Origin of the sequence: Vibrio owensii CAIM 1854 = LMG 25443 (assembly GCF_000817815.1) — a bacterium.
Lineage (GTDB): Bacteria > Pseudomonadota > Gammaproteobacteria > Enterobacterales > Vibrionaceae > Vibrio > Vibrio owensii.
Genome location: NZ_JPRD01000052.1, coordinates 1 through 57,671 on the forward strand (window position 1 = coordinate 1; position 57,671 = coordinate 57,671).

At 45.7% G+C, this 57,671-nt stretch carries 52 protein-coding genes (1 of these 52 running past the window's edge); 12 read left to right on the forward strand and 40 right to left on the reverse strand.

Annotated features, from left to right (window positions below; all coding sequences use genetic code 11):
* Window positions 1-54: 54 nt before the first annotated feature.
* From H735_RS23850 to H735_RS23860, 3 genes are all read right to left on the reverse strand, one after another.
* Window positions 55-900, reverse strand: a complete 846-nt coding sequence (locus H735_RS23850; RefSeq protein WP_020195000.1) for a beta-keto acid cleavage family enzyme — start codon at window positions 898-900, stop codon at window positions 55-57.
* Window positions 894-2,222 (reverse strand): aspartate aminotransferase family protein, encoded by a 1,329-nt coding sequence (locus H735_RS23855; RefSeq protein WP_020194999.1) that lies wholly within the window; start codon window positions 2,220-2,222, stop codon window positions 894-896. The genes H735_RS23850 and H735_RS23855 overlap by 7 nt, the downstream gene beginning before the upstream one ends.
* A gap of 207 nt (window positions 2,223-2,429) precedes the next feature.
* Window positions 2,430-3,698 (reverse strand): O-acetylhomoserine aminocarboxypropyltransferase/cysteine synthase family protein, encoded by a 1,269-nt coding sequence (locus H735_RS23860; protein WP_005440265.1) that lies wholly within the window; start codon window positions 3,696-3,698, stop codon window positions 2,430-2,432.
* Between the two features lie 200 nt (window positions 3,699-3,898).
* On the opposite strand from H735_RS23860, the gene H735_RS23865 reads away from it, so the two are divergent.
* The gene (locus H735_RS23865; protein ID WP_020194998.1) at window positions 3,899-5,551 is read left to right on the forward strand and encodes a mechanosensitive ion channel family protein; all 1,653 of its coding nucleotides are present in this window, start codon (window positions 3,899-3,901) and stop codon (window positions 5,549-5,551) included.
* Window positions 5,552-5,595: 44 nt separating this feature from the next.
* Here the strand turns inward: H735_RS23865 and H735_RS23870 are convergent, their stop codons facing one another.
* The 3 genes from H735_RS23870 to H735_RS23880 form a co-directional block, all read right to left on the reverse strand.
* A complete protein-coding gene (locus H735_RS23870; protein ID WP_020194997.1) occupies window positions 5,596-6,732 on the reverse strand; it encodes a lipase family protein in 1,137 nt (378 codons plus the stop codon).
* A gap of 3 nt (window positions 6,733-6,735) precedes the next feature.
* Window positions 6,736-7,317: a DUF6795 domain-containing protein gene (locus H735_RS23875; protein WP_020194996.1), complete on the reverse strand. Its 582-nt coding sequence runs from the start codon at window positions 7,315-7,317 to the stop codon at window positions 6,736-6,738.
* A 162-nt stretch (window positions 7,318-7,479) separates the two neighbouring features.
* On the reverse strand, window positions 7,480-8,382 hold the full coding sequence (locus H735_RS23880) for a LysR substrate-binding domain-containing protein (RefSeq protein ID WP_020194995.1): 903 nt from the start codon (window positions 8,380-8,382) through the stop codon (window positions 7,480-7,482).
* Window positions 8,383-8,488: 106 nt separating this feature from the next.
* Between H735_RS23880 and H735_RS23885 the strand changes: the two genes are divergently transcribed.
* Window positions 8,489-9,745 (forward strand): D-amino acid dehydrogenase, encoded by a 1,257-nt coding sequence (locus tag H735_RS23885; protein ID WP_027726598.1) that lies wholly within the window; start codon window positions 8,489-8,491, stop codon window positions 9,743-9,745.
* Window positions 9,746-10,052: 307 nt separating this feature from the next.
* Complete coding sequence (locus H735_RS23890) at window positions 10,053-11,600, forward strand: alanine/glycine:cation symporter family protein (RefSeq protein WP_005440270.1); 1,548 nt, start codon at window positions 10,053-10,055, stop codon at window positions 11,598-11,600.
* Between the two features lie 128 nt (window positions 11,601-11,728).
* Here H735_RS23890 and H735_RS23895 read toward each other — a convergent pair whose 3' ends face one another.
* The 5 genes from H735_RS23895 to guaB form a co-directional block, all read right to left on the reverse strand.
* Window positions 11,729-12,322 (reverse strand): acetate uptake transporter, encoded by a 594-nt coding sequence (locus H735_RS23895; RefSeq protein WP_009705589.1) that lies wholly within the window; start codon window positions 12,320-12,322, stop codon window positions 11,729-11,731.
* Between the two features lie 179 nt (window positions 12,323-12,501).
* Window positions 12,502-14,211, reverse strand: a complete 1,710-nt coding sequence (locus H735_RS23900) for a glycoside hydrolase family 19 protein (protein WP_020194993.1) — start codon at window positions 14,209-14,211, stop codon at window positions 12,502-12,504.
* Between the two features lie 200 nt (window positions 14,212-14,411).
* Window positions 14,412-15,935, reverse strand: coding sequence for a Na+/H+ antiporter NhaC family protein (locus tag H735_RS23905; RefSeq protein WP_020194992.1), 1,524 nt, complete (start codon window positions 15,933-15,935; stop codon window positions 14,412-14,414).
* Window positions 15,936-16,099: 164 nt separating this feature from the next.
* A complete protein-coding gene (guaA, locus tag H735_RS23910) occupies window positions 16,100-17,653 on the reverse strand; it encodes a glutamine-hydrolyzing GMP synthase (protein ID WP_005440283.1) in 1,554 nt (517 codons plus the stop codon).
* 126 nt (window positions 17,654-17,779) lie between these two features.
* Entirely contained in the window at window positions 17,780-19,243 is a 1,464-nt protein-coding gene (gene guaB / locus H735_RS23915) for an IMP dehydrogenase (protein WP_005447694.1), read from the reverse strand.
* A gap of 231 nt (window positions 19,244-19,474) precedes the next feature.
* Between guaB and xseA the strand changes: the two genes are divergently transcribed.
* Entirely contained in the window at window positions 19,475-20,806 is a 1,332-nt protein-coding gene (xseA, locus tag H735_RS23920) for an exodeoxyribonuclease VII large subunit (protein ID WP_020194991.1), read from the forward strand.
* Here the strand turns inward: xseA and H735_RS30450 are convergent.
* From H735_RS30450 to trmJ, 21 genes are all read right to left on the reverse strand, one after another.
* Window positions 20,799-21,023, reverse strand: a complete 225-nt coding sequence (locus H735_RS30450; protein WP_033006191.1) for a zinc ribbon domain-containing protein — start codon at window positions 21,021-21,023, stop codon at window positions 20,799-20,801. The two genes, xseA and H735_RS30450, sit on opposite strands and share 8 nt — an antisense overlap.
* Before the next feature lie 71 nt (window positions 21,024-21,094).
* Entirely contained in the window at window positions 21,095-22,099 is a 1,005-nt protein-coding gene (locus H735_RS23925) for a GGDEF domain-containing protein (protein ID WP_020194990.1), read from the reverse strand.
* A gap of 294 nt (window positions 22,100-22,393) precedes the next feature.
* Window positions 22,394-23,263 (reverse strand): alanyl-tRNA editing protein, encoded by an 870-nt coding sequence (locus H735_RS23930; protein WP_020194989.1) that lies wholly within the window; start codon window positions 23,261-23,263, stop codon window positions 22,394-22,396.
* Between the two features lie 79 nt (window positions 23,264-23,342).
* A complete protein-coding gene (gene der, locus H735_RS23935; RefSeq protein ID WP_005440296.1) occupies window positions 23,343-24,839 on the reverse strand; it encodes a ribosome biogenesis GTPase Der in 1,497 nt (498 codons plus the stop codon).
* A gap of 181 nt (window positions 24,840-25,020) precedes the next feature.
* On the reverse strand, window positions 25,021-26,181 hold the full coding sequence (bamB, locus tag H735_RS23940; RefSeq protein WP_020194988.1) for an outer membrane protein assembly factor BamB: 1,161 nt from the start codon (window positions 26,179-26,181) through the stop codon (window positions 25,021-25,023).
* A gap of 12 nt (window positions 26,182-26,193) precedes the next feature.
* On the reverse strand, window positions 26,194-26,808 hold the full coding sequence (locus H735_RS23945; RefSeq protein ID WP_005440307.1) for a YfgM family protein: 615 nt from the start codon (window positions 26,806-26,808) through the stop codon (window positions 26,194-26,196).
* A 125-nt stretch (window positions 26,809-26,933) separates the two neighbouring features.
* Window positions 26,934-28,202: a histidine--tRNA ligase gene (gene hisS / locus H735_RS23950; RefSeq protein WP_020194987.1), complete on the reverse strand. Its 1,269-nt coding sequence runs from the start codon at window positions 28,200-28,202 to the stop codon at window positions 26,934-26,936.
* Window positions 28,203-28,257: 55 nt separating this feature from the next.
* Window positions 28,258-29,376 (reverse strand): flavodoxin-dependent (E)-4-hydroxy-3-methylbut-2-enyl-diphosphate synthase, encoded by a 1,119-nt coding sequence (gene ispG / locus H735_RS23955; protein WP_020194986.1) that lies wholly within the window; start codon window positions 29,374-29,376, stop codon window positions 28,258-28,260.
* Between the two features lie 5 nt (window positions 29,377-29,381).
* A complete protein-coding gene (rodZ, locus tag H735_RS23960; RefSeq protein ID WP_020194985.1) occupies window positions 29,382-30,344 on the reverse strand; it encodes a cytoskeleton protein RodZ in 963 nt (320 codons plus the stop codon).
* Window positions 30,345-30,763: 419 nt separating this feature from the next.
* Entirely contained in the window at window positions 30,764-31,891 is a 1,128-nt protein-coding gene (gene rlmN, locus H735_RS23965; RefSeq protein ID WP_009697672.1) for a dual-specificity RNA methyltransferase RlmN, read from the reverse strand.
* A gap of 211 nt (window positions 31,892-32,102) precedes the next feature.
* Window positions 32,103-32,528, reverse strand: a complete 426-nt coding sequence (gene ndk, locus H735_RS23970; protein ID WP_005440311.1) for a nucleoside-diphosphate kinase — start codon at window positions 32,526-32,528, stop codon at window positions 32,103-32,105.
* Between the two features lie 100 nt (window positions 32,529-32,628).
* On the reverse strand, window positions 32,629-33,927 hold the full coding sequence (pepB, locus tag H735_RS23975) for an aminopeptidase PepB (RefSeq protein ID WP_009705579.1): 1,299 nt from the start codon (window positions 33,925-33,927) through the stop codon (window positions 32,629-32,631).
* Between the two features lie 172 nt (window positions 33,928-34,099).
* Entirely contained in the window at window positions 34,100-34,294 is a 195-nt protein-coding gene (gene iscX, locus H735_RS23980) for a Fe-S cluster assembly protein IscX (protein ID WP_009705578.1), read from the reverse strand.
* A 44-nt stretch (window positions 34,295-34,338) separates the two neighbouring features.
* Window positions 34,339-34,677 carry an ISC system 2Fe-2S type ferredoxin gene (gene fdx / locus H735_RS23985; protein WP_005424889.1) on the reverse strand — a complete coding sequence of 113 codons (339 nt, stop codon included), beginning with the start codon at window positions 34,675-34,677 and terminating at the stop codon, window positions 34,339-34,341.
* 13 nt (window positions 34,678-34,690) lie between these two features.
* Window positions 34,691-36,544 (reverse strand): Fe-S protein assembly chaperone HscA, encoded by a 1,854-nt coding sequence (hscA, locus tag H735_RS23990; protein WP_005440313.1) that lies wholly within the window; start codon window positions 36,542-36,544, stop codon window positions 34,691-34,693.
* 21 nt (window positions 36,545-36,565) lie between these two features.
* Window positions 36,566-37,081, reverse strand: coding sequence for a co-chaperone HscB (gene hscB, locus H735_RS23995; protein WP_009705577.1), 516 nt, complete (start codon window positions 37,079-37,081; stop codon window positions 36,566-36,568).
* 55 nt (window positions 37,082-37,136) lie between these two features.
* On the reverse strand, window positions 37,137-37,460 hold the full coding sequence (iscA, locus tag H735_RS24000; RefSeq protein ID WP_005440317.1) for an iron-sulfur cluster assembly protein IscA: 324 nt from the start codon (window positions 37,458-37,460) through the stop codon (window positions 37,137-37,139).
* A gap of 72 nt (window positions 37,461-37,532) precedes the next feature.
* Window positions 37,533-37,916: a Fe-S cluster assembly scaffold IscU gene (gene iscU, locus H735_RS24005; RefSeq protein WP_005424883.1), complete on the reverse strand. Its 384-nt coding sequence runs from the start codon at window positions 37,914-37,916 to the stop codon at window positions 37,533-37,535.
* 37 nt (window positions 37,917-37,953) lie between these two features.
* Window positions 37,954-39,168 carry an IscS subfamily cysteine desulfurase gene (locus H735_RS24010; RefSeq protein ID WP_009705575.1) on the reverse strand — a complete coding sequence of 405 codons (1,215 nt, stop codon included), beginning with the start codon at window positions 39,166-39,168 and terminating at the stop codon, window positions 37,954-37,956.
* 28 nt (window positions 39,169-39,196) lie between these two features.
* On the reverse strand, window positions 39,197-39,703 hold the full coding sequence (gene iscR / locus H735_RS24015) for a Fe-S cluster assembly transcriptional regulator IscR (RefSeq protein WP_027726597.1): 507 nt from the start codon (window positions 39,701-39,703) through the stop codon (window positions 39,197-39,199).
* Window positions 39,704-39,828: 125 nt separating this feature from the next.
* Window positions 39,829-40,548 carry a tRNA (cytosine(32)/uridine(32)-2'-O)-methyltransferase TrmJ gene (gene trmJ, locus H735_RS24020; RefSeq protein ID WP_020194983.1) on the reverse strand — a complete coding sequence of 240 codons (720 nt, stop codon included), beginning with the start codon at window positions 40,546-40,548 and terminating at the stop codon, window positions 39,829-39,831.
* A gap of 231 nt (window positions 40,549-40,779) precedes the next feature.
* Here trmJ and suhB point away from each other — a divergent pair, with 231 nt between their 5' ends.
* Window positions 40,780-41,583 (forward strand): inositol-1-monophosphatase, encoded by an 804-nt coding sequence (gene suhB, locus H735_RS24025; RefSeq protein WP_005440321.1) that lies wholly within the window; start codon window positions 40,780-40,782, stop codon window positions 41,581-41,583.
* A gap of 180 nt (window positions 41,584-41,763) precedes the next feature.
* On the opposite strand, the gene secF is transcribed toward suhB, so the two are convergent.
* The 5 genes from secF to queA all read right to left on the reverse strand — a co-directional run bounded on the left by secF (window position 41,764) and on the right by queA (window position 47,508).
* Window positions 41,764-42,711, reverse strand: coding sequence for a protein translocase subunit SecF (gene secF, locus H735_RS24030; RefSeq protein WP_005440322.1), 948 nt, complete (start codon window positions 42,709-42,711; stop codon window positions 41,764-41,766).
* 14 nt (window positions 42,712-42,725) lie between these two features.
* On the reverse strand, window positions 42,726-44,582 hold the full coding sequence (gene secD, locus H735_RS24035) for a protein translocase subunit SecD (protein WP_080637354.1): 1,857 nt from the start codon (window positions 44,580-44,582) through the stop codon (window positions 42,726-42,728).
* Between the two features lie 21 nt (window positions 44,583-44,603).
* On the reverse strand, window positions 44,604-44,933 hold the full coding sequence (yajC, locus tag H735_RS24040) for a preprotein translocase subunit YajC (RefSeq protein WP_005424903.1): 330 nt from the start codon (window positions 44,931-44,933) through the stop codon (window positions 44,604-44,606).
* A gap of 177 nt (window positions 44,934-45,110) precedes the next feature.
* On the reverse strand, window positions 45,111-46,247 hold the full coding sequence (gene tgt / locus H735_RS24045) for a tRNA guanosine(34) transglycosylase Tgt (protein ID WP_020194982.1): 1,137 nt from the start codon (window positions 46,245-46,247) through the stop codon (window positions 45,111-45,113).
* Window positions 46,248-46,455: 208 nt separating this feature from the next.
* The gene (gene queA / locus H735_RS24050) at window positions 46,456-47,508 is read right to left on the reverse strand and encodes a tRNA preQ1(34) S-adenosylmethionine ribosyltransferase-isomerase QueA (RefSeq protein WP_020194981.1); all 1,053 of its coding nucleotides are present in this window, start codon (window positions 47,506-47,508) and stop codon (window positions 46,456-46,458) included.
* A 365-nt stretch (window positions 47,509-47,873) separates the two neighbouring features.
* Here queA and H735_RS24055 point away from each other — a divergent pair, with 365 nt between their 5' ends.
* A complete protein-coding gene (locus H735_RS24055) occupies window positions 47,874-48,095 on the forward strand; it encodes a hypothetical protein (protein WP_020194980.1) in 222 nt (73 codons plus the stop codon).
* Window positions 48,096-48,328: 233 nt separating this feature from the next.
* Window positions 48,329-48,775, forward strand: a complete 447-nt coding sequence (locus H735_RS24060) for a CBS domain-containing protein (RefSeq protein ID WP_009705566.1) — start codon at window positions 48,329-48,331, stop codon at window positions 48,773-48,775.
* A gap of 106 nt (window positions 48,776-48,881) precedes the next feature.
* Here the strand turns inward: H735_RS24060 and aceA are convergent, their stop codons facing one another.
* From aceA to H735_RS24075, 3 genes are all read right to left on the reverse strand, one after another.
* Window positions 48,882-50,195, reverse strand: coding sequence for an isocitrate lyase (gene aceA, locus H735_RS24065; protein WP_005440333.1), 1,314 nt, complete (start codon window positions 50,193-50,195; stop codon window positions 48,882-48,884).
* 148 nt (window positions 50,196-50,343) lie between these two features.
* A complete protein-coding gene (gene aceB, locus H735_RS24070) occupies window positions 50,344-51,972 on the reverse strand; it encodes a malate synthase A (protein WP_020194979.1) in 1,629 nt (542 codons plus the stop codon).
* Between the two features lie 605 nt (window positions 51,973-52,577).
* Window positions 52,578-53,483: a hydrogen peroxide-inducible genes activator gene (locus tag H735_RS24075; RefSeq protein WP_005440336.1), complete on the reverse strand. Its 906-nt coding sequence runs from the start codon at window positions 53,481-53,483 to the stop codon at window positions 52,578-52,580.
* 200 nt (window positions 53,484-53,683) lie between these two features.
* Here H735_RS24075 and H735_RS24080 point away from each other — a divergent pair, with 200 nt between their 5' ends.
* The 5 genes from H735_RS24080 to H735_RS24100 all read left to right on the forward strand — a co-directional run.
* Window positions 53,684-54,292: a peroxiredoxin C gene (locus H735_RS24080; protein WP_005424820.1), complete on the forward strand. Its 609-nt coding sequence runs from the start codon at window positions 53,684-53,686 to the stop codon at window positions 54,290-54,292.
* Between the two features lie 275 nt (window positions 54,293-54,567).
* Window positions 54,568-55,311, forward strand: a complete 744-nt coding sequence (locus H735_RS24085) for a copper homeostasis protein CutC (protein WP_020194978.1) — start codon at window positions 54,568-54,570, stop codon at window positions 55,309-55,311.
* Window positions 55,312-55,377: 66 nt separating this feature from the next.
* Window positions 55,378-56,154, forward strand: coding sequence for a polyphosphate kinase 2 (gene ppk2, locus H735_RS24090; protein WP_020194977.1), 777 nt, complete (start codon window positions 55,378-55,380; stop codon window positions 56,152-56,154).
* Between the two features lie 9 nt (window positions 56,155-56,163).
* Window positions 56,164-57,096: a LysR family transcriptional regulator gene (locus tag H735_RS24095; RefSeq protein ID WP_020194976.1), complete on the forward strand. Its 933-nt coding sequence runs from the start codon at window positions 56,164-56,166 to the stop codon at window positions 57,094-57,096.
* A 153-nt stretch (window positions 57,097-57,249) separates the two neighbouring features.
* Window positions 57,250-57,671, forward strand: the 5' portion of a protein-coding gene (locus H735_RS24100; RefSeq protein WP_020194975.1) for a YadA C-terminal domain-containing protein. The gene runs 217 nt beyond the window's last position; 422 of the gene's 639 nt are visible here — the first part of the coding sequence; its start codon is at window positions 57,250-57,252; its stop codon lies off the right edge, out of view.

The window sequence follows — 57,671 nt, forward strand, 5'->3', positions numbered from 1 at the left end:
GGGGGGAGTCCATACATCGAGAAGGAGGAACGACTGAGTCAGGAATCTCTCAAATCAACTACCACTCAGGCTAAGGCGAAAACTCTCCGCATCATGCAGGGGCACATCGAGCAATTCACAAATCTCTTTCAATCGCCGAACTTGCTCTGCATTGCTTTTCGCGAGCTGACCATCCGAACTCAAATGGTTGTTCTCAAAGCCTACCCGAACATCCAATCCCAGTAACATTGCATGGGTTAAACAGTCTTGCTCTCTCGCGCCAAACGCGCACACGGCACATCTAACGTTCTCTTCGATAAATCGCTCCAAATGCAGTGCCCGTAAGTCCCATGGCGAAGATTGTTGAGGTTCATGATATCGACCAAGTACCACTAACGCGTGTTGGTTTTGCTTTGGTAAAACGCCTCGCTCTCTTAGGGAGAAATAGCGCTCGATGTCTGCCTGATCATACAAAATGATTTGGCTGAGAATGCCCTGAGAAGCGACCCAATCAAAAAAGACAAGACCTTGCTCCTCACTCTGCTCATCAGGAATCAGTTCACGCAAAGCAAAAGAAGCGGCTTCTGGTTTTACCACTTTGATCAGCGCCATTTGCTGTTGTGGTGAATACATACCAACAGCCTCAGTTGTGAGCTGAACTATCATCGAATTCCCAACCGCAGCTTTCACCGCGTGGTAGATTTCTAAGTTGTCATCAACCTCTAGAGAATGCCTGCCTTGCACATCTCTCGCGTGCAAATGGATCATGGTAGACCCTGCCGTCTGACATGCTTTCGCCTCGGCAACCATTTCTTCAGTATTCATCGGCAATTGAGCATGGTCTTGCTTGGTTTTTTTCGCTCCATTAGGCGCAACAATAATCGCGATTCGAGCTCTTTCTATTGGGGAATTTATTACCATGTTTTCGACACCTCTCTGAGTGTACGAGTGAGCTTTTCCACCAGCTCGTCGATGTGGCTTCGTTCGATGATAAAAGGCGGAGCAAGAAGGATATGATGCCCATTGACACCATCAATCGTGCCCCCCATTGGATAGCACATCAGTCCATTTTTCATCGCTTGATGTTTGATCTTTTTGTCTACCAAAATTGAATTAGGCAGAGGGATTTTACTTACTTTGTCTGCTACAAGCTCAATGCCAAGAAACAGCCCTTTACCACGAATATCCCCAATATATGGGAAGTCTGAAAGCGCCGATTCGAGCTCTCTTTTTAACATCGCCCCTTGTTGATTGACGGCTTGCAGGAGCTTTTGGTCACCGATGGTCTGAATGGTTGCAACGGCGGCTGCGCATGCGACGGGATGCGCCATAAAAGTATGCCCATGTTGAAAGAAGCCACTACCAGACGCGATTGCTTGATAGACTCTGTCATTGGCAACAACGGCTCCGATAGGTTGATAACCCGCACCTAATCCTTTCGCCATGCAGACTAAATCTGGGACGGCTTGCTCTTGTTCAAAAGCAAAAAAGCTACCGCTACGTCCAACGCCACACATCACTTCATCCATGATCAGCAACACATCATAGCGATCGCAAATCTCTCGTATTCGTTTGAAGTAACCTTGAGTGGCAGGTACTGCGCCAGCTGTTGCGCCAACAATCGGCTCTGCAACAAACGCCATGACGTTATCTGCGCCCTGCTCTAAAATTTTAGCTTCAAGTTCATTGGCAGCTCTCAGTGAGTAATCGAGCTCTGATTCACCTTCTCTTTGATGACGATAGGCATAGCACGGCGCAATGTGATGGCTTGGGTGCAAAATGGGTTTAAAAGGCTCACGCCGCCATTCATTACCACCAACAGCCAACGCACCAAGCGTATTACCGTGATAACTTTGCTGGCGAGCAATAAACTGCTTTTTCTCTGGCTTACCACATTCCACAAAGTATTGTCTTGCCATCTTTAGTGCAGATTCAACCGCTTCAGAGCCCCCACTGACTAAGTAGACGTGATTGAATCGCGATGGCATTTGCTGGCAAATCAACTCAGCTAACTGCTCACTTACTTCACTAGTAAAAAAGCCAGTATGAGCAAAAGGTACTTTTTCGATTTGGTCGAGCATGGCTTGTTTAACAGCTTGGTGGCTGTGCCCAAGGTTTGATACGGCAGCGCCACCGCAAGCATCGAGGTATTGGTTGCCTTGGTTATCGAACAGGTAAACCCCTTCCCCTCTGGCGATAGTGGGCAATTTGGTGTGGCAATGACGGTGAAACACGTAAGACATGAGCGTCCTTTCCTAGTGACTATTTTCTAAGCATAGTCAGTAAGATGAGACTTATACGCAAGGTAAGAAAAGTACACCACCATGAGCATTTGGAATACCGTAACCCAAATGCTAAAAAATCATTATAAATAAGCACCTTATAGAAATAAGACCAGCTTTTGGTAAGGCTGACCTATGGGTAACCCAAAGCTATGTTAGAAAGTATAATTACGCGTTCAGAGCTTGTTCTAAATCAGCCAGAATATCATCGATATGTTCAATGCCGACAGACAAACGAATCATCTCTGGAGAGACGCCCGCTTGCTTTTGCTCCGCCTCACTCAACTGTCGGTGTGTAGTTGATGCAGGATGACAAGCAAGCGACTTCGCATCACCAATATTCACCAGTCGCTTGAATATCTTAAGCGCATCGTAAAAACGCACACCCGCCTCGTAACCGTCTTTTAAACCAAACGACAAGATCGCCGACGGCTTACCTTGCATGTATTTCTCTGCCAATGGATAGAACTCAGAGTCTGGCAAGCCTGCGTAACTTACCCAACTCACTTTATCGTGCTGGCTTAAGTATTCCGCAACTTTGAGTGCGTTTTCGGTGTGTCTCTCCATACGCAACGACAGCGTTTCCAGGCCCTGCATCAACATAAACGCATTCATCGGTGACAAAGCAGAACCAGTATTACGCAAAGGAACGGTGCGAGCACGGCCAATAAACGCAGCCTCTCCAAATGCCTCGGTGTAAACCACGCCGTGGTAAGAAGGTTCAGGCTGATTAAATACTGGGAAACGATCTTTGTGCTGCGCCCAAGGAAACTTGCCCGAATCAATGATGATGCCACCTAATGTCGTACCGTGACCACCCACGTACTTAGTCAATGAATGAACCACGATATCTGCACCAAATTCAATTGGCTTACATAGCACTGGAGTTGCGACTGTATTGTCTACAATGACAGGCACGCCCTGCGCATGAGCCAGCTCAGCAACACGTTCAAGATCGATGATATTGCCAGCCGGATTACCAATGCTTTCACAGTAAACCGCTTTGGTATTCTCATCGATAAGCTCAGCGAGACTTTCAGGTTTGTCATCCTTGGCAAAACGTACCTCAATACCTTGGTTCGGCAACATATGCGCAAATAAAGTGTAAGTGCCGCCGTATAGCTGAGGAGTAGAAACGATGTTATCGCCGGCTTGCGCGAGCGTGAGAATGGCATAGTTAATTGCCGCACTGCCTGCACTGACAACCAAACCAGCAATACCACCTTCTAGTGCTGCCATACGTTTTTCCAACACGTCATTGGTTGGGTTCATAATGCGGGTGTAAATGTTACCTGGAACTTCAAGGTTAAAGAGATCGGCACCATGCTGAGCATTATCAAACTCATACGCGACCGTCTGGTAAATCGGTGTCGCAACAGATTTGGTTGTTGGGTCGGTTTCGTAGCCAAAATGGATCGAGAGTGTTTCGTCTTTCATGCATCTTCCCTGAACTATTGAGTGAATGGTTATTCTTTTATATTGCCGATTTTTTCAGCAAAGAAAAGCTGTTTGAGTCACATTGAAGGGATTGGACTTTATTCAAGTCAGACGGAGATAAAGAGATAACAACAAGGCTTTTCCGCATATGAAAATCATTGACTAGACTTATTCAATAATCACAAGGCTAGGATAATATAATGAAAACAATCACATCATCGATACTCAGTGTCTGCTGTGTACTTTTCACGTTCTTTGCTCAGGCTGAGGAAGCTTTCCCCCTCGCACCTCCCGATCTCTCTAGCCCTCAAAAAGCACTCACAAGCTTTGAGACTTTGGTTTCACAAGCGAATCAGCAGCTGACAGAAATCATCGAAGATCCAACCCAAAATACCGAACCAAACCGACAACACATCTATGCACTTTTCGACAAAGCAACTCAAACCTTCGATCTGTCTAAAGTACCGGAATCTAGCCAAAATCGAGTTGCTATTGAATCGGTCATGTTGATGAAAGAAATTCTCGACCGAGCCCCGCCTTTGGACTTATCACTCATTCCAGATAGCAACACACTGGATCGCTGGCAAATACCAGATACGGGTTTGGAGCTGATCAAACAAGCTGATGGACAGTACCGTTTCTCAGCGCAAACCGTGCATGGGCTTTACAGTGATTACTTGTTGGTAAAGCATCTACCCTCTCATTCAGGCGCGGACTTGGATTACTACCAGTATTATTCGCTAAGCGCAGGACGATTGATTCCACCAACATGGTTTCACCTCGTAGAAACATTACCAAGCGTATTTATGCTTGAATATGGAGATCAAGCGATATGGCAATGGCTCGGGTTGGTTCTTTCTCTAACCATCTCCTTACTTGCTTTGCTCTATAACCATATTCACTCTCCGATTTCGAAAGCCATATGTGCCGTACTTACTTTGAGTGGCTTTCTCTATCTCGCAGACTATCAACTCAACTTAACTGGCATACTGATGTCGACGCTTAACGTCATCATAGAACTCATTTGTTGGCTACTACTCAGTCAAGTGGCTTACCTATTGATTTACAAAACTTGCCGTTTATTAATGAGTAAGCAGCGCACGAATACCACGCTTCGCCAAAGTCTGACCCAAATAATTGGCACTTTATTAGGTTCAATGGCAGCCATTGCCTGTCTTGGTTATGGTTTGAATCGCTTAGGAGTCCCTGTTTATGGCATTGTGACTGGCTTGAGTTTAGGGGGAATGGGAATGGCAATCGCACTCGCTATCCGTCCAACTATGGAGAACTTAATCGGTGGGGTTATCTTGTTCCTAGACAAATCGTTATCGGTGGGTGATTACTGCCAAATTGGCAGCCAGTCAGGAGTTATCGAACAAATAGGTGTGCGTTCAACACGAATTCGAGCGAAAGACCGAACACAAATCACCATTGCCAATGGTGACCTTATTAAGCGAGAGATCATCAACTACAGCCGTCGTGACCGATATCCTTTCAAAGCGACTATCGGGTTACGCTATGAGACTAGCATGTCTCAATTGCAGAGCATTACAGAGAAAATTACGTCCTTACTAAAAGAGCATCCCGATGTTTTAGATTCACCGCTTCGAGTTCACTTTAGTGCCTTCAATGCTTACAGTCTGGATATTGAAATACTCGCTCATTTGAACACGACAAATAGAGAGACATTCCTCAACTTGCAGCAAGAACTTCTTATCTTGATTGATAAGATCATTACCGCAGAAGGCGCTCAATTTGCTTTCCCTTCAAGTACCACATACCTCGCCACAGATACTTTACAGCCAGCGCCAGCAGTCACACCCAAGACCGTTCAAGCAGTCCCTCAAACATAGAGATTTAAAAAACCGCCTCGAATGAGGCGGTTTTATATTGAAGACTAAAAGCTAGTTTTTAGTGCGGCTTTTACTGCTGTATTTAGTTTGCCTAAAACCAGTTCGAATACCCAACGGATAAAGGGGAAAGTGAATTTAATCGCAATTTGGGCAACCTTACCTGCAAACACCAACATATGACCAAGTAAGCCTTTTACGCGAGAGGCAAATTCACTAGAAAGCTCTGAGATTTTTACCATTGAGCGCGCCATCGCATCGTAGATAGTCGCGATTGCAGCACCGCCACTTTGTAATGCAAAAACTGTTGCCGCAAAGCCACCATCAATCAACAGTGTAAGGATTGCCGCTGAAATCTTATCTGCCCAATCAGCAGAAGGTTTCGCTTGCAATCGATTCTCGTAATTCAGGACTACACGTTTAAAAGCTGAATTCGCTTTTTGAAGCCCTAGGCTATCCCACATTGCTGATTGTGTGTAAGAGCTATATTCCGACATAAAATGCGCACTAGGAAGCAGTCCCTGAGCACGGTTCAATATGTACTCTGAACCATCATAAGGCACATGATAAAAAGGCCACACTGGCGCTTTTGTCACGGGGTCTGCACCATTCACACAACGAAAATGGGACGATATACGCGAAGATGAGTTAACAGAAAACGACTTCATTCCCACCCGCGGTGAGCCAAAGGTATACAAATTAACTTTTCCTTTAAATTCAGGAGAAGCCGATATCCAATTTGCAGCCAAAGTGGCAAGTGCGCCGCCTAAACTGTGTCCGACACAATGAATAGTGCCATTACCCATAACCGGATTATCACGCAGAAAGCGAGTTAGGCCTTTTTTCATAGAATAGAAAGTCGTTTGAAACCCAGAGTGAACGACCTCTCCTGTCCCCGTTCCTTTTCCACTACAAGTTAAGTCGGTGATTCCATCAGCTAACCCTGCGGTACCTCTAAAAGCTAGGACTAAGTCGTTCTTGTGACGCTGACTTTTTCCTTTCCCCAACAAAGCAAATCCAGTTTCAGGGCGAAAGAAAAAACCACCAGATGTACCGACTTCTACTTTCGAAAAACTAAAGTGATTATCAACTACAGCAGGCAGTTTCACACGTTCAAGATTATGCTTAACTTCATAAGCAATAATGCTTAGCTCACTAGCCAGTAAAGGAGAAATAGCGCTCATTTATTACTCTTCCTTGATCTTGCTTTTTAACACATGGGTATCAGTCGTTTCATCATATTCGTATGTATCAATTTTCTGATTGTTCCAATCACATACCGAATGAACGGGTGTGCGCCTATTACTATCAGAATATATTTCAACCTCATGAATTCGCTTACTGTTTGATAATTCACAATCTACGTTCATTAGCATCCAACGCAGTGATTCCGCACCTTCAGTTGGTACCCATGTGCCCCAGATCTCTTTCTTTTCAGAGTCGCAATCGACACAGATGTTTTGATAGACCTTCAAACTACCTCCAAAGAGATCTCCAGGAGCACTAGAACGAACAACGATCCGTTCAAAAGAAAATTCTCCTAGCTCATTGGTCTGAACTTCGTCCGTTAAGGTTTTGCCTTTTTTGTACCCTTCATAATAAAGCTCTCGATGAACCGTCAACCCCGCCTGCGGCACGCCATCAAGCTTGATAACACCACGCACGTCCGGAGACATTTCCACATCGTATTTTTTGAACGGCCAAAACATTGCACTTGCTCCTACCGAAAATAGAGCTAGGGCCAACATAAGAGAGATTCTTTTAGCCATAGTCTTTCTCATCCATTGATTAATTTTTGGATGATATGGAAAAAGAAGACAGAGTGAGAGGAGTTAATAAACGGAAGGCAATTTGTGGGAAGCAATTCGAAGTATCATGTAATTAAGAAATTTATTTTTATTATTTCTTAAACACTCGTGCCAATTATCTCTCTACATTGATGATTGGACTTGCTGTAAAAGCCAACGTCTAAATCGTGCTGTAGGCTCACTTTTGGTATTAATGATCAGGTAGTAGCCTGCGTTAGCATCCACTGGTTCAAATGGCGAGACTAAGCGACCGCTTTCAAGTTCATCTTCCACCAGCGCCATACGTGCCATTGCTATCCCCACTCCAGCTTCGGCGGCAGACATTGCCATATCCGTACGATTAAAGAAGTGCCCTACCTCTGTTTTGAAATCGATCCCCATGCTTGATGCCCAGTACAGCCATTCATAGTCACGCGGAGCCTTATCCCATGGCATAACATCGTGCAGTAATGTCGCGTCTCTCCATTGTTCTGGTGACGCTTTAAGAGTTTTTAGCCACCTATGATCCTCAAGGTATTTGGGGCTCATCACCGGTAGAAGTTGCTCATTGAGAATCCGCTCTGCGCTTTTATCTCGATAGGGATGAGAACCGTAGTCTATCGCAACGTCATAGTCCTTTAGCTCACTATTCACTAGTGCTCCCTCTGCAAAAATCTGCACTTGGAGATCGGGGTTTTCTAGATGAAAGCTTTCAAGGCGTGGAACCAACCATTTAAACGCAAAAGAAGGCGTCAGCTTGAGGCGAATTTCATTGTGGGGCTTTTCAATTTGTAGCTCTTTAAGTGTCTTTCCTAGTTCTGAGAAGTGAAATTGTGAGGATTGAGATAACTGCAATCCTTTAGGCGTCAATCGAATTCCACGCGAGTGGCGTTCAAACAAAGTAAAACCAAGCTGTTCTTCTAACTGAATGATTTGCTGGCTGATCGCCCCCGTCGTTAGGTGCAATGCCTTTGCAGCACTGGTAAAGCTGCTGTGTTCCGCCACTTGGCTGAATAACCACAATCCGCTAACGACACTGCTTTTCATCTTTGAGCCTATAGTTTTTCTAAACGCTGAATGTAATTTATATCGATTGTTAACAAAAGGTAAAGAAGAGAAACTGCGCAACATCGAAAATGTGTGGAGCGCATCAATGGAAGTCATCGTAATAGGCAGTGGTGTTATCGGCTTAACCTCGGCTTGGTATTTATCTCAGGCAGGCTATCAGGTGACAGTGATCGATCGCCAACCAAGCAGTGCGATGGAAACCAGCTTCGCTAACGCCGGACAAATCTCTTATGGTTACTCTTCACCATGGGCTGCGCCGGGGATTCCACTCAAAGCCATAAAGTGGCTCACTGAAGAGCATGCACCACTCAAAATAAAACCATCTCTCAGCCCGAAGCTTATCCGCTGGGCAACGCAAATGGTGTCGAACTGCACTTTATCCCGCTATCAAATCAACAAAGCCCGAATGCTCTCTATCGCCAATCATAGCCGTGCGTGTCTGGAGCAGTTGCGCCGTGATCATGCGATTGAATACCAGGGACGCCAGTTAGGCACCTTGCAAGTATTTCGCTCTCAACAACAGCTCGATGCCATAGAGAAAGACCTTGAGTTGTTAGAGCAAAGCGGTACACGTTTTCAGTTAATGGATGTCGAACAGTGCATCAAGCAAGAGCCAGGGTTGGCATTAGTAAAAGAAAAATTGGTCGGTGGGTTATATCTGCCCGATGACGAAACAGGTGATTGTTTTCAGTTCTGCCAGCAGTTAACAGAGCTAGCAAAAACCCATGGTGTAAGGTTTGAATTCAATACGGAGGTAAGCAATTGGGTTACTGTAGGCAAAAAGATCATGGGTGTCCAAACGGACCGAGGTTTGTTTAACGCAGAGCAGTTTGTCCTTGCCTCTGGCAGCTATTCTACAGCGTTACTCAAACAGCTTGAGATCGACATTCCAGTCTATCCCGTCAAAGGATATTCACTGACGGTGCCAATTGAGTGTGAGCAATTTGCGCCTCGTTCTACCGTCATGGATGAAGCCTATAAGGTCGCAATGACACGCTTTGATGACCGCATTCGTGTAGCAGGAACCGCGGAGCTTGCTGGCTTTGATCCTTCGTTGCCGCAAAAACGCAAAAATACGATTGAAATGGTGATTCGAGATCTGTTTCCGCAAAGCGCCGATTTTACTCAAGCCGAGTTTTGGAGTGGATTTCGCCCTATGACACCCGATGGTACGCCCATTATTGGGACAACACCTTACGAGAATTTGTTTACGAACACAGGGCATGGCACGCTCGGTTGGACTATGGCTTGTGGCTCAGCTCAGATACTGACAGACGTCATCATGAACGCCGTTCCCAAAGTGACAAATCACTCAGAATTGAACCTAAGTCGTTACGCTTAAACACCTGCAAACCATTTCAAACAGTGTATTACTCCACAAGTTGAATAGCATTCAGAAGATATGACTTTCATCTCTCGCAGCACATTTTCATGACAATGTGCTGCATATTCAATCAATTCATTGTTATTTCCAATAAAAACCACACAGATACATAACAAGAACCAATTTTTAACAATATTTAACCATTCTGTGCCCACCATCACGCTACAAGGGATTTCTAGTTAAAAAGGTTAACAATTACATTACAAAAAAAGGTAATGTGTTGTACGAAAAACAACCACAACCATAACAAACAGGGAAAATACTCATGCAGTCATTAGTTGATTTTCTGAATGGAATTATCTGGAGTCCGGCACTGATCTATCTGTGTCTTGGCGCTGGTTTGTTCTACTCGATCATGACGCGCTTTGTGCAGATTCGTCACTTCTTTGAAATGTGGCGCTTGCTACTTAATGGTAAGAGTTCAACCAAGGGGATTTCATCATTTCAGGCTTTGGCCGTTTCACTATCTGGCCGTGTAGGCACAGGTAATATTGCAGGTGTTGCTGCTGCTATCGGCTTCGGTGGCCCTGGTGCAGTATTCTGGATGTGGGTTGTTGCCTTCTTTGGTGCAGCAACGGCATACGCAGAATCAACACTCGCACAGATTTATAAAGAAGAAGACGAAGGCGAATTCCGCGGCGGTCCAGCTTACTACATCGAAAAAGCAATGGGTCAGAAGTGGTACGCATGGATCTTCGCTATCGCAACCATCTTTGCATGTGGTGTTCTACTTCCTGGCGTTCAATCGAACAGTATTGGTAACGCAGTAGAAGCAGCATTTGGCTCAGGTGACATGATTGAAACCGCTATTGGTACCTTCAGTTTCGCTAAAATTTTCACTGGTACGGTTGTCTGTGTCATTCTTGCCTTCATCATTTTTGGTGGTGTAAAGCGCATCGCGAACTTCACTCAAATTGTGGTTCCTTTCATGGCGCTGGCTTACATCATCACCGCGTTCGTTATCATCCTACTTAACATCGGTGAGATTCCACGCATCGTTGGCATGATCATTGGTGATGCATTTACACCAATGGCAGGTATTGGTGCTGCGATTGGTTGGGGTGTAAAACGTGGTGTTTACTCTAACGAAGCAGGCCAAGGTACAGGTCCTCACGCAGCAGCAGCGGCAAGTGTTGATCACCCAGCACAGCAAGGTCTTGTTCAGTCATTCTCAATCTACATCGATACACTGCTAGTGTGTTCAGCAACGGCGTTTATGATTCTTATCACTGGCGCATACAACGTTCACGGTGCAGTAGAAGGCGCGTTCCTAGTACAGAACCTTCCAGCGGATATCGGTGCGAATGGCCCTGTGTTTACGCAAATGGCGATTGAGAGTGCCCTACCAGGCGTAGGTAAGCCATTCATCGCAATTGCGCTATTCTTCTTCGCCTTCACAACAATTCTGGCGTACTACTACATCGCAGAAACCAACATTGCATACATCCGTCGCACTGTGAAAGTAAACGGTCTGATGTTTATCTTGAAGGTCATTCTTATCTCGGCGGTATTCTACGGTACGGTTAAGACAGCGAATCTTGCGTGGGCAATGGGTGATGTGGGCGTAGGTCTAATGGCATGGCTGAACATTGTCGGCATTCTGATCATCTTCTTCATGTCGAAACCTGCACTAAAAGCGCTGGCTGACTACGAAGAGCAACAGAAACGCGGTGTGACTGAGTTTACGTTCAACCCAGTAGCGCTTGGTATTAAAGGCGCGACTTACTGGGAAGAGAAGTACAAGCGCAAAACAGGTAAAGCACCAACCGCAGACAGCGATACAACAGAAACGGTAGAGCAACCATCTACCTAATGCTTCACTTAACATCCTCCCCCAATGGGTTGGCAGGTAAATAAGAAAAAGCGGTGGTCCGCACAACGGACATTAAAAAAGGGTTAGCCAGTGGCTAACCCTTTTCTTTTGCATTCAATTCGAAGCGATTATGCAGCGATTTCTTGCGTAGCAACTTGTGGCTTTTGCTTTTCACCAACAGGAAGTACGGTACGGCCGTATTCGTTGTTTAGTACTTGAGCCATTGCAAAGTAGATTGCGCTCGCGCCACAGAAGATACCTTCGAAGCCAGCGATAGTACCGATCAGCTCGCTACCAGTGAAGTCACGTGCCGCTAGTAGGAAGAACAGAATAGTAAGAGAACCGAATACTACTTGCTTCGCTACTGGGTAGCATAGAGAACCAATAAACATGAAGCCAGTGAAGATACCCCATAGCAGTAGGTACCAACCCATGAAGTGTGCAGGGCTTGCTGGAAGGCCCATGTAAGGCATTACGATTAGACCAACTAGTGTTAGCCAGAATAGACCGTAAGAAGTAAATGCAGTCGTACCGAACGTGTCACCACGCTTGAAGCACATCATGCCAACAAGTACTTGGCTTAGACCACCGTAAAAGATGCCCATAGCCAGAATCATAGAATCCATTGGGAAGAAACCTGCGTTGTGGATGTTTAGCAGGATGGTAGTCATACCAAAACCCATTAGACCTAGTGGCGCTGGGTTAGCCAGTTTTGTAGACATGTACATTACCTTTTCAAAAATGTTGATAAAAATTGCGCGCGAATTTTAATGGACTCAAAAACAAAAGAGAAAAGACGTTATTGAAAACTTAGATTGCATAAATAAACAACAAAACGAATAAAAAAAGACCCTGCTAAAAAGCAGAGTCTTTATAGATAGTTAGACTATTTATTGTTCAATTACTGGCAAGAGATCTCATCCCAGAACCAATTGCTCTGTGTCGGTGATTCCCATACACCCGGTCCATTTTTCGCGATAAAGCATTTACCTTGATAAGTCACTTTGTCGCCATTAGCCACTTGAGTCACACCAGGTTCCCATGCAATAAAGTCACCCGATACTGGTGGTTCAGTAACCGGAGGCTCTGTCACTGGCGGCTCGGTGACAGGTGGTTCTGTTACAGGTGGCTCAGTCGTTGGCGGTTCAGTCGCTGGTGGCTCTGTTGGCGTACCTGAGACCAATTTCCAAGGGTCACCTTTAGTAGGCTCATTACCTTGTGACCACCACTTCGCTTCATATACAGCCCCCTTGTAAGAGACTTGGTCGCCCGTGTTATAAACCTTGCCTGCATCCCATGCAGCAACACCGCCTACAGGTGGGTCAACCGGATCGACTGGGTCTAATTTATCGACAACGCGAACTTCAGGCCAACCTGCATGAGATTGGTAGAAGTTAGTAACACACTTCTCGTAATCACCAGCCACTAGCGCCGAATACGCAGTTTGGAAGCCAACCAACTCACATTCAAATGAGTGACCGCCTGGGCGATCTGAGTAGTACTTCCAGTTACCATCCCAGTTGGTGTAAAGCACGTCAGTAGCACCGTTAAGGTTTAAGCTACCGTAAGGCGTTTGTTGCCAACAGGTATTGGTCTCATCGGCTTCGATAGGAATCTGATAGTGTGCCGCTAGACCTTCCCAGTAACGAATGCGGTTAACTGGCTGACCTTTGTCTTTGTTTTGCTCACCACACTCAATACCACCGTTGATGACGTTGATCGTGGTACCAAAGCCGTAGCCAATGCCCGCATCAATTTCACGCTGAGATGGTACCCAAGTACGATCAATCACGTGAAGCATTGCTGGTTTTGGCGCTTGAGGCGTTAAGAAGAACCAAATTGCAGAAGCTAAGTTCAACCATGAGTCAGCGACTAAACCCGGATTTTTCAGCAATACCGATGCATCGCCATCGAACATCACTTCAGAGAACGCACCGTAGTTGAAGTGGTAAGAAAGCTGTTTTGCACCACGACCGAAATACCCCTGACCAGGTTCACAAGGCCAACGCTTATTTTGCCAATCGTTCTGACCACAACCTGTGGTGTAACCTTCTTGACCTTCAGACCATCCCATTTCCCGCACGTGAACCAATGCTTGTTGCCACTCTTCAAGTGCAAGCGGGTTGTCCGATACGTTATCAACCGCAATGTGACCACCGGTTTCCTGAGCAAAGTGCGCAAATGCTGTCACGATGGATTTCTTACAAATCGCATCTGAATCACGCCCGTCTGTGTACTCACCACAGAATGCAGGGAACTTACCGATCGCACGCAAGAAACGGGTGTACGTATACTCGGGTGCCGCCATCTGAGTAAGGAAGTTCCATTCGCTTTCAGGGAAGACACGTTCAACTCGCTTAACGTTTTCCGGATTGCTTGCAGCTCCTGGAACAATCGCTTCAACAACCGTATTTGGACGAGTCTCTAGCGCTTGTGACCAAATAGCATACATAGGGTCAGAGGTTTTACTTTGCTCCATAGCTTGGATGTCGCCACGAGCAATCACGTAACCATTTGGGTTTTGTGGATCAGGTTGGATATTCATGCTGGCATGAGCTTGTGCAGCGAGTACACAACCCAATGCGAGAGGCAGATGTTTGAGTGCAAACATGTCTAATCTCCGTATTTAACAATACAATATACAAGGAATAACTAGACACATAGTGGATCATGTAGAAAAAACGCCGAGTGAAGTGAATTAATTCTGCGACGCAAATTTCATAAATAAATACTGTTACACAGCGGGTATCACAAAAACTGTTACCTCGACTCAAAAGAAAACGGGGGATAATCCCCCGCTCTCATTTATTGCTATTGCTCTGCTGTTACTTGCTCTAACGTCGGTGAAGATTGTTGCTTAGAGAGCACCAAATAAATGGCAAACTGCGCGACTATTGCCACCAGCACAATTACAGGAGAAGCCATTACCCCTGCCACTAGAAAGCTTGTCAGGGCGATAGCCCCGTTGAGTACCGCATAAGGCAATTGGGTTCTAAAGTGCTCATACTGCTCACAACCCGCCCCTGTAGAGGACAAGATGGTGGTTTCAGAAATTGGCGAACAGTGATCACCAAATAAGCCGCCAGATAGCACCGCCCCGATACACACCAGCAATGGCGCATCAATCGCGACTGCAGTTGGAATGACCAATGGCATCATTATGGCAAAAGTTCCCCATGACGACCCTGTAGCAAAAGAGATAATCCCAGCCAATAGAAACGCTACGGCAGGCAATAACCAGTAAGGGAAGCCAGCTTGTGCTTGCTCTGCAATGTAGGCCGCAGCGCCAAGCTCTTTACCAACAGAACTCAGTGACCAAGCGAGAACTAGAATCACCGCAACGGACATCATGTTCGACATCCCTTTTAGGTAAACCTGGATGCCATCAGAGAGCTTTCTCACGCCATAAAACGCCATCAAACTAATTAGGGTAATTGCAGCAAAGAAATACGCCGACGACAGTGCTGCACGGAAAGTTGAGCCTGCTACTTTCTGAAATGGAAAACCGTGAGGAACCAATATTGAACAAAGCACCACGAGCATGACGATCAGCGGTGCCCACACAAAACTTGTTTTTGCATTTTTATGCTCAAACACATTCAATGAATCTTGCACTTTTCCAAAATCAGAACCCTGCTCTGCAAGCTGCTCAGCTTTCGCCATTGGTCCAAAATCCAGTTTGAAGAAAGAGACAATCGGCACAATCGCGATCGCTAAAAAGGCATAAAACTGGTAAGGAATCGCACCAATAAAGGCATCCCAATCACTGATACCCACATCCAGTGCAGCAAACTCTTTTTGAATCAGGCTCATGATGTAAACGCCCCAACCGATGAAAGGGATCAGGATCGCCACTGGGGATGAAGTTGAATCGATGATAAAGGCTAGTTTCTGGCGAGAGACTTTCAGTTTATCAAAAAGAGGACGAAAGACAGGGCCAACAATTAACGGTGTACCAAGGTCCGAAAAGAAAATAACAACGCCGCCAAACCAAGCAGAAAGCTGCGCTTGGCATTTACTAGCAACCCATTGAGTGACCTTTTTAGCGAACGCTACGCCACCGCCAGATTTCTCCATTAAGGCTACAAAGCCACCAATGAAAACCAAAAGAAGGATGACGCCCGCGTTGTAACTGTCAGTCAGTTGCGGCAACAGGTAACTTTTCATCAGTGCGCTAAACGAATCGAGCGGACCTTTGTCAACGAATGTGCCTTCTAACATAGCCACACCGCTAACAACGCCGGCAAAAAGACCGACAACAACGTTTCTTGTAGTTAATGCGAGGACTAACGTAATAATGATGGGGATGAGGGAGGTAACTTCTGCCTGTTCCATAGCAATACCAACTTTAATATTTAAACACCAAAAATGAATATACATTCAACAATCTCGCATGTATATATTTTCTAATAAAAAAGTTGAGACCTGCGTTCACACTTTTCAGGCATAAAAAAACCAGCCCGAAGGCTGGTTTTCAATTTGGTATATCTAACAGGAAATTATTCCCATTCGATTGTCGCTGGCGGCTTACCAGAAATGTCGTAAACCACGCGAGAAATACCGTCAACTTCGTTGATGATACGGTTAGAAACCTTACCTAGGAAGTCGTATGGTAGGTGTGCCCAATGCGCAGTCATAAAGTCGATAGTTTCTACCGCACGTAGAGAGACAACCCAATCGTACTTACGACCATCGCCCATTACACCTACAGAACGAACTGGTAGGAATACCGTGAACGCTTGAGATACTTTGTTGTATAGGTCTGCAGCGTGCAGTTCTTCAATGAAGATAGCGTCTGCACGACGTAGCAAGTCACAGTACTCTTTCTTGATTTCACCAAGAACACGAACACCTAGACCAGGACCCGGGAATGGGTGACGGTAAAGCATGTTGTACGGAAGACCAAGCTCTAGACCGATCTTACGAACTTCATCTTTGAACAGCTCACGTAGTGGCTCAACAAGACCCATTTCCATATCATCTGGAAGACCGCCCACGTTGTGGTGTGATTTGATCACGTGCGCTTTACCAGTCTTAGATGCAGCAGATTCGATAACGTCTGGGTAAATCGTACCTTGAGCTAGCCATTTCGCGTTTTTCAGCTTCTTAGACTCTTCATCAAATACGTCTACGAATACGTGACCGATTGTCTTACGCTTCTCTTCTGGATCCGACTTGCCTTCAAGTGCTTTTAGGAAGCGGTCTTCAGCATCAACTTTAATGATGTTTAGGCCGAACTTGTCGCCAAACATATCCATTACTTGCTGACCTTCGTTTAGACGAAGAAGACCGTTATCTACGAACACACAAGTTAGCTTGTCGCCGATTGCACGGTGAACCAACATCGCTACTACCGATGAATCAACACCACCAGATAGACCTAGGATAACTTCGTCGTCACCCACTTGCTCTTTAATACGAGCAACTGCGTCTTCGATGATAGATTCAGAAGTCCATAGACGCTCACAGCCACATACGCCAAGAACGAAGTTCTCTAGCATTTGTAGGCCGCCTTTCGTGTGCGTTACTTCTGGGTGGAACTGAACGCCGTAGTATTTCTTCTCTTCGTTCGCCATCGCAGCGTACGGACATGTGTCTGTCTCACCGACTTTCACGAAGTCAGCAGGAATTTCTACTACTTTGTCACCGTGGCTCATCCACACGTCTTGAGTTAGCTCAAGATCTTTAAATAGTGCAGATTCACCAGAAACTTTAACTTGTGCGTAGCCGAATTCACGTTCTGTAGAACCCGCTACTTTACCACCTAGCTGCTCAGCCATAGTTTGCATGCCGTAACATACACCTAGTACTGGCACACCAGAGTCAAATACGTATTGAGGAGCGCGTGGAGAGTTATCTTCCGTTACGCTTTCTGGACCACCAGATAGGATGATACCGTCTGGATTGAATTCACGAATATCCGCTTCTTCAACGTCCCAGCTCCACAGTTCACAGTAAACACCGATTTCACGTACACGGCGCGCTACTAGCTGAGTGTACTGAGAACCGAAGTCCAAGATCAGAATACGTTGGTCATGAATATTTTTAGTCATTTTGAGCAGTCTTATAAGCTAGGTTATTAAAACGGAGGCGAGTGTACTCGCCTCTTATTAATGCTTCAAGGAAAAAAGCAAACGTTTACGTCGAGTGTATAGGTTTTATTTTTACAACAGTAAAAATTAACCGCGACGGTAGTTTGGAGCTTCCTTAGTGATTTGAACGTCGTGTACGTGTGATTCAGCCATGCCCGCACCTGAGATACGAACAAATTCAGCTTTAGTACGCATATCTTCAATCGTTGCAGAGCCAGTAAGACCCATGCTTGAACGTAGACCACCCATTTGCTGGTGTACGATTTCTTTTAGACGACCTTTGTATGCGATACGACCTTCGATACCTTCTGGTACTAGCTTGTCTGCTGCATTATCAGACTGGAAGTAACGGTCAGATGAACCTTGAGACATCGCACCAAGAGAGCCCATGCCACGGTAAGACTTGTAAGAACGACCGTTGTAAAGGATCACTTCACCCGGTGCTTCTTCTGTACCTGCGAACATTGAACCAACCATCACACAAGATGCGCCAGCCACGATTGCTTTACAGATGTCACCAGAGAAACGGATACCGCCGTCAGCGATAACTGGAATGCCGAATGAGTTCGCCACTTCTGCTGCGTCTGCGATTGCTGTTACTTGAGGAACACCAACACCCGTTACGATACGAGTTGTACAGATTGAACCAGGGCCGATACCCACTTTCACTGCGCTAACACCCGCTTCGATAAGTGCTTTAGCACCAGCACCTGTCGCAACGTTACCGCCGATGATGTCTAGATCTGGGTAAGCAGCGCGAGTTTCGCGGATACGGTTTAGTACACCTTCAGAGTGACCGTGTGAAGAGTCGATAAGTAGAACGTCAACGCCTGCTTCAACTAGAGCAGCAACACGCTCTTCGTTACCAGCGCCAGCACCAACGGCTGCGCCAACACGTAGACGACCGCGCTCATCTTTACATGCGTTTGGTTTACGTTCTGCTTTATGGAAGTCTTTCGCAGTGATCATACCGGTTAGTTGGAACTCATCGTTCACAACCAATACTTTCTCAACGCGTGCTTCGTGCATCTTCTCTTGCACTTCTTCACGTGTAGCACCTTCTTTTACTGCTGCAAGGTTTTCTTTTGCTGTCATTACTGAAGACACTTTCTTAGAAAGGTCAGTAACAAAGCGCACATCACGACCAGTGATAATGCCTACAAGCTCGTTGTTCTCTGTGATGACAGGGAAACCAGCGAAGCCGTGTTTTTCAGTCAGTGCAACCACGTCAGCGATAGTCGCTTCAGGGCTAACAGTTACTGGATCAGAAACGACACCAGCTTCAAACTTCTTAACTTTACGAACTTCAGCAGCTTGCTGCTCAATAGACATGTTTTTGTGGATAAAGCCAATGCCACCCTCTTGCGCTAGCGCGATAGCTAGACGAGCTTCAGTAACAGTGTCCATAGACGCTGAAATCATTGGGATGTTTAGGGTGATGTTCTTAGTCAACTGAGTGCGAAGATCAGCTGTGTTTGGGAGAACGGTGGAGTGAGCTGGCACGAGTAGTACGTCATCGAATGTCAGCGCTTCTTTGGCAATTCTTAGCATTTGCAATATCTCACAATTAGAGGAGTAAAAAGACAATCCAATCTCATCGTTTCGCATAATGAGGGTAACCAGTTTTAGGTTGTTGGCTACATTTGGATTAGATATTGCGGAGGGATTATACGGTTAACGCAATCGCTTGACCACAAATTTTTTAATTTTTTTCTTGCAATTACCCCCTTGATATGTATTATATTGCCGCTAATTTCCATACTCACGTCTACGGAATTAGCTGTGCTCTCCCAGACCAATCAAAACATCTTCACTGTTTCTCGTCTCAATGCCGAAGTGCGTCTGCTGCTCGAAAACGAAATGGGGATCGTCTGGCTTGTCGGAGAGATATCTAACTTCTCAGCTCCCGTCTCTGGTCACTGGTACCTCACTCTTAAAGATTCTCGCGCTCAAGTTAAATGTGCCATGTTCCGTGGCAACAATCGTCGCGTCACTTTCAAACCTGCAAACGGCAATCAAGTATTAGTTAAAGCACGTCTGTCTCTGTATGAGCCACGTGGTGACTATCAATTGATCATTGAAAGCATGCAGCCAGAAGGTGATGGTCGTCTGCAACAAGAGTTCGAAGCACTTAAGATGAAATTGGCAGCAGAAGGTTTGTTTGCTCAAACCAACAAGCAGCCTTTACCTGAGCACCCAAAACGCGTTGGTGTGATCACCTCAAAAACTGGTGCAGCACTGTACGACATCTTAGACGTATTGAAACGCCGTGATCCTTCCCTACCCGTGGTGGTTTACCCAACCATGGTGCAAGGTGAAGAAGCGGCCATTCAAATTGCGCAGGCAATCGGCCGTGCAAACAGTCGTGACGAATGTGATGTATTGATTGTTGGTCGTGGTGGCGGTTCGTTAGAAGACCTTTGGTGCTTTAACAACGAAATCCTTGCTCGCACTATTGCTGCAAGCCAAATTCCGATCATCAGTGCAGTTGGTCATGAGGTTGATGTGACAATTGCTGACTTTGTAGCGGACATGCGAGCGCCGACCCCATCAGCGGCGGCTGAATTGGTAAGCCGTGATAACAGCCACAAAGATCAAGCTTTGGTGACTCGCCAACATAAGCTAGCCAGTGCAATGCGTTACTACCTAGCGCAACAAAAACAGCAATCGGCTCAACTGATGCACCGCTTAGAGCGCCAGCATCCAAGCTATCAACTGCAGCGCCAGACGCAACAACTTGATGAGTTGGAGATGCGCCTACAACGCGCAATGCAACGATTCATCACAACTCGCCAACAAGCTGTTGAGCGTAAGCATCATCGCCTACAACTGAACTCACCAGTAAAACGCTTGGCTGAACAGAAGTCGAAGCTTGATCGAGTCGAGCAAAAATTGCTGGATGCGATGGACCGTAAGTTACTGACCATGCGCCATCAACTAGCAATCGCGGCAGAGAAGCTAGATACGGTAAGCCCACTGGCAACACTAAAACGTGGCTACTCGATCACTCAAACTGAGCAAGGCCAGGTTGTTACCCAAGCGAAAGATGTAAAAACGGGCGACGTTTTAGTCACCCGCTTATCTGATGGTGATCTTCGCTCTACCGTTAACTGACTTTTTGAAACTCAAATCGAACACGTGATTTCGATTTGAGTTCATTACAACTATTGCAGAAATAGTTCGCCGCACCACAAGCTTGTAGCTTTTCTAGTTCAGCGTCGCAATCTGGACAAAATCCCACTTTCTTATAATCCGACTCACATTGATTACAGTGGTATTGACCTGTCCACTCCAGCTCAATATCGCATGTTGGGCAAATATTCGGTTGCATGGTTACCCCTAAAAACTTCTATTTACTGACTCACAGTCTAATCATACGGCAATCTTGTGCTTTGATCTTAATCACACGCGTTTGGCACGCTTGTTTTGATACATCGCAACATCCGCTTTTTGAATAAGCTCTTGCAATACCGCACGCTCGCTCATGGTACTCCAAGCGGCACCTATACTGGCTTTTACTTTGTATTCCTCTAATTGGCATACTTGGTTAAGCTCTTGAACTAGACGGGTTGTAAAGTTTTGGTATGTATCTAAATCATGAAAGCAGCTGAAACCCACAAACTCATCGCCACCATAACGCCCTATCACTGAACATGAACGAAACGCTTGCTTTAAATGCTCAGCCACCAGCACCAAAACTTGGTCTCCGGTCTCATGCCCAAAGCGATCATTGATGTACTTAAACTCATCGATATCAACGAAAAAACATCCCACTACAGCACTTCGTGAACATTTGTGGTTGATCTTGTGATCGACTTCGGTCAAAAGCGCACGGCGGTTGAAGCAGTGCGTCAGTGGATCGCGACTGGCGTGAAAATGAAGTTGTTCTTCTAGGCGATACTTCTCTAAGGCTACCGCATACAAAGCGGCTAGCATTTCGAGCACTTCGAGTTCATAAGGATGAGGTTCAGAAGGTGTATTGCTGTAAATGGCAAATGTCCCAAGCACATGGCCATCCGAAGCAATAATAGGCACAGACCAGCATGCACGGAGTTGAGCTTGTTGAGTCAGCTCAAGGAAAGCGGCCCAGTTAGCGTGATGATCAATATCACTAACGACCACGGTTTGCTTTAAGAATGCAGCAGCGCCACATGAGCCAATATCAGGTCCAATAGGGACACCTTCAATCGCTTGATTGTAGAAATCAGGTAAGTGTGGGGCAAACTCCAAATGCAGTGTGTTGGTATCGGGGTGCAATCGTAAAATGGAAGCTTGCCTCTTCCCAAATAGGTGTTCACTTAACTTGATAACCTCATGGTTGAGGCTATCGCGTTCCATTCCCAGAGCAAGCTTACCTAAAAGACGATTGACTGCTCGGTGAGCATCTAACAGTCTATCTTTGTCCATTGTGGCATATTCATATCGTTATTATGTTAATTAGCCTGAAATATAATAAATCTATTAATATGACACAGGTAACTAACTCACATTATGCGCACGCGGCACTATAAAAGATCGAATGCTGATCTTCGGATATTTCCCTTTTGATCAGCGATCACCCCTTAAAAGAATATTTATATAACCACATACCGAAAGCATAAGTTACATATTCTGTCTCTCAATTTTAATCAGAACTAAAAACTACACTTTCGAGCAAAAAACCACGCAAACAGGATTTAATAAAAAGATCAGAATCCAAATTTAGCGTCTTACATCGGTGTGCATTTCGATAGTTTGTGAGTCTATTTCCACTAGTGTGACATGGATAGAACCGAAGTCACTCAAATGGCTCGCATGCGTTCCCCCACAAGGGATGACAGCGATTTCACCTTCACCTAAATCACATTGCCAATAACGTGAATCCGTGAGATGTTCCCCATGGCAATCGACAGTGATCGCAACGTCTCTTTTTAGCCAATCCCCCAACAGAACATTCACCTGTTGTTCGATGCTTTTTAGGTCAGACAGCATATCTGCACTGTTTAACCCTCTTTTGCGGAGTGTTTTACCTAAACGGTAGGTATCCAGACATTTATCTGGGGTAACAAAACTGGTTTCTTGCGCATAGCTGTTGAAATCGTAGTTACCATGCGGGTCTTTACGGTCAGCATCTTTACGCCAATAGTTCTGAGCCAGCACCTTATTGAGTGCAAGGTATGCAATGTGTCCTGCGCTATGACCACGACTTAGAGACAGTTGGTATTCTTTATCCACTTCCAGCAACGCAATATCACCAACACCAAACGTATCGGTGAATGGCAAGACATGCACGACAACAAACGCCCACCCTTCCGTATCACGTTTTACCGGAATAGCTTGGCCAACATATAACTCTCCGCTTGCTAGTTCTACAGCCCCCACTTGGCAGTCAACCACATCAAAGCTCTTACCATTCACCGTCATCGTGCCTTTATCTGCTGGGTGATCAGGCCAAATATGGCTAACGGGATGAAAAGGCGTGACATCAGTAACAACGTGGGTAGCTTCTGATGTAGATTGAACAAATTGTACGTGCGCCTCTAACTGCCAAGTTTGATGACAGAAACGCGTCTTGGTTGCTGTGATTGTCATGTGTTGATTACTTCTTATGAAAGCTTTGAATAAAAAAATACCCAAGTCGAAACTTGGGTATTCATAAAATCTTAGGCGATTACTTGTTGCGGTTCTTCACTGCAGACATCATACGTTTGCGCTTACGCTCTTGAGAAAGAGTCAGCTTGCCACCACGGTTTTCGTACGGGTTATCGCTGTTCTGGAAGTTAATACGGATTGGTGTACCCATGATTTCCAGAGACTTACGGAAGTAGTTCATCAAGTAACGCTTGTACGAATCAGGTAGATCGCGAACCATGTTACCGTGAACAACCACGATTGGTGGGTTGTAACCACCCGCGTGTGCGTATTTAAGCTTAATACGACGGCCACGAACCATAGGCGGTTGGTGATCGTCTGTTGCCATCTTCATGATACGAGTAAGAACAGATGTACCTACACGTGTCGTTGCCGACTTGTACGCTTCTTGAATCGATTCGAACAAGTGACCAACGCCTGTACCGTGAAGCGCAGAGATAAAGTGAATACGTGCAAAATCAACGAAACCTAAACGGCGGTCGAGCTCTTTCTTCACGTTCTCTTTTACATCGTTATCCAGACCATCCCACTTGTTTACTGCTAGTACGATTGAGCGACCAGCGTTCAATGCGAAGCCAAGTAGGCTTAAATCTTGGTCAGAAATGTTTTCACGAGCGTCGATAACCAATAGAACCACGTTTGCGTCTTCTACGGCTTTCAGCGTTTTAACAACAGAGAATTTCTCTACTGTTTCATTGATACGACCACGACGACGTACACCTGCAGTATCGATGAGAACATACTCACGACCATCACGCTCCATTGGGATATAGATTGAATCACGTGTTGTTCCTGGCATGTCGTATACCACAACGCGTTCTTCACCAAGGATACGGTTAGTCAGTGTTGATTTACCAACGTTTGGACGACCGATAATAGCCAGTTTGATTGGCTGGTCTTGCAAACGCTTGAACTCAGCTTCTGCGTCTTCTTCGGTGTAATCTTCAACCGCTAGCTCTTCATCTTCGAATTCAGTCAGATCTTCAATCTCACCTTCTTCAGATTCACTTGCCAGTAGATCATCAAAGAATGGCGCTAGAGCGCGCTCAAGTAGCGCAGTTACACCACGACCGTGTGCTGCTGCGATCTGGTACATGTCGTCAACACCAAGTTGCCAGAAATCGGCACAAGCGGCGTCAGCATCAATACCATCAATCTTGTTTACCACCAGCATTGCTGGCTTTTCGATTTTGCGCAGGTGCGCTGCAATCGCTTCATCCGATGGCGTTAATCCAGCACGGCCATCAACAAGGAATAGCACAACATCAGCTTCATCAATCGCTGCTAACGATTGCTGTGCCATTTTTGTTTCTACGCCTTCTTCTGTGCCATCAATACCACCGGTATCAATAACGATAAATTCGTGTTCTTCACCAAGACGAGCTTGGCCATATTTACGGTCTCGCGTTAGGCCAGGGAAGTCCGCAACCAACGCGTCACGTGTGCGTGTCAATCGGTTAAATAGTGTAGATTTACCTACGTTCGGACGCCCTACTAGAGCAACAACAGGTACCATAACAACCTCTACAATAATCTTTCTTCTGTAGTTATAGGTAACGACTTGCTTGATGCCAAATCAAACCAGCTTTTTACCTATAACCACGTCAGGAATAACGGTTAATAAATAATAATTTCAAACAACAAAACGGCTCCTAACTGTTACCAGCCAGGAGCCGAATGTGAATTATATCACGATATTATTCGTTAATGGTTAGTTTCTTTACATCGCCATTGCGAGTGGTAATCACGTAACCATCAGACAACAACGTCGGGCCAACAGCAAAACCACTGTCATCGACGTATTGTTGTGCAACGAATTCGCCCGTTGAGCGATCGATCCAGTGTAGGTAACCCAATGTATCACCTACCACTAGGTAGTTATCGACGATAACTGGCGCTGTAAGCTGACGGTATTCCAGCTTGCTGTTTTCCCACAACTCTGTACCGCTACGAGCATCGACAGCCACGACATGATCTTTCTCGGTGATCACGAAGATACGGCTGCCATCTGTCGCGATATCGTTCGCAGATGAGTAGTTACGTTTCCAGATTGGGTTTGCGCTGCGCAAATCGATAGCGATAAGCTGACCGTTATAACCCACGGTGAAAAGAGTGCCTCCCAGTACAATCGGTGAAGAGTCTACATCGACAAGGCGATCAATTTCGGTCGCACCTTTTGGTGTACCTACTGGTTGTTGCCAAATCAATTGACCACGTTCAACAATCACCGCCGCTAGTCGTCCATTTGCCGTACCCCAGAAAACACCACCACCAATCGCTGTCGGAGTACTATCACCGCGCAACGTTAGGTTTGGAACTTCAGTGCTCAATGCCCAGCGCTGTTCACCTGATGCTTCATCCAGTGCAATCAACATACCGCGACTGGTGTTCACGATGATCATGCCTGAGTCAGCAACTGGTCTCGCCAGCACTTCACCACCGACTTCAATACGCCAGTTGATTTCACCTGTTTCTTGGTCAAGTGCAATCACTTCGCCATTTTCAGAGCCGATGTAAAGGTTACCGTAAGCGGCAGTAATACCACCAGAAAGACGTGCAATCACATCTTCTTCTAGATCGGTTTGCCACTTTTGCTTGCCATCTTCTGGATCCAGCGCTTTCACTAGACCATCACGGCTTGCAACGAACAAGGTATCATTTGCTACAACAGGCGACAGTTTTGAGAAGTAATGACCTACACCATCACCAATCGATGCTGTCCATTTCGCACTTGGCGTAAACTCACTGTCTACCTGAGGTAGTGGAGCCATAACGATAGTATCTTCTTCGCTAGCACAACCAGCTAGAATTCCCACCGTCAATGCCCCTAATAAGGCTTTCTTAAAGACTCTTTTCATCCAATGCGGTCCTTATTTCGCCAGGTCGTCCAATTTCATTTGTAGCGTTGGGCTAGCATCTGCAGCTTGCTGAGCTTCAGTGTACGCCGCGTATGCTGCTTCTTTGTCACCTTGACGAAGAGCGATATCACCACGCTGTTCAGCAATACGACCAGTCCATGCTGCATCTGTCACTTTATCTAGTTCAGCGTTTGCTGCGTCAAAGTTGCCCATTTCAGCTTCAATGCGCGCAATACGGTAGCTAATAAGTGGAGATAGCGCGGCATCTTTGGTGTTGCTTTGAGCCCACTTCAGTTGCTCAAGTGCTGCTGAAAGATCTTTCGCATCCACTTGTACTTTTGCTAGCTGAAGTGCTGCAAGTACTGAGTACTCTTTAACTTCGTTTGAATCGATGAACGCTTGAATGTCCGCTTGTGCGTCTGCACCTTTGGTTTGAAGAGCGTTCATTACTGTTGTGTAGCTTTGAGAAGCTGCTTCACTCGCCTGAATCACAGAATCCTGGTAGTAACGCCAGCCAAATAGACCACCTAAACCAACAACCGCACCGATGATGACGGCTTTACCGTTTTCCTTCCACCAGTCTTTAATGGCTTCAACTTGTTGTTCTTCAGTATCGTAAAGTTCCACTTCCTGTCCTCTTAAAACATGTAAATGGCAGCGAGGCTGCCATTGTCCCTATTTCGTCGAAAGGCTCCTATCTTGGGAGCCTTGGTATTACGAATTAGGATTTAATCTTTAGCTTATTAAAAGACTTAAATCAGTGCTGCGATCTTCTCAGCAACTTCTGCTTGGTTGTAAGTCTCTTGCTCACCACCCACCAAGTCTTTTAGTACTACGATGTTTTCTGCAACTTCATTTTCGCCCAGAACCAATGCTACTACAGCACCAACTTTATCTGCGCGCTTAAACTGTTTCTTGAAGTTACCGCCACCGAAGTGACTCATAACACGAACGCCTGGAATAGCTTCACGAAGCTGTTCTGCTAGCTTCATACCAACCATCATTGTGCCTTCGCCTGCTGTCACAACGTAAACATCTACACTGCGACGAACGTCTGTTAGCTCTAGTGTTTCTAGCATCAGAACAAGACGCTCTAGACCCATAGCAAAGCCAACTGCTGGTGTTGCACTACCACCCAATTGTTCTACAAGACCGTCGTAACGACCACCGCCACATACTGTGCCTTGAGCACCTAGGCTCTCAGTGATCCACTCAAATACTGTACGGTTGTAGTAATCCAGACCACGAACTAGACGCTCGTTAACTGTGTATTCGATACCTGCAGCGTCTAAAAGTTCACATAGACCTGCGAAGTGTGCTTTAGATTCTTCACCTAAGTACTCAGAAAGACGAGGTGCATCACCTAAAATAGCCTGAACGTCAGGGTTCTTCGTATCCAGAACTCGCAGTGGGTTCGTGTGCATGCGACGCTTACAATCTTCGTCTAGCACATCGATATGTTGCTCAAGGAATGCAACCAATGCCGTGCGGTAGTCTGCGCGATCTTCTTGAGAACCGATAGAGTTAAGCTCAAGACGAACATGTTCATTGATACCCAGTTCACGCCATAGACGTGCTGTCATCATGATAAGCTCAGCATCAACATCTGGACCATTTAGACCGAACACCTCAACACCACACTGGTGGAATTGACGGTAACGACCTTTCTGCGGACGCTCATGGCGGAACATAGGGCCCATGTACCATAGACGTTGTTCGTCACGGTTAATCAGGCTGTTTTGAATACATGCACGTACACAACCCGCCGTACCTTCAGGACGAAGTGTTAGGCTGTCTCCGTTACGATCGTCAAAGGTGTACATTTCTTTTGAAACAACGTCTGTCTCTTCACCAACTGCGCGGCTGAATAGGTTTGTTTCTTCAACGATTGGCATGCGCACTTCGTTGTAGCCGTATGCGCTCACAGTGCTTTTCACTGCGTTTTCAAGTTTCTGCCACAGCGGAGACTGAGTTGGAAGGCAGTCGTTCATGCCTCGGATTGCTTGGATTTTCTTTGCCACAATTATTACCGTCGCTTAGTAACCCGAGCACACTTAGTGTGCCCAAGCTATGAGATTAATCTTCTTGTTTGATTTCGATGCGGTTAGCTTGGTCTAATACAGACGCTTTCGCACGGATTTTCGCTTCTAGCTGGTTCACTAGATCATCGTTGTCGAAACGCTCTTTCTGACGTTTGCCGTCTTCGTAGAATGCGCTCTTCTTATTACTGCCTGCTAGACCTAGGTGTGAAACCTCAGCTTCACCAGGGCCATTTACGACACAGCCGATAATAGACACATCCATAGGTGTGATGATGTCTTCTAGGCGCTCTTCCAGTGCGTTTACTGTATTAATCACGTCGAATTCCTGACGTGAACAGCTTGGACAAGCAATAAAGTTGATACCACGTGAGCGAATACGCAGAGACTTAAGAATATCAAAGCCAACTTTGATCTCTTCTACCGGATCTGCCGCCAACGAGATACGTAGCGTATCACCGATGCCTTCAGCCAAAAGCATGCCAAGACCAACCGATGACTTCACAGCACCCGCTCTTGCACCACCTGCTTCGGTGATACCAAGGTGTAGTGGCTGGTCAATCTGTTTTGCCAATAGGCGGTATGAATCCACCGCAAGGAATACATCCGACGCTTTCACACTGACTTTGAACTGGTCAAAGTTAAGACGGTCTAGATGATCCACGTGACGCATCGCCGACTCTACCAATGCTTCTGGCGTTGGCTCACCGTATTTCATCTGCAGATCTTTTTCCAAAGAGCCGCCGTTAACACCAATACGGATTGGGATGTTTTTGTCACGGGCACAATCAACAACCGAGCGAATACGCTCTTCGTTACCGATGTTGCCTGGGTTAATGCGCAAACAGTCGACACCGTACTCCGCCACTTTCAAAGCGATACGATAGTCGAAGTGGATGTCCGCCACTAGGGGAACAGACACTTGCTGTTTGATGAGCTTAAAGGCTTCCGCAGCATCCATGGTAGGGACAGAAACACGTACAATGTCTGCACCCACTTTTTCTAATGCTCGGATTTGTGCGACTGTGGCTTCCACATCAGTCGTGCGAGTGTTTGTCATTGACTGTACTGCAATTGGTGCACCATCACCAATTGGCACATCACCCACATAAATACGCGTCGATTTACGACGAATAATTGGAGATTCGTGTTGCATAATATTTATAACGGTAAAGTGAATCTAGCTACTTTGCCTGAAGTATACCCAGAAAGGTCGACAGGTTCACTTGCAAATGTCATTGTTACGCCTTCAGGTGCGCCTAATATCACTTTAAAAGGTGCTTTTCCGGCAAGTTCTACGTCTTGACCCGGTTTACGAGTACCGCTAACCAAAGTTTTGCCGTTTGCATCTTTTACTTGAATCCAACAGTCTGCTTTGAACTTCATCGTTAGCAGCGTCATACCTTCTGGTACAACCGGAGCCGCAGGCTCTTCTGTTTCTTGTGCATCCTCAATCACCGCTACTGGTTCTTGAGCCGCTTCCTCAGTCACTTCTTCTGTCGCGGCAGCAACAGGCTCAGTTACATCACCTGCAGCGCTCATTGCTGTATCCGCTTGAGAAACCACAGCTGGCGCAGCCGATACAGGTGCAATCTCTGCAGGCGTGCTTGCGATAAGTTCATCTGCGCTCATCTGATCGATGTCAGCGTCATCAGCAACTTGTTCTGTTTCTGCGGTCTCTGCACTTAACTGAGCAAGACTGTTCTCTTGTTGATTTTGCCACCACCACGCACCAGAAATACCAGTGATAACGATCGCAATCGCCCAAGTTAACAGCATTATGCGGCTGTTATGTTTCTCGTGTTTAGTTTTACGAGAGAAGCTCTGCATTTCTGTTTCTTGTGGCTTAACATGCACTTCAGATGTTTGCTCTAAAGCTGCCAAAACAATCTTTTCATCGAGACCAACGAGTTTTGCATATGAACGCAAATAGCCACGAGTGAACGTGGTGACTTGTTGTTCCTCAAATCGATTGTTTTCAATATCTTCAATAACAGAAACGCGAAGTCTAAGGCGATCAGCAACGTGCTTCTGAGTCATGCCTAGAGATTCGCGTTTGTTTTTTAGCAACGTGCCTGCTTCCATCGAAAGCGGCACTTCATTGGTTTTTTCGTGTTCTGTCATAATGGCGGTATTTAATCTGTTTGGTGGCTAACACGGTTATTTATTTTCGTTTTTGTTCTAATCAAGCCTAACTTAAAGATAGCTAGCCTAAACGTGTTAACCAAAATAATCTTTTAGAAATTCTCAGTGTACAAAGTAAGAATGCTCGTTTTGCAATGGTTCAGCAAAGCGTATTGGAAAAAATACTGAGAATTGTCAGTGTCGTAGTTATATTTCACTTACCATGATAAGCGAATGTTTAACGAAGACAAAAACTCTTTGCTCTCAAATTAACAGATAGCTCAAGCTTTTGTCCAAAAATTGACACAACAAAACGAAATTAGCGCCAATAAGTCTGTAACCATCGGATTACAATTCACACGTGACAAACAAAATAGCCAGAGCATAAGGCTCTGGCTATTTTTTCTATTCTCTGTGAATTACACCGCTTTCACGTCAATGGTTTCTGCACCACGTGCCGCTTTTAGCGCTGCTGTACGTTTGGTTCGGTCAATAACATCACCGACTAACTGACCACACGCAGCATCAATATCATCACCACGTGTTTTACGAACCGTTACGGTGTGGTCATATTGCATCAATGTTTTTTGGAAACGGTCAATACGTGAGTTACTTGGTTTCTTGTAAGGAGAACCTGGGTACGGGTTAAACGGAATCAGGTTGATCTTACATGGCGTATCTTTCATTAGCTCCGCCAACTCACGTGCGTGGTCCATGTCATCGTTCACATGATCAAGCAGAACGTACTCAACCGTTACTTTACCGCGGTTCGCATTTGAAGACGCAATGTAACGACGTACAGATGCTAGGAAATCTTGGATATCCCAACGGTCGTTGATTGGCATGATTTCACTACGCAGCTTATCGTTTGGCGCATGTAGAGAGATCGCCAATGCGACGTCAATCTTACCTGTCATCTGATCAAGACCAGAAACCACACCTGAAGTTGATACAGTAACGCGACGCTTAGAAAGACCGAAACCAAGATCATCAAGCATGATTTCAAGCGCAGGAATAAGGTTCTTCATGTTAAGAAGTGGCTCACCCATACCCATCATCACGACGTTAGTGATTGGACGACGACCGGTTTCTTTTTGCAAACCGATTTCACGCGCAGCACGCCATACCTGACCGATGATTTCAGATACTTTTAGGTTACGGTTGAAGCCTTGTTGAGCAGTTGAGCAGAACTTACATTCCAATGCACAACCTACCTGAGAAGACACACACAATGTCGCGCGATCATCTTCTGGGATGTAGACCGTTTCTACGTCTTGATCGCCCACTTTCATCGCCCACTTAATCGTGCCGTCTGAAGAGTGTTGCGCTTCTGCTACCGTCGGTGCTTTGATTTCACACTTGTGTTGCAGTTTTTCACGTAGCTTCTTGTTGATGTTCGTCATATTGTCGAAGTCATCAACACCGAAATGGTAGATCCACTTCATAACCTGATCCGCACGGAACGCTTTTTCGCCTAGCTCTTCCGCGAAAAATTGACGCATGCCTTTGCGATCAAAGTCGAGTAGATTGATTTTTTCAGTGGTCATGTTGCCTCTCAATGACTGAAACAAGAATAAGGGCGCGAATTGTACAGCCTTTATGCAGTCACAACAAGGGTTCTAAAACCTTGAGTTTGCTAAGGCATTAAAATCTTAATGATTAAATTTTAGCCAACAATTTATCACCCTTTCCCACTGGCAAGCAGATAATAAAAAGCCCCGGAAAAGTCCGAGGCTTAAAAATCAAATTAATACAAGATTAGCGAGGGCAAATCTCTGACTCTGGGAAAAAGTACTCGATTTCACGAGCTGCTGATTCTGGGCTGTCTGAACCATGAACAGAGTTATGACGCATGCTCAGTGCGTAATCCGCACGGATTGTACCGCATGCCGCTTCTTCTGGGTTTGTTTTACCCATAAGCTCACGGTAACGAGCGATGGCATCTTCACCTTCAAGAACCTGAACCATGATAGGACCAGATGTCATGAACTCTTTCAGTGCTGGGAAAAAAGGTTTGCCTTCATGTTCTGCGTAAAAACCGCTCGCCTGTTCTTCTGTCAGATGAACCATTTTTGCAGCAACGATACGTAGACCTGCTTTCTCAATGCGGTGGTAAATTTCACCAATCAGATTGCGTTCTACAGCGTCAGGCTTAACAATTGAAAACGTTCTTTCTAGAGCCATAAGGTTTCCTTTTTGTACTTGTAATAATAGTTTTATATGAGTGACTTGCGTCTCTCTTAGTTATACCAGTACAGACAGGGTGTCTGCACTGGTAAAAGTCTTATTTTGCGGCTTGTTCGTTCAGGAAACGAGCAAGTGTGCGAACACCCATGCCTGTCGCACCTGCCGCCCACTTATCAGACGCTGACTTACGGTACGTACCTGCGCAATCGAAGTGCAACCAACCTTTCTTGTAGTCTTCAACGAAGTAAGACAAGAATGCCGCAGCTGTACTTGCGCCTGGCGAGTAATCACCAGAGCTGATGTTAGATAGGTCAGCAAAGTTTGATGGCAGCATGCCACGGTGGAAATCAGCAAGAGGCAGTGGCCATAGGCCTTCTTTCTCTTGGTTCGCCGCCGTTAGCGCTTGGTGTGAAAGCTCATCATCAAAGCTCATTAGTGCATGGTAGTCATTACCCAGTGCATTCTTTGCTGCGCCCGTTAGGGTTGCACAGTCAATGATCAGCTCAGGGTTTTGTTCACTTGCGTAGATAAGACCATCAGCAAGAACTAAACGACCTTCTGCGTCGGTGTTCATGATCTCAACGGTCTTTCCGTTTTTGTATGTGATGATGTCGCCAAGTTTAAGTGCACGACCAGAAACCATGTTCTCCGCACAACAAAGGATCAGCTTCACACGCTTATTAAGACCACGAAGAATAGCAAGACCAAGACCGCCAGTAATCGTACCTGAACCGCCCATATCCGCTTTCATTGCTGTCATGAAGTTTGATGGCTTAAGGCTGTAACCGCCTGAATCAAAGGTAATACCTTTACCAACAAGACACGCAAATACTGGTGCGTTTTCATCACCTGTTGGGTTGTAATCAAGTTGCAGCATCGCCGATGTGCGCTCAGAGCCACGACCTACTGCGTAAATGCCTTCCCAACCTTCTGAAAGCAGATCTTTATCTTTAACGATACGAGCCGTTACTGTGCCTTGTGGTGCGATTGATTTGATGAATTCAGCCGCCATGGTTGCCAATTGACGTGGCGCCACTTCTTCAGCTGTTTTGTTGATGATATCGCGAGTAAAGTCCGTAGAGGTGATACGAGCGTGTAGCTCTGCTTGGTCTTGCTCAGAAAGCTCAACCCACTCTAGCGTACCGTGTTTTTTCGGGTTGCGGTAACCTTGGTGGAATGCCCAAACGCTCTCCAAATCCCAGTTGTCACCAGCAAGTAAAATTGAACGAATTCCTTGGCCATCGAGTTGACGCGCTGCACGTTGAATCGCACCAAGATCGTGACCTTCACCTAGGTGAATGGTTGTGCCATTCTCAGCGAAAGAAAGCAGTGCTTTGTCGCCCCAATGTGGTGCCGCTGGTTCTTGGCTAAGAAATACAGACATCTGTGTAGACATGGTTTCTCCTTGTCTTATAACGGCGTTGCCTACGCCTCTTCTTTTTTGATAACTAACGGATGTTAGCATTATGTAGGGTAAAAATGTCAACTTGATAAAAAAACGGACCTAAAGGTCCGCTTTTTTTAGTGAGAATTGTTAACTCTGCTGCGTTTTGCCGCCGAATCGAGCATTAATCCGCTTCGTCCATCCAACACAGGATGACCGCCTCAAGAATCTTTTCATTAGAACGGTTTGGCTCATCGTCAAACTCATCTAATTCCATGATCCATTGGTGGAGATCGGTAAAACGCACGGTTTTAGGATCGACATCTGGAAACTTGTCACAAAGCTCAATCGCGATGTCGCGAGAATCTGTCCATTTCATTGCTCATCTTCCTTATGCTTCGCCCCTATATTGGGGAGATAGTATTAATGATCTTCTGACGCGTGGTTTAGTGTGTACTTTGGAATCTCTACAACCAAATCTTCGTCTGCAACTTTAGCCTGACAACCAAGACGAGACTCAGGCTCTAGACCCCATGCTTTATCAAGCATGTCATCTTCTAGCTCTTCACTCTCTTCTAACGAGTCAAAACCTTCACGAATGATCACGTGGCAAGTTGTACATGCACATGACTTTTCACATGCATGTTCAATACCGATACCGTTTTTTAGTGCAACATCTAGAACAGTGTCACCAGTGTTTGCTTCCAACACTGCACCTTCTGGGCACAAATCTTCGTGCGGTAATACAATAATCTTAGGCATAACTACTTATCTCTTATATATCATTAACTGACTGACCTGACAGTGCAGCTCGAATTGATTTATCCATACGGCGCGACGCAAAATCTTGGCTTGCTTTGTCGGTATCTTTAATGCCCTGCTCGATGGCATCGGCATCTTCGCCATTACGCAGTTCAATCAGCGCTTCAATTACTTTGATTAAATCTTGCTTTTCTTGCTCAGACAGCAGTTCATCGCCATCCGCTTGCATTGCTGCGATCAAACCTTCAATTACACGATCCGCTTCTACACGCTGCTCAGCTAAAGCACGAGCTTGCATGTCTTCTTTCGCGTAAGTCATCGAATCACGCAGCATATTTGCTACTTCATCATCACTTAGGCCGTAAGATGGCTTCACTTGAATCTCAGATTGAACACCAGTGCTTTTTTCCATTGCTGTAACAGACAATAGACCGTCTGCATCCACTTGGTACGTCACACGAATGTGTGCAGCACCCGCAGCCATAGGAGGAATGCCTTTTAATGAGAAGCGAGCCAGTGAACGACAGTCTTCAACCATCTCACGCTCACCTTGTACAGTGTGCACGCTCATCGCTGTTTGACCATCTTTGAACGTGGTAAATTCTTGTGCGCGAGCCACTGGGATCGTGGTGTTACGAGGAATAATCTTCTCAACCAAGCCGCCCATGGTTTCGATACCAAGAGACAGTGGAATGACGTCAAGGAGCAGCATTTCCGAGTCAGGTTTGTTACCCGCTAGGATATCAGCTTGAATACCCGCGCCGATTGCAACAACTTCATCTGGGTTAATACTTGTCAGTGGTGTACGGCCGAAGAATTCACCTACCATTTCACGTACAAGCAATGTGCGGGTTGAACCGCCAACCATGACCGCTTCAAGTACATCTTCCGCATCTACATCCGCATCTTTCAGCGCACGGCGGCAAGACATTAGAGTTTTCTTCACTAGCGGACGAATCAAATCTTCGAACTGCTCGCGAGTCACTGAACCTTTCCAGCCAAATACATCCACATCAACGCTGTCTTGCTCAGAGAAAGCAATCTTAGTCGCCGTTGCAATGTTCAATAATGCGCGGTTTTTCTCAGCAGAAAGCGGCGCTTCTAGTCCCGCTTGCTCCATCAGGTAATCCGCTAGTAGGTGGTCAAAATCATCACCGCCTAGTGCAGAGTCGCCACCGGTTGCTAATACTTCAAATACGCCTTTTGATAAACGTAGGATAGAGATATCGAATGTACCGCCACCTAGATCGTAAACCGCAATCACGCCCTCTTGACCAGAGTCTAGCCCGTAAGCGATCGCTGCAGCTGTCGGTTCGTTAAGCAGACGCAGCACATGAAGACCTGCCAATTTCGCTGCATCTTTTGTACCAGCGCGTTGAGCGTCATCAAAGTAAGCAGGAACAGTAATAACCACGCCAGCTAACTCACCACCTAGCGTATCTTCAGCACGTTTACCTAACGCTTTAAGAATGTCGGCAGACACTTCAATCGGGTTTTTGTCACCTTGAGCGGTTTGCAGAATTGGCAGACCGTTGTCGCTTTCTTTAAATTGGTAAGGCAAAGATGGGTAGCGAGCTTGAATGTCTTTCAATGAACGGCCGATCAGACGTTTTACCGAGATGATGGTGTTTGCTGGTTCTAGCTCTGCTTTTGCTTTGGCATCGTAACCTACTGACGCAGAATCTTGCGTGTAGTTCACTACTGACGGCAAAATGCTACGGCCTTGCTCGTCTTTCAGCGTGGTCGCGTCGCCACTGCGTACAGAAGCAACCAAAGAGTTGGTGGTACCTAAGTCGATACCCGCTGCTAGCTTATGCTCATGAGGTGCCGAGCTTTGGCCCGGTTCTGCGATTTGAAGTAGTGCCATGATGGGTCCTTGTCGCGCTAACTAGCCGAGGAGCTTGTCTTCAACCAGTTCAATTTCGTTTTTTAGCTTGGCAATGAATTTGAGTTTACGAACTCGGTCAGCGGCTTCAGCCCAAAGACCTTGGTCAAGTTCTTGCTCTACACTCGCCAAATGCTGTTTGTACATTTTGCTGACCTTAGAGTCGAAGTCAAAAAGCGCTGATTCCGGATCAGAGCTGCCAGCAATGTCTTCCAGTTCTTCACGCAGTTCCATTTGCTCCATTAGGAACATTGGGTCTTGCATGGTTTGTTGCTCACCACGAATTTCTGTGCCGTTTTCTGCCAGAATGTATTCAGCGCGAGAGATAGGATGCTTAAGCACTTGATATGCATCGTTGATTTGCGCTGCTTTTTGAACAGCCATCAAACGGTCGCGCTCTGAGGCAGTAGCAAAGTTATCTGGGTGGAAGCGTTTTTGTAGTTCTCGAAACTGAGAAGAAAGAAGGCTACCATCCAGCTGAAACTGACTTGGTAGCCCAAATAATTCAAAGTGATTCATTAAGATCGGGTCCTAGTAAAGCCTTCTGGACTCGTTTGCCCAGAAGGACAGTCAATTAGACGTTGAAGCTTTCACCACAACCACATTCACTTTTTGCGTTAGGGTTGTTGAATTCAAAACCTTCATTCAACCCTTCCTTAACGTAATCCAACTCAGTACCGTCTAGGTATACCAAGCTTTTCTTATCAATGATGATTTTCACTTCAGACAGTTCAAAAACTTCGTCTTCTTCGTTTAGATCATCCACAAACTCAAGAACGTAAGCCATGCCGGAACAGCCTGTCGTCTTCACTCCAAGACGCAAACCGATACCTTTGCCTCGGTTATCTAGGAATGCTTTTACGCGACTCGCCGCTGATTCTGTCATTGTGATGGCCATACTGCACCTTAGTCTGTCTAAATTACGTTTTGGAATGGGAGCGTTTAAGGGCTCCCATTATATACGGAATAATTATTCCTGGTGTTTTTTCTTGTAGTCAGCAACCGCTGCTTTGATTGCGTCTTCCGCTAGGATTGAGCAGTGTACTTTCACAGGTGGAAGCTCTAGCTCTTCTGCAATCTCAGAGTTTTTGATAGACGCCGCTTCGTCAATAGACTTGCCTTTTACCCACTCAGTTACGAGTGAGCTTGAAGCGATTGCACTACCACAACCGTATGTTTTGAATTTCGCGTCTTCAATGATGCCTTCTGGCGTCACTTTGATTTGAAGCTTCATTACGTCACCACAAGCTGGCGCGCCAACCATGCCGCTGCCTACTGATGGGTCTTCTTTATCGAACGAACCAACGTTACGTGGGTTCTCGTAGTGATCAATTACTTTTTCGCTGTATGCCATGATAAATTACCTCGAATCCTCTATTCAGTCCGTGAGATTAATGGTGAGCCCATTCAACAGTGCTCAGATCAACCCCTTCCTTGTACATATCCCATAGAGGAGACATGTCGCGTAGCTTAGTCACTGCAACGCGGATTTGTTCAATTGCGTAATCAATTTCTGCTTCAGTCGTGAAACGACCAAATGAGAAACGTACTGAGCTGTGTGCTAATTCGTCGTCTAGGCCAAGTGCACGAAGAACGTAAGATGGCTCTAGGCTCGCAGATGTACAAGCACTACCAGAAGATACTGCTAGGTCTTTTAGTGACATCAGTAGAGATTCGCCTTCTACGAATGCAAAGCTCACGTTTAGGTTGTGAGGAACACGCTGTTCTAGGTCACCGTTTACCGTTACGGCTTCTAGATCTTTAACGCCATCTAGAAGACGGTTACGAAGTGCTAGTGCGTGATCGTAATCTTTTTGCATGTCTTCTTTTGCCACACGGAACGCTTCACCCATGCCCACGATTTGGTGAGTTGGAAGTGTACCAGAGCGGAAGCCACGCTCATGACCGCCACCGTGCATTTGCGCTTCAAGACGGATACGAGGTTTACGACGAACGTAAAGTGCACCGATTCCTTTAGGGCCGTAAGCTTTGTGCGCAGACAGTGAAATAAGGTCAACTTTCATTTCTTGAACGTCGATTGGCAGTTTGCCTGCAGACTGTGCAGCATCCACATGGAATACAATCTTACGTTCGCGACATAGTTCGCCGATTGCGGTGATGTCTTGGATCACACCAATCTCGTTGTTAACGTGCATGATTGAAACCAAAACAGTGTCTTCACGCATTGCTGCTTGAAGTTTGTTTAGGTCAATCAGACCGTTTGATTCTGGCTCTAGGTAAGTCACTTCAAAGCCTTCGCGCTCTAGTTGACGACATGGGTCAAGAACGGCTTTGTGCTCTGTTTTACAAGTGATTACGTGTTTACCCTTCTTAGAGTAAAAATGAGCAGCACCTTTAATCGCAAGGTTGTCTGACTCGGTCGCACCTGATGTAAATACGATTTCGCGTGGATCTGCATTTAGAAGGTCAGCAATTTGCTCACGAGCAGTATCTACAGCTTCTTCTGCCTGCCAGCCGTAACGGTGCGAACGCGAAGCTGGGTTGCCAAATGTGCCATCCATTGTCATGTACTGAACCATTTTTTCAGCAACACGTGGATCTACTGGACATGTAGCGGAATAATCAAGATAAATCGGCAGTTTCATTCTCTACTCCAATGTAAAATGCAGACCGCTAAGAGCGGACGTTTACACCGATGGGCGCGGCGGTTGTATTTTTGTTTGATAACCCATGAGTCACCGCCAGATCAATGTCCTGACGATCAGAAATTTGTAAGACTTCGTTGTCTGTCATTAGCTCACCGAGCGTAATATTATTCAAGAAATCACTAATACGAGAGCTTAGGTCACGCCATAGGGTGTGAGTTAGGCAACGTGTACCGCCTTGGCAATCTCCTTTACCTTGGCATTTCGTTGCATCAACTGACTCATCAACCGCTGCGATCACTGTACCGATCGCGATACTATGCGCCTCTGCACCTAGGCGGTAACCACCACCTGGACCACGAACGCTGGCTACGAGACCTGCTTTACGCAGTTTTGAAAAGAGCTGCTCTAAGTAAGAGAGCGAGATACCCTGACGCTCTGAAATATCAGCAAGAGGGACTGGGTTTTGTTGCGAGTGCAGTGCCACGTCCAGCATGGCTGTCACCGCATATCTTCCTTTAGATGTAAGTTTCATTCCACACCGTATCCACATAGTTTGTAATGACAAGGATATTCCCATACCTGACTATTTTGGTCAAGTATTTATTTGACTAATTTAGTCAGGTATTCATCCCCACATCTAAAGTGGTTATTATTTGTTCAGAGTTTCTTTTCAATCGCAGTCAAAACACCGCGTAAAATGTTCAACTCTTGCGCCTCTGGTCTTGCTCTTGAGTACAAGCGGCGTAGCTTGTTCATCACCTGACCTGGCTGTTCTTTGTTAATAAATTGGGTCTCCACCATCACCTTTTCAAGGTGTTCAAAGAACATTTCTAGCTCTTTATGACGTGGATATTCTTCAGGCTCACTTGGTGTGTATTGGCTTTGCTCCAAGTTGAGATGTGCAACGCGCACTTCATAACTCAAGGTTTGAACCGCCATTGCCAAGTTTAGCGAGCTGTATTCAGGGTTAGCAGGGATACAAACATGGTAGTGGCACTTCTGCAATTCATCGTTAGTTAGGCCCGTTCTTTCGCGGCCAAATACCAACGCTACTGGATGCTTTTGACCTTCAATAGCGAACTTTTCACCACATTCACGAGGCTCAAGCATCGGCCACTCAAGTGTGCGTGAGCGAGCACTTGAACCGACTACAAGACCGCAATCTTCAATGGCTTCTTCAAGCGTACTTACTATGGCTGCATTTTGTGCAATGTCACCAGCTCCAGCGGCAAGAGCAAGTGTTTGCTCATCCACTTCACATTGTGGATCAACTAATACAAGTTGGCTTAAACCCATAACTTTCATTGCTCGCGCAGCGGAGCCAATGTTGCCTGAATGAGAAGTTCCGACGAGTACGATTTTTACTTGATCCAACATCTGTATTTGCTACCTAAATTAAAACCGAAGGATGTTACCATAATTTTTTTACACACCCTAGGGTGAAGCAGGTTTCTATTCGCATTCTCATCAATTGTTTTCTTCTCTAGCGAGAGAGATATCACGGCGAACTCTTCTTGCGAACAAAAAATAACCACTTCCCTTTTCCCTTGACTCTGGTATACTCGCCGCCGCTTTAAATTGTTCTTTAACATCCGTTGGGAAATTCGTATGCATCCAATGCTAAACATTGCTATTCGCGCTGCGCGAAAAGCAGGCAATCATATTGCTAAATCATTAGAAAACACAGATAAAATTGAATCTACGCTAAAAGGCACTAATGACTTTGTTACTAACGTAGACAAAGAAGCAGAAGCTATCATCATCGATACTATCAAGCACTCTTACCCAGAGCACTGTATCGTTTCTGAAGAAGCTGGTCTTATCGAAGGTAAAGATAAAGACGTACAATGGATCATCGACCCAATGGATGGCACTAATAACTTTGTAAAAGGTTATCCAACTTTCGCAGTATCTATCGCGGTTCGCTTCAAAGGTAAAACTGAAGTAGCTTGTGTATACGATCCAATGCAAAACGAGCTATTCACTGCACAACGTGGTGCTGGCGCTCAACTAAACAACGCTCGTATCCGTGTTACTCAACTTAAAGACCTGCACGGTACTGTTCTAGCGACTGGTTTCCCATTCAAACAGAAGCAACACTCTGAGTCTTACATCAAGATCGTAGGTTCTCTATTCACTGAGTGTGCTGACTTCCGTCGTAGCGGTTGTTCTGCTCTTGACCTATGTTACGTGGCTGCTGGCCGTGTAGATGGTTACTTCGAGCTAGGTCTAAAACCTTGGCAAATGGCTGCAGGCGAACTTATCGCTCGTGAAGCTGGCGCAATCCTAACTGACTTTGCTGGCGGTACTGACTACATGAAGTCTGGTAACATTGTTGCTTCAAGCGCTCGTGGCGTGAAATCTCTTCTTAAGCACGTTCGCGAAAACGGCAACAGCGCGATCCTTAAGTAAGATTCTAAAGTCATGCTAAGCCCGTCACGCTGATGACTTTTGAATAGCCCCGCTCATTGAGCGGGGCTTTTTTATATCTGAAATTCACTAACCAGTTCAAACGCCACTTAAGCAAGTTTCTTCAGGCATAAAAAAACCGCTGACTGCTCAGCGGTTTTTGTTTTCGGTTCTCAATCTGCCTTATGGCATCTCGTCGAACTCAGCACCTTCTTTTTCTACTTGAGGTGGCATCAAGTGCTCTTTCTGGATACCCAGTTTCAGCGCTAGTGCTGATGCTACATAGATAGAAGAGTAAGTACCTACCGTGATACCAAGTAGAAGTGCGGTTGCGAAGCCGTGAATCATCGCACCACCCTGCATGAACAGTGCAATTACTACGAACAAGGTTGTACCCGACGTAATCAATGTACGGCTCAATGTTTGAGTGATTGAAGCGTCCATGATGTCCGAAGGTTCACCCTTACGCATCTTACGGAAGTTTTCACGAATCCGGTCGAATACAACGATGGTATCGTTGAGCGAGTAACCGACTACCGTTAGTAGCGCCGCTACGATGGTAAGGTCAACTTCGATTTGCATAAGTGAGAAGACACCCAGCGTGATGATGATATCGTGTGCTAGTGCCATTACCGCACCAGCCGCTAGACGCCATTCGAATCGCATCGATACGTAGATCAGGATACAGATTAGCGATACAAGAATCGCTAGACCGCCCGCTTCTGTTAGCTCATCACCAACGTTTGGACCTACGAATTCAATACGACGCATTTCTACGCTTTCGCCCGTACCTTCTTTGATAGCACCAATGATTTGGTTACCTAGTGTTTCACCAGACATATCATCACGAGGACGAAGACGAACCATTACATCGCGAGCACTACCAAAGTTTTGTACCGTCGCATCGCCGAAGCCTTTTGAATCTAGTGCTGCACGAATCTCTTCAAGGTTTGCTGGTTGTTCAAAACCCACCTCGATAAGCGTACCGCCAGTAAAGTCTAGGCCCCAGTTCAACCATTTGGTTGATAGCGTGAAGATAGAAGCAGCGATCATAACGATAGAGAATACGAACGCGACTTTCGACCAACGCATAAAGCCGATCGTGTTTTCTGCTTTTAGAATTTGAAACATATTAATTCCCAGCCTTAGATCGACAATTTATCAACGCGCTTGCCACCGTAAATCAGGTTCACGATACAACGTGTACCCACAATAGCGGTGAACATTGAAGTTAGGATACCGATAGATAGTGTTACCGCGAAACCTTTCACCGCACCTGTACCCACTGCGAATAGAATGATTGCAGTGATAAGTGTTGTGATGTTCGCATCGGCAATGGTACTGAATGCGTTAGCGTAACCTTGGTGAATCGCTTGCTGTGGACTGCGTCCATCTCGAAGTTCTTCACGGATACGCTCAAATATCAGCACGTTCGCATCGACCGCCATACCGACGGTTAATACAATACCGGCAATACCTGGCAGCGTCATGGTAGCGCCTGGAATCATCGACATAACACCAATGATAAGAACCAAGTTGGCCATCAACGCGATGTTAGCAATCAGACCGAAACCACGGTAGTAAAGCAGCGTAAACAGCATTACAGCAACCATACCCCAGATACATGCTTGGATACCCATATCGATGTTTTGCTGACCCATTGATGGACCAATGGTACGTTCTTCAACGATAGAGATAGGTGCGATCAGTGCACCAGCACGTAGTAGAAGTGCTAGGTTGTGCGCTTCTGCAGCAGAGTCGATACCAGTGATACGGAAGTTACGACCTAGAGCCGATTGAATCGTTGCTTGGTTGATAACTTCTTCATGCTTATCAAGAATAACTTTGCCTTCAGGCGTACGACGACCACTGTCTTTGTATTCTGCAAATACGGTAGCCATTAGCTTACCGATGTTCTTCTTAGAGAACGCAGACATTTTGTTACCACCTTCGCTGTCTAGCGAGATGTTAACTTGTGGACGACCATATTCATCAACACTTGAGCTTGCATCCGTGATGCTTTGACCACCAAGAATAACGCGCTTCTTAAGCACAACTGGGCGACCATCACGGTCCATCTTGATTTCGCTACCTGCTGGCGCGCGACCATTTGCCGCCGCTGATAGGTCAGCTTTATCGTCAACTTCACGGAACTCTAGTGTTGCCGTAGCACCTAGAATTTCCTTCGCACGAGCTGTGTCTTGAACACCAGGTAGCTCAACTACGATGCGGCTAGCACCTTGACGTTGAACCAATGGTTCAGCAACACCCAGTTCGTTAACACGGTTACGAAGAATCGTGATGTTTTGTTCAACTGCGTAGTTACGTATCTCTTGTAAACGTTGCTCGGTAAAGGTGGCAATCAACGCGTAACGACCATTAGAATCAGAGTCGACAAAGTTCATGTCTGGGTGATTCTTTTCTAGCGTTGCTTTCGCTTCCGCTAGTTGCTCCTCGTTACGTAGCAATACTTCCACACCTTCTGTACCAGAAGGACGGATTGCACGGTAACGGATCTTAGCTTCACGAAGTTCGCTACGGAAAGCTTCTTCTTGTTGACCAACCAACTTCTCCATCGCCGCGTCCATGTCGACTTCCATTAGGAAGTGAACACCACCACGTAGGTCAAGACCTAGCTTAAGTGGCGACGCACCGATTGCTTCTAGCCAATCTGGCGTAGCAGGAGCAAGGTTTAATGCAACAATTTTATCTTGGCCAAGCGCTTCGCTGATGATATCGCGGGCACTGATTTGAGTGTCAGTGTCATTGAAACGAACAAGGATTGATCCATTCTCGAGAGCAATGGATTTATGAGAGAGTTGCTCTTTATCAAGAGCTTTGGTGACAGCATCCAGCGTTGACATATCTACAGAGGCGCCACGCGCCCCTGTAACTTGAATAGCCGGATCTTCACCGTAGATATTTGGAAGTGCGTACAACGCAGCGGTGATGATGGCAAAAAATACCATCAAGTACTTCCATAATGGATAACGGTTTAGCACAGCGAGGATCCTTTAGCTGTTTTATAGAGACTTCAGCGTACCTTTTGGTAGCACTGCAGTTACGAAGTCTTTCTTGATTACAACTTCATTGTTTGCGTTTAGCTCAATTGAAATGAAATCGTTGTCTTCAGCGATCTTAGTGATTTTACCCACTAGGCCACCGCTTGTTAGAACTTCATCACCTTTGCCCATAGAAGACATTAGGTTCTTGTGTTCTTTAACACGCTTAGATTGTGGGCGGTAGATCATGAAGTAGAAGATCACCGCGAACATGCCTAGCATGATTAGCATTTCAAAACCGCCGCCTGCTGGTGCGCCTTCTGCTGCTGCGTGAGCTTGAGAAATAAACATTAAAACATCCTCATTATATTTTATTGATAATCCAACAAGTTGGGCTTTCGTAATTTAGATTCAAGTTTGAGAGTGAGTAATAGAGATCACCTTCTCAAAAATAACGTACGTTAGCCTACTTTATTAGCAAAAGCCTCTGGCAACATGCCAAAGGCTTTAATTCTTTTAATCTGTCAATTACTGCTCTTTTGCTAGCGGTGGTACTTCACGACCACGACGCTCATAGAACTCAGTAACGAACTCATCGAAACGATCTTCATCAATCGCCTTACGAATGCTTTCCATCAGACGCTGGTAGTAGCGCAGGTTGTGGATAGTGTTCAGACGAGCACCTAGGATTTCGTTACAACGCTCTAGGTGGTGAAGGTACGATTTGCTGTAGTGCTGACAAGTGTAACAGTCACAATGCGGATCTAGCGGAGTTGTATCCGTTTTATGTTTCGCATTACGGATCTTGATCACACCACCAGTCACAAATAGGTGACCATTACGCGCGTTACGCGTTGGCATTACACAGTCAAACATGTCGATACCACGACGAACACCTTCAACCAAGTCTTCCGGCTTGCCTACGCCCATTAGGTAACGAGGCTTATCTTCTGGAAGCTGTGGACATGTGTGCTCAAGAATACGGTGCATGTCTTCTTTCGGTTCGCCTACTGCAAGGCCACCAACTGCGTAGCCATCAAAGTCGATTTCTGTCAGACCTTTGATAGACACATCACGTAGATCTTCGTAAACACCACCTTGAACGATACCAAATAGGTTGTTCGGGTTTTCTAGCTTATCGAAGTGATCACGTGAGCGTTGTGCCCAACGTAGTGACATTTCCATCGATTTTTTCGCTTCGTTGTGTGTCGCTGGGTATGGCGTACACTCGTCGAAGATCATTACGATGTCAGAACCTAGGTCTTTTTGGATTTCCATAGACTTTTCAGCGTCCATGAAAATCTTGTCACCGTTTACAGGGCTACGGAAGTGAACACCTTTCTCAGTGATCTTACGCATTTTGCCTAGACTGAATACTTGGAAACCGCCTGAATCGGTAAGAATAGGACCGTGCCAGTTCATGAAATCGTGCAGGTCACCGTGCATTTTCATCACTTCTTGACCAGGACGTAGCCATAGGTGGAAAGTGTTACCTAGCAAGATTTCTGCGCCAGTACCTTTCACTTCTTCTGGTGTCATGCCTTTAACAGTACCGTAAGTACCTACTGGCATGAACGCAGGAGTTTGAACAGTGCCACGTTCGAAGGTCAGTTGACCACGACGCGCATTGCCGTTTTTCTTCTTAAGATCGAATTTTAATTTCACGATGCCTCCGGGTGTCAGAGAAACAGTCTGACTATGTATCCAGGGTGGTAAACCCTATTTTAAGGAGCGGTCGCTTTTCCGTGCGAGAGACAAAGCAGAGATTCCGCTTTATTTCCTAGCTTACTGCTAGCACTCGTAAATCGTTAGTTTTCTCCCCCTCCTAGTCTCCCCTCTTTTTTGATTGGAGGGCTAGGGAGGGGTTAAAACATTATGCGGTCTTCTTTTTAATAAACATTGAATCACCGTACGAGAAGAAGCGGTATTTGTTTTCCACCGCGTGCTTGTAAGCATTCATGGTGTTCTCGTAACCTGCAAACGCACTTACCAACATGATCAGGGTTGATTCAGGTAAGTGGAAGTTGGTGATCAAGCAATCCACCAGCTGGTACTCGTAACCAGGGTAGATAAATATTTCAGTATCGCCAAAGAATGGAACCAGTTCTGTGCCTTTCTTGAGTGCGTCTTGCGCTGCACTTTCTAGTGAACGAACAGACGTTGTACCTACAGCGATGATGCGACCACCGCGCGTCTTAGTTGCGTTAATCGCATCCACTACGTCTTGTGGTACTTCAACGTATTCTGCGTGCATGTGGTGATCGTTGATGTCATCCACTTTAACTGGCTGGAACGTACCCGCACCTACGTGCAGAGTGACGTACGCAAACTCTGCGCCTTTCGCTTTGATTTTCTCAAGTAGAACATCATCAAAGTGAAGACCCGCCGTCGGTGCTGCAACCGCACCTGGCTTTTGGTTATAAACCGTTTGGTAACGCTCTTTATCCGCGTCTTCATCTGGGCGGTCGATGTATGGAGGAAGTGGCATGTGACCAATTTCTTCCAGAATCTCGAGTACCGTCTTATCAGAGTTAAATTTCAGCTCAAACAGTGCGTCGTGACGAGCGACCATTTGCGCTGAGTATTCATCGTTCTCACCAACCAAGATCGTTGTGCCTGGTTTTGGCGATTTAGAACAACGAACGTGCGCCAGAATGCTTTTCTCGTCGAGCATGCGCTCCACTAACACTTCTAGCTTACCGCCTGATTCTTTACGACCAAACAAACGCGCAGGAATAACGCGAGTATTGTTGAAAACCACTAGGTCACCGGCTTGAACTTGCTCCAGCACATCGGTAAACGTGCCATCAATAAGTTCACCAGTATTGCCGTCCATTTGCAGCAGTCGGCTAGCGGTACGCTCTGGTTGAGGGTAGCGAGCGATGAGTTCATCTGGAAGGTCGAAATGGAAATCTGATACTTGCATGTTACTTGTCTTATCTATTGGTCAAATCACGTCAAAGACGACGATAAAATTGCGACGAGTTTTTCGCAGCAGACTAGTATATGTTTACATGCTGCAATAGCAAGCAAATCCCCTTCGATTGACTGTAAAAGCTTTCACTAAGAGTGTAATAAAACGTGAAAGACGCAGAATAGACACACATAAAAAAGTAGCGGAGTTTAATGTACAAATTTGTGCAACGCATTCAACTCGGTCAGTCAGAAATATAGCCAAAGCTAACTCAACGCTCTCTTGCCCCCTAAGCTAAAAACAAACTCATCAATAGCAAGTGCCATATACTATATTGAAAGTGAGCCTTTGCTCTTTGAACATTGATTGAGGTAAGTATGAAGATGTTAACTATGGCGTTAAGTGCTGCCGTACTCGTGTTTTCTTCCGGTACACTCGCAAACTCTAACCACCAGAAAATCACCGCAATGCAACAAGCGTGTGACTTAAAGCAGGTCCCTCGTTTATGTGCGGTCAACCTTCCTGATAAAAGCTATATCGGCCGATGTGTAGACGCGAAAGTTTATGGTCTTATCTGTGTGCATTTCAAGCAACGTTAAGAGTAACCAAAGCTAAGGTTTCAACGCCTTAGCTTTGGTTATTTATGATAGCGCTTACATCCTCAACTCCCCAAAATGAGTAGCTGGAATTATGGAAAACACCAGTTCATTTTCACCTCTGATTGATCTCCATCTAATCGTTTTATTTTATTAGTGAAAAACGAGTTAGCTCCCAGATATACAGCAAAATATTCTCTATATTTAAGAGAAGGACAATGCCGCTGGAGGTCTCTATGATCAAGGTTGAAGACATGATGACTCGCAACCCTCATACCTTGCTGCGTGAGCACACATTACGTGACGCAAAAAGTATGATGGAAGCGCTTGATATTCGACATATTCCGGTTGTTGATGCCAATAAACACCTAAAAGGCTTGGTGACTCAACGCGATATTCTTGCCGCACAAGAATCCTGCTTGCACCCAGATGAGGCTGAACAATCTTTTACCCTCGACACGCCGCTTTACCAAATGATGCACACCAACATCATGACCGCTGAACCAAGAGCAGGTTTAAAGGAAAGCGCAATCTATATGCAAAAGCACAAAGTTGGTTGTTTACCTGTGGTCAATAAAGGTCACTTGGTGGGCATCATCACCGATACAGACTTTGTAACCATTGCGATTAACTTGTTAGAACTGCAAGAAGAAACAGAACCAGAAGAAATCGAAGCAGAGTAATAAGCAACAAAACGTTAGTTGCTCAGATTACAGGCAAAAAAAAGAGCGGCTCAATCGCCGCTCAAAGATGTCATTACTAACGTAGTAATTGTGGACTCTATGCTGATTAGAATTGGTCTTCTTCAGTAGAACCTGTCAGTGCTGTCACTGATGAGTTACCACCTTGGATTGTATTGGTCATTCTATCGAAGTAACCCGTACCAACCTCTTGTTGGTGCGCTACGAACGTGTAGCCTTTTTCTGCCGCTTCAAACTCAGGACGCTGAACCTTCTCAACATAATGACGCATGCCTTCGCCTTGTGCGTAAGCGTGTGCCAGTTCGAACATGTTGAACCACATGTTGTGAATACCTGCTAGCGTGATGAACTGGTACTTGTAGCCCATGTTAGCCAGCTCTTGTTGGAACTTAGCAATGGTTTCTGCGTCTAGATTCTTCTCCCAGTTGAATGAAGGCGAACAGTTGTATGCCAACAGTTGGTCTGGGTACTCTGCATGAATCGCTTCTGCAAACTTGCGTGCTTCTTCTAGACATGGCGTTGCTGTTTCACACCAGATTAGATCCGCATAAGGCGCGTAAGCTAGACCACGAGAGATAGCTTGGTCGATACCTGCACGTACACGGTAGAAACCTTCTTGAGTACGCTCACCTTCGATGAAGTCTTTATCGTATGGGTCACAGTCAGATGTTAGTAGGTCTGCTGCGTTTGCATCGGTACGTGCGATTACTAGTGTTGTCGTGCCAGCAACGTCCGCTGCTAGGCGAGCTGCTACCAGTTTTTGCACTGCTTCTTGAGTTGGAACCAGTACTTTACCGCCCATGTGACCACACTTCTTCACGGATGCCAGTTGGTCTTCAAAGTGAACACCTGCCGCACCAGCGTCGATCATCGATTTCATTAGCTCGTAAGCGTTCAATACACCACCAAAGCCTGCTTCCGCATCCGCTACGATTGGTAGGAAGTAATCAATACCGCCTTCGTCTTCTGGTGACTTACCTGCTGACCATTGAATTTGGTCTGCACGACGGAATGAGTTGTTGATGCGTTTTACTACCGACGGTACAGAATCTACTGGGTACAGAGATTGGTCTGGGTACATCGTCGAAGCGGTGTTGTTATCCGCCGCTACCTGCCAACCTGATAGGTAAATCGCTTCAATACCCGCTTTCGCTTGCTGTACGGCTTGACCACCTGTCAGTGCACCAAGACAGTTTACGTAGCCTTTCTTGGAACTACCGTTGACCAGTGACCAAAGTTTGTCAGCACCACGTTGTGCGATTGTGTTCGCAGGCACCATAGAGCCACGCAGTTCTACTACTTCTTCTGCTGTGTAAGTGCGCTTTACGTTTTTCCAGCGTGGGTTGGTTGCCCAATCTTTTTCCAGAGCTTCAATTTGTTGGCGGCGAGTTAAGTTAGTCATTGGTCTATCCCTCTTATAATGTGCACTTGTGCATGTGCGTTGAGTTTTCCGTTCTCAGGCAGTACATCCTTATCTGCCTCGAATCCTTCACGTATTGGTTAAATAAACATGTATTAGTTAAATAAATTGAGTGTTCTAAATCTTTGGGTTAATCCAAGTAGTCATAACCTGGAATGGTTAAAAAGTTGGTCAGTTCATCGCTGATGGTGAGCCTTGCCATCAAGTCTGCCGCTTCTTCAAATCGACCTGCTTGGTAACGCTGCTCGCCAATTTCTTGCTTCACGACTTCAATCTCTTCTTTCAGATAGAGTTCGAACAGCTCTTTAGTGACCTTCAATCCGTTGTCGAGCGACTTGCCGTGTTGAATCCATTGCCAGATAGAAGCGCGGGAGATTTCTGCCGTTGCTGCGTCTTCCATCAGTCCGTAAATCGGCACACAACCGTTGCCAGAGATCCAAGCTTCGATGTATTGCAGCGCAACGCGGATGTTGTGACGCATACCTTCTTCTGAGCGTTCACCTTCGCACGGTTCAAGCAGCTCTGCGGCGGTGATTGGTGCGTCTTCTGAGCGGCTCACATCCAATTGGTTGGTGCGCTGCCCCAATGTGGCACTGAACACTTCCATTGCGGTGTCTGCCAATCCCGGATGAGCAACCCAAGTACCGTCATGACCGTTGTTAGCTTCTAGCGATTTATCGTTGTGGATCTTATCCAGTACTTTTTGGTTTTCTTGTGGGTCTTTAGCCGGAATAAAGGCTGCCATGCCGCCCATCGCAAATGCGCCACGTTTATGACAAGTGCGCACCAATAATCTTGAGTAAGCGTTGAGGAATGGCTTGTCCATGGTCACCACTTGGCGATCCGGAAGTACGCGATCTGGGTGGTTTTTCAGTGTTTTGATGTAGCTAAAGATGTAATCCCAGCGACCACAGTTCAAACCAACGATGTGCTCTTTGAGTGAGAACAGAATCTCATCCATTTCGAATACGGCTGGTAAGGTTTCAATCAGTACAGTCGCTTTAATGGTGCCTGTATCCAAGCCAAAATACTCTTCGGTGAAATGGAACACTTCGCTCCACCACTTCGCTTCATGATGCGATTGCAGTTTTGGAATGTAGAAGTAAGGACCGCTTCCCTTTTTCAGTAGCGCTTTGTAGTTGTTGTAGAAGTACAGAGCGAAATCAAATAGCGCACCTGGAATGATCTGACCGTGCCACGTTACGTGTTTTTCTTTTAAATGCAGTCCGCGAACACGGCAGATCAACACCGCTGGGTCTTCTGCCAGCTGATAGTGTTTGCCATTGCCAGAGTTGGTGTAGCTGATGGTGCCATTAACAGCGTCGCGCAGGTTGATTTGACCATCCAGAACTTTACTCCATGCAGGGGACATCGAATCTTCGAAATCTGCCATGAACACTTTTACATTCGCATTCAGTGCGTTAATCACCATCTTGCGATCAGTCGGTCCTGTAATCTCCACTCGGCGATCTTGCAGATCTTGCGGGATTCCAAGGATCTTCCAGCTTCCTTCACGAATGTCTTGTGTCTCTGGTAGAAAGTCTGGCAATTCACCAACGTCGATGCGTGCTTGCTTCTCTTCTCGTGCTTCCAGCAACTGTTCAACACGTCCGGCAAACTTTTCACACAGTAGAGATAAAAAGGTTTGGGCTTCAACAGGGAAAATTGCTTGATGGTCAGGAGCAACGACTCCATTCACCTCAAGCATGCCTTGGGTTTGCTTTAGTTGTTGTGTTTTTTGTTCTGTCTGAGCAAGCATAATCATTCATCCTTAACGTGCTTTATCCATCTTGGGCAGTCAGCCTAAAGCTACATTTGTAAGTTATGAACAACAAATTATATCCTTCGATTTGGTGTTCACTTCGCTTCGTTGTGTCTATACCTTGCGCAACCTGAATTGCTTTTTCAATCTAGACATAAGTCTTACAAGCCTTAATTAAGCTAACCCAACAAAGGTTTAAGCGAAACCCCTCAAGTAAACAAAACGTTAAATTCAAAGTTTTATTCGGTATCAAACAAGTGTTTGATTTTTGAGTTCAATTTGCAAGTTATTACGTAATTAAATTACATTAAATTTACAGGTTATTTTTAAATTCAAACAAGCGTATGAATAGTGAGGCAGGAGAAAAACCCTTGTATTCACAAGGGCTAGGAAGAGGAAATTAAACGCGACTTAAACGCGTTACACAGGCAGTTGTGTAAAATTAACATTGTGAAATTTCACTATTTTATGAAAGCTTCATGAAAGTTCATCTGTAAAATTTTACAAGTCAAAGTTCACGCGCAGAATAAAATGCTAAAAAGCGCACTATTTCTAGTGCGCTTTTTGATATTAGATCGGGAGTAGCAGGCTAATACTAATAGCTAAAGCAGTTCAGAGACGACTTCTGCCAATTGATTGAAAGTGTTTGATCGTGACGAGCTCGGACGCCAAACCAAACCAATATCGCGATATGCTTGCTGACCAGGAGGGTCGATCACCACCAAGTTCTGGTTGTGTAGCAAACCATGATCAATCGCCATTTGCGGGATAAACGTGGTGCCCAGACCATTCGCCACCATTTGCACCAATGTATGAAGACTGGTTGCGGTGAATGGGTTGATCTTCTCTTTGTCCGTCAACTTACATGCTGAAACCGCGTGCTCTGTAAGACAGTGCTCTTTCTCTAATAAGAAGACGGATTCATCTGGCAAGTCTGCATAACGGATCGGCACAGGTACGGAATCCGCTTGATTGGCGCTGATCACCATGCGGAATGGGTCTTGCCCCACCACTCGACTTTCCATTCCCTCTATTTCTACTGGCAGAGCCAGAATCAATACGTCCAATTCACCGTGGCGAAGTGCTTGTAGCAAGTTAGTCGTCGTATCTTCTCTTAATAGAAGGTTTAATTGAGGGAAGCGGTAGTTCACCTCTTGAACAAGGTCGCACAATAAGAAAGGAGCAATGGTCGGAATACAGCCTACTTTAAGCTGCCCTTCCATATCATCGCCTTGGCATAAACGCCCCAGCTCAACAAGATCTTGCCCTTTGGCGAGAAGTTCTCGACCATGCTGCACTACCATCTCACCAGCTTGGGTGAAAACCAATGGGCTTTTTTTATCTTTCTTTTCGTAAAGCGGACAACCAATCAATTCTTCAAGGTTTTGGATGCCTTTACTTAAAGTAGATTGACTGACAAAACAACGCTCAGCAGCATCACTAAAATGTCGAGTTTCGTGCAGAGTGACCAAATAGTGTAACTGCTTCAAGCTAGGCCATTTATTCATAATTCTATTTGTATCTATTGCTGTTCCAGTGATCGAGATAATAGTTTCGGTGTTATCGCTTTTTTCGATGAACTCAATCTATTTATTTCGCTTTTTTCAATACTACAATCTGTACTATAGTTTGTCTCGCACAAACACGGACCAAACCTAAATAACTGAATGTAGGTTTGGAGCAAACCAAAATTTTTAGGAGCAAAAAAATGGTACTAGTAGGTCGTCAAGCCCCTGACTTTACTGCAGCAGCTGTTCTAGGTAACGGCGAAATCGTTGAAAACTTCAACTTTGCAGAATTCACTAAAGGTAAGAAAGCAGTAGTATTCTTCTACCCACTAGATTTCACTTTCGTTTGCCCATCTGAGCTAATCGCATTCGACAACCGTCTAGCTGATTTCCAAGCTAAAGGTGTTGAAGTAATCGGTGTTTCTATCGATTCTCAGTTCTCTCACAACGCATGGCGTAACACTGCTATCGAAGATGGCGGTATCGGTCAAGTTAAATACCCTCTAGTTGCTGACGTTAAGCACGAAATCTGTAAAGCGTACGATGTAGAGCACCCAGAAGCAGGCGTTGCTTTCCGTGGTTCTTTCCTAATCGACGAAGACGGTCTTGTACGTCACCAAGTAGTTAACGATCTACCTCTAGGTCGTAACATCGACGAAATGCTACGCATGGTTGATGCACTAAACTTCCACCAGAAGCACGGCGAAGTATGTCCTGCACAATGGGAAGAAGGTAAAGCAGGTATGGACGCATCTCCAAAAGGTGTTGCAGCGTTCCTATCTGAGCACGCAGACGACCTAAGCAAGTAATAGACACTGCCGCCCAAGCTCAATGGGTGTGTTGGTTGGATGTATATATAAAGCAAAAAGCTATAGCGGAAAAACCGCAAACGCCAATCAGTCTAAGTAAAGTCATAAAAAAGCCCAGAGTTCGCTCTGGGCTTTCTTTTTATCTGCATTTTTGAAAAGCAAAAGAGGCAAGCATCACGTAAAAAGTTTACCTCTATTTCCCTCGGTCTTAGTACAGATTCTCCCCTTTCGTCCTGCTAGTATTTGCTGTAATTACAATAATTCAGGACAACCTCGTGAACACTCAACTTGAAGTCTGTATTGATAACATTGAATCTCTCCACAACGCGATTGCCGGTGGTGCAACCCGCATCGAACTCTGCTCTTCACTTGCTTTGGGTGGCTTAACGCCAAGCTATGGCTTTATGCAGCAAGCCGCTAAACGCTCTACTATTCCGGTTTACGCGATGATTCGCCCTCGCCAAGGCGACTTCTTCTACAGTGAGGAAGAAATCGAAATGATGCGTTGGGATATTGAAGCCGCTAAACAAGCAGGCTTGAACGGTGTCGTGCTCGGCGTGCTCACTCAAGACGGTGACATTCATATGCCGTACGCAACTGCACTGTGTGAATTTGCTCAAGCGCTTGGCTTAGGCGTGACTTTTCATCGTGCCTTTGACCAGTGTCGTGACGCTGAAAAAGCGTTAGAAGAAGTGATCAGTTTAGGCTGTGAGCGTATTTTGACTTCCGGCCTAGCACCTTCTGCACCGCAAGGTATCGATGTGCTTAAAGCCTTAGTTGAACAAGCACAAGGACGTATTGCGATCATGGCGGGCGCCGGTGTGAATGCAGACAATGTTGGTCAGATCGTTGAACAAGCCAAAGTCACCGAAGTGCATTTATCGGGCAAGACAACTCGCCCTAGTCACATGACCTTTATTGCCGAGCAAAGCAAAATGGGCGCTGCCGATGTGGATGATTTTTCGATTCCTGTCACCAACACCGATGCTATCGCGAACATGGTAACAGCTCTCAATTAAGCGCTTTCAAATCCCGTCTTTAGTTATTGAGTGCTAACATATTGATAACTAAGGACGGGAGGAAACATGGCGAAACTAAAGAAAAAGGAATACGAAGAAGCACTAGAACAGCTGCAAATTGAATTAGTTAAGCTCCAAGAGTGGGTCAAACACAAAGGGCTTAAAGTCGTGGTACTGTTTGAAGGACGCGACGCCGCTGGCAAAGGTGGTACTATCAAGCGCATCACTGAAAAACTCAACCCTCGAGTCTGCCGTATCGCAGCCCTTCCCGCCCCAACAGAAAAAGAAAAAACACAATGGTACTTTCAGCGCTACGTGGCACACCTGCCTGCTGCTGGGGAAATAGTGTTGTTTGATCGCAGTTGGTACAACCGTGCCGGCGTAGAAAAAGTCATGGGCTTTTGTACCCCAGACCAATATGAAGAGTTTCTCCGCTCTTGCCCAGAGTTTGAACGCATGCTGCAACGCTCTGGCATCATCTTAATTAAGTACTGGTTTTCGGTCTCCGATGAAGAGCAAGAAAAGCGTTTTCTAGAACGTATCAATACCCCAATCAAACGCTGGAAGTTCAGCCCAATGGATTTGGAATCACGTAATCGCTGGGCAGAATATTCAGAGGCAAAAGACAAAATGTTTGCTTACACAGACACTAAACACTGTCCTTGGTGGGTAGTGCCTTCTGATGATAAAAAGAAAGCACGTTTGAATTGTATCAGCCACTTGCTCAGCCAAGTAGAATACGAAGAGCTCGAACATCCGGTAATTGAACTGCCAGAACTGAACAAAGAAGGGTATGTTCGTGCACCTATCGACGATCAAACCTTCGTACCCGATAAATATTAGAGATGTACCATGGCGAAAGACCTGTTTCACACCCTTGACCTGAATCTGCTCAAGACCTTTATGATTTTGATGCAAGAGAAGAACATGCGTAAAGCCTCTCAGCGCTTGTTCGTCTCTCAACCTGCTATCAGTCAAGCGCTACAAAAGCTGCGTAATCACTTCGATGACGAGCTGTTTGTAAAAGTAAAAACAGGTCTTGAACCGACACCTTTCGCCGAATCTCTCGCCAACGATATTACGCCGCACCTCGATGGTTTAGCTGCCGCAGTTAATCGCTCTCATCAATTTGATCCTGCCGAAGTGGACAACAAAATCCGAATTGCATTGGCACCAATTACGATGACTTGCTTGCCCGGTTTCCTCTTCGAACAAATGAGAGCGTTAGCCCCTAACGCTCAACTTGAACTAGTTGGTTGGTCGAACAGTACGGTTGATGAGATCTTGAAAGGTGAAACACTGATGGGAGTAAATTACGAGTTACTGCTAACCAATAAAGAGATCTACACGCCGAAGCTACTGGATTTAAAAGGGCGTATTTTTGTCCGCGAAGCTCACCCAATCACCAAACCTCATGTTGAACCGCATGATCTTGGCGGATACCCAATTGCTTCTTTGATTTCCCCAGGGTGGAACGACAAGTTCAGTTACGCGTCTGAGCTTCTAACCGAAATGGGCGTTGAACACAGCATTGGATTTCGCTCAGAAATGGTCTCTGCAATACTTGATGTCGTCAAACACACCGATATGTATTTACCCCACTCCAATTTACTTCCGGTTGAGCAATTTCCGGGATTAAGAGCCGTTGACGTCACGATTGATGGACAACCACAAATGAAGTCTATTCACGCTCATATGCATGTGAGAAACCGCAATAATCCACTCGTCAGTTGGCTCGTTGGCCTTATCCAACAAGGTTTAACAATACAAGCTAACAAGCCTTAACCTGATAAGAAATTATTATCACCAAAATAATTAGACCTACTTAGTCATAAAAAATACTTCTCAATAAGATAGCCCTGCTTCAAAGGGAATTTAGAAAGAGCGATTGCTTACAGTAAGGATGCTGTTCCTCGTTTACTTATTGAGAGTTCAGACATGACAAATAAACTTGTAAAGCTTACTGCTGCTAGTGCCCTTCTTGCTTCTTTCAGCTCATTCGCAGGCCACATTCCAGATCGCCCAAACCCAGGCACTCCAACCAACCCAATTCAAGGTGTACCAGAGCAACCGGTTCTGCCTGAAGTTGATAATGGTGTTCCTGGTGTGCCAGATCGTCCACGCCCAGATTTATCGCCAACACCACCAATTGAAGCGGCACCTGAACATCCAACGCTTCCAGAAGTAGATAATGGCGTACCTCATGTTCCAGACCGCCCAACGCCACAACTGCCATCAAACCCTATCGAAAATAATCCGACGGATGATCGTCTTAACCATTTAGAAGGCTTAGCAGCAGAATACGATTACCGCCTAAACCAACAAGCAGAGCAAATGGATGGTATCCGCGCAAGTCTACA

Excerpts from the sequence above, each read along its gene's own strand:
- H735_RS23850 (WP_020195000.1), bottom strand. The coding sequence starts at position 900 with ATGGTAATAAATTCCCCAATAGAAAGAGCTCGAATCGCGATTATTGTT.
- H735_RS23855 (WP_020194999.1), bottom strand. The coding sequence starts at position 2,222 with ATGTCTTACGTGTTTCACCGTCATTGCCACACCAAATTGCCCACTATC.
- H735_RS23860 (WP_005440265.1), bottom strand. The coding sequence starts at position 3,698 with ATGAAAGACGAAACACTCTCGATCCATTTTGGCTACGAAACCGACCCA.
- H735_RS23865 (WP_020194998.1), top strand. The coding sequence starts at position 3,899 with ATGAAAACAATCACATCATCGATACTCAGTGTCTGCTGTGTACTTTTC.
- H735_RS23870 (WP_020194997.1), bottom strand. The coding sequence starts at position 6,732 with ATGAGCGCTATTTCTCCTTTACTGGCTAGTGAGCTAAGCATTATTGCT.
- H735_RS23875 (WP_020194996.1), bottom strand. The coding sequence starts at position 7,317 with ATGGCTAAAAGAATCTCTCTTATGTTGGCCCTAGCTCTATTTTCGGTA.
- H735_RS23880 (WP_020194995.1), bottom strand. The coding sequence starts at position 8,382 with ATGAAAAGCAGTGTCGTTAGCGGATTGTGGTTATTCAGCCAAGTGGCG.
- H735_RS23885 (WP_027726598.1), top strand. The coding sequence starts at position 8,489 with ATGGAAGTCATCGTAATAGGCAGTGGTGTTATCGGCTTAACCTCGGCT.
- H735_RS23890 (WP_005440270.1), top strand. The coding sequence starts at position 10,053 with ATGCAGTCATTAGTTGATTTTCTGAATGGAATTATCTGGAGTCCGGCA.
- H735_RS23895 (WP_009705589.1), bottom strand. The coding sequence starts at position 12,322 with ATGTCTACAAAACTGGCTAACCCAGCGCCACTAGGTCTAATGGGTTTT.
- H735_RS23900 (WP_020194993.1), bottom strand. The coding sequence starts at position 14,211 with ATGTTTGCACTCAAACATCTGCCTCTCGCATTGGGTTGTGTACTCGCT.
- H735_RS23905 (WP_020194992.1), bottom strand. The coding sequence starts at position 15,935 with ATGGAACAGGCAGAAGTTACCTCCCTCATCCCCATCATTATTACGTTA.
- guaA (WP_005440283.1), bottom strand. The coding sequence starts at position 17,653 with ATGACTAAAAATATTCATGACCAACGTATTCTGATCTTGGACTTCGGT.
- guaB (WP_005447694.1), bottom strand. The coding sequence starts at position 19,243 with ATGCTAAGAATTGCCAAAGAAGCGCTGACATTCGATGACGTACTACTC.
- H735_RS30450 (WP_033006191.1), bottom strand. The coding sequence starts at position 21,023 with ATGCAACCGAATATTTGCCCAACATGCGATATTGAGCTGGAGTGGACA.
- H735_RS23925 (WP_020194990.1), bottom strand. The coding sequence starts at position 22,099 with ATGGACAAAGATAGACTGTTAGATGCTCACCGAGCAGTCAATCGTCTT.
- H735_RS23930 (WP_020194989.1), bottom strand. The coding sequence starts at position 23,263 with ATGACAATCACAGCAACCAAGACGCGTTTCTGTCATCAAACTTGGCAG.
- der (WP_005440296.1), bottom strand. The coding sequence starts at position 24,839 with ATGGTACCTGTTGTTGCTCTAGTAGGGCGTCCGAACGTAGGTAAATCT.
- bamB (WP_020194988.1), bottom strand. The coding sequence starts at position 26,181 with ATGAAAAGAGTCTTTAAGAAAGCCTTATTAGGGGCATTGACGGTGGGA.
- ispG (WP_020194986.1), bottom strand. The coding sequence starts at position 29,376 with ATGCAACACGAATCTCCAATTATTCGTCGTAAATCGACGCGTATTTAT.
- rodZ (WP_020194985.1), bottom strand. The coding sequence starts at position 30,344 with ATGACAGAACACGAAAAAACCAATGAAGTGCCGCTTTCGATGGAAGCA.
- rlmN (WP_009697672.1), bottom strand. The coding sequence starts at position 31,891 with ATGACCACTGAAAAAATCAATCTACTCGACTTTGATCGCAAAGGCATG.
- ndk (WP_005440311.1), bottom strand. The coding sequence starts at position 32,528 with ATGGCTCTAGAAAGAACGTTTTCAATTGTTAAGCCTGACGCTGTAGAA.
- pepB (WP_009705579.1), bottom strand. The coding sequence starts at position 33,927 with ATGTCTACACAGATGTCTGTATTTCTTAGCCAAGAACCAGCGGCACCA.
- iscX (WP_009705578.1), bottom strand. The coding sequence starts at position 34,294 with ATGAAATGGACAGATTCTCGCGACATCGCGATTGAGCTTTGTGACAAG.
- fdx (WP_005424889.1), bottom strand. The coding sequence starts at position 34,677 with ATGCCTAAGATTATTGTATTACCGCACGAAGATTTGTGCCCAGAAGGT.
- hscA (WP_005440313.1), bottom strand. The coding sequence starts at position 36,544 with ATGGCACTACTTCAAATCGCAGAACCGGGCCAAAGCTCGGCACCTCAT.
- hscB (WP_009705577.1), bottom strand. The coding sequence starts at position 37,081 with ATGAATCACTTTGAATTATTTGGGCTACCAAGTCAGTTTCAGCTGGAT.
- iscA (WP_005440317.1), bottom strand. The coding sequence starts at position 37,460 with ATGGCCATCACAATGACAGAATCAGCGGCGAGTCGCGTAAAAGCATTC.
- iscU (WP_005424883.1), bottom strand. The coding sequence starts at position 37,916 with ATGGCATACAGCGAAAAAGTAATTGATCACTACGAGAACCCACGTAAC.
- H735_RS24010 (WP_009705575.1), bottom strand. The coding sequence starts at position 39,168 with ATGAAACTGCCGATTTATCTTGATTATTCCGCTACATGTCCAGTAGAT.
- iscR (WP_027726597.1), bottom strand. The coding sequence starts at position 39,703 with ATGAAACTTACATCTAAAGGAAGATATGCGGTGACAGCCATGCTGGAC.
- trmJ (WP_020194983.1), bottom strand. The coding sequence starts at position 40,548 with ATGTTGGATCAAGTAAAAATCGTACTCGTCGGAACTTCTCATTCAGGC.
- suhB (WP_005440321.1), top strand. The coding sequence starts at position 40,780 with ATGCATCCAATGCTAAACATTGCTATTCGCGCTGCGCGAAAAGCAGGC.
- secF (WP_005440322.1), bottom strand. The coding sequence starts at position 42,711 with ATGTTTCAAATTCTAAAAGCAGAAAACACGATCGGCTTTATGCGTTGG.
- yajC (WP_005424903.1), bottom strand. The coding sequence starts at position 44,933 with ATGTTTATTTCTCAAGCTCACGCAGCAGCAGAAGGCGCACCAGCAGGC.
- queA (WP_020194981.1), bottom strand. The coding sequence starts at position 47,508 with ATGCAAGTATCAGATTTCCATTTCGACCTTCCAGATGAACTCATCGCT.
- H735_RS24055 (WP_020194980.1), top strand. The coding sequence starts at position 47,874 with ATGAAGATGTTAACTATGGCGTTAAGTGCTGCCGTACTCGTGTTTTCT.
- H735_RS24060 (WP_009705566.1), top strand. The coding sequence starts at position 48,329 with ATGATCAAGGTTGAAGACATGATGACTCGCAACCCTCATACCTTGCTG.
- aceA (WP_005440333.1), bottom strand. The coding sequence starts at position 50,195 with ATGACTAACTTAACTCGCCGCCAACAAATTGAAGCTCTGGAAAAAGAT.
- aceB (WP_020194979.1), bottom strand. The coding sequence starts at position 51,972 with ATGCTTGCTCAGACAGAACAAAAAACACAACAACTAAAGCAAACCCAA.
- H735_RS24075 (WP_005440336.1), bottom strand. The coding sequence starts at position 53,483 with ATGAATAAATGGCCTAGCTTGAAGCAGTTACACTATTTGGTCACTCTG.
- H735_RS24080 (WP_005424820.1), top strand. The coding sequence starts at position 53,684 with ATGGTACTAGTAGGTCGTCAAGCCCCTGACTTTACTGCAGCAGCTGTT.
- ppk2 (WP_020194977.1), top strand. The coding sequence starts at position 55,378 with ATGGCGAAACTAAAGAAAAAGGAATACGAAGAAGCACTAGAACAGCTG.
- H735_RS24095 (WP_020194976.1), top strand. The coding sequence starts at position 56,164 with ATGGCGAAAGACCTGTTTCACACCCTTGACCTGAATCTGCTCAAGACC.